Source organism: Micromonospora sp. CA-111912 (assembly GCF_050948415.1).
Taxonomy (GTDB): domain Bacteria; phylum Actinomycetota; class Actinomycetes; order Mycobacteriales; family Micromonosporaceae; genus Micromonospora.
Genome location: NZ_CP192007.1, coordinates 2680546 through 2737573 on the forward strand (window position 1 = coordinate 2680546; position 57028 = coordinate 2737573).

The window sequence follows — 57028 nt, forward strand, 5'->3', positions numbered from 1 at the left end:
GACCAAGGGCGAGAGCCTGAAGGACACCGCGCTCACCCTCCAGGCCATGGGGGCCGACGCGGTGGTCGTCCGGCACCCCGCCTCCGGCGCGCCGCACCGGCTGGCCAACTGGGTGGACGGGTCGGTGGTCAACGCCGGCGACGGCACCCACGAGCACCCCACCCAGGCGTTGCTCGACGCGTACACGATGCGTTCCCGGCTGGGCCGGCTCGCCGGCCTGCACGTCGCGGTGGTCGGGGACGTGCTGCACTCCCGGGTGGCCCGCTCCAACGTGCTGCTGCTGTCGACCCTCGGCGCGAAGGTCACCCTGGTCGGCCCGCCCACCCTCATCCCGGTGGACATCGCCGCCGCCCTCGCCCCCGGCACCGACGTCTCCTACGACCTCGACGTCGTTCTCCCCGACGTGGACGTGGTGATGATGCTGCGGGTGCAGCGGGAGCGGATGAACGACTCCTACTTCCCCTCCGCCCGCGAGTACGCCCGCCGCTACGGGCTCGACGGGCCGCGGATGCGTCGGCTGCCCGAGCACGCGATCGTCATGCACCCCGGGCCGATGAACCGGGGCATGGAGATCACGCCCGAGGTCGCCGACTCGCCCCGCTCCACCATCGTCGAACAGGTCGCCAACGGGGTCTCCGTGCGGATGGCCGTCCTCTATCTCCTGCTCGGGGGGAACAAGCTGTGACCGCGTACCTGATCACCAACGTGAGCGTCGTCGGCGCGGCGCCGACCGACCTGCTGATCCGCGACGGTGTCGTCGCCGCCACCGGGGCGGGGCTGCGCGCGCCGGACGCCGCCGTGGTCGACGGCACCGGGCTGGTCGCCCTGCCCGGCCTGGTCGACCTGCACACCCACCTGCGCGAGCCGGGCCGCGAGGACGCCGAGACCGTCGAGTCCGGCTCCCGGGCGGCGGCTCTGGGCGGGTACACGGCGGTCTGCGCGATGGCCAACACCTCCCCGGTCGCCGACACCGCCGGGGTGGTCGAGCAGGTCTGGCGGCTCGGCCGCGAGGCCGGCCTGGTCGACGTGCAGCCGATCGGCGCGGTCACCGTCGGCCTGGCCGGCGAGCGCCTGGCCGAGCTGGGCGCGATGGCCGACTCGGCGGCCCAGGTGCGGATCTTCTCCGACGACGGGCACTGCGTCGCCGACCCGATGCTGATGCGCCGGGCCCTGGAGTACGTCAAGGCGTTCGACGGGATCATCGCCCAGCACGCCGAGGAGCCCAGGCTCACCGAGGGCGCGCAGATGCACGAGGGCGAGGTCTCCACCCGGCTCGGGCTGACCGGCTGGCCGGCGGTCGCCGAGGAGGCGATCATCGCCCGGGACGTGCTGCTCGCCGAGCACGTCGGCAGCCGGCTGCACGTCTGCCACGTCTCCACGGCCGGCAGCGTCGAGGTGCTGCGCCAGGCCAAGGCCCGCGGCGTCCGGGTCACCGCCGAGGTCACCCCGCACCACCTGCTGCTGACGGACTCCAAGGCGGAGACGTACGACCCGGTGTACAAGGTCAACCCGCCGCTGCGTACCGCCACCGACATCGCCGCGCTGCGCGCCGCTCTCGCCGAGGGCGTGATCGACATCATCGCCACCGACCACGCCCCGCACGCCGTGGAGGACAAGGAGTGCGAGTGGGCGTACGCCCGGCCGGGCATGCTCGGGCTGGAGACGGCGCTGTCGATCGCCCTGGACGTGCTCGGCCCGCAGTGGGAGTTGATCGCCGAGCGGATGTCCCGCGCCCCGGCCCGGATCGCCGGGCTCGACTCCCACGGCCTCGACCCGGCCCCCGGCGTCCCGGCCAACCTCACCCTGGTCGACCCGGCCGCCCGGCGGGTCGTCGAGCCCGCCGAGCTGGCCAGCCGCAGTCGCAACACCCCGTACGCCCGCATGACGCTCCCGGGTCGCATCGTGGCGACCTTCCTGCGCGGCGAGCCGACGGTCCTGGACGGAAAGGCTGTTAAATGAGAAGGCGTCCCGCGATTCTCGTCCTTGAGGACGGGCGCACGTTCCACGGCGAGGCGTACGGCAGCGTCGGGGAGACCTTCGGCGAGGCGGTCTTCAACACCGGCATGACCGGCTACCAGGAGACCCTGACCGACCCGTCCTACCACCGGCAGGTCGTGGTGCAGACCGCGCCGCACATCGGCAACACCGGCGTCAACGGCGAGGACGACGAGTCCGGCCGGATCTGGGTCGCCGGGTACGTGGTCCGCGACCCGGCCCGGATCGGCTCGAACTGGCGGGCCACCGGCGGGCTGGAGGACCGGCTCGCCGCCGAGGGCGTGGTCGGCATCGGCGGGGTGGACACCCGGGCGCTGACCCGGCACCTGCGCGAGCGCGGCGCGATGCGGGTCGGCATCTCCAGCGTCGACGACGACCCGCGCGCCCTGCTGGCCCGGGTCCGCCAGGCGCCGCAGATGGTCGGCGCGGACCTGTCCGCCGAGGTGACCACGCCGCAGCCGTACGTGGTCGAGGCCGATGGCGCGCACCGGTTCACCGTGGCCGCCCTGGACCTCGGCATCAAGCGCAACGTGCCGCGCCGGCTCGCCGCGCGCGGGGTCACCACCCACGTGCTGCCCGCCTCGTCGAGCATCGACGACCTGCTCGCCACGGGCGCGGACGCGGTGTTCATCTCGCCCGGTCCGGGCGACCCGGCCACCGCAGACGGCCCCGTCGGGCTCGCCCGGGAGGTGCTGAGCCGGCGGATCCCGCTGTTCGGCATCTGCTTCGGCAGCCAGATCCTCGGCCGGGCGCTGGGCTTCGGCACGTACAAGCTCGGCTACGGCCACCGAGGCATCAACCAGCCGGTGCTCGACCGGGTCACCGGCAAGGTCGAGGTGACCAGCCACAACCACGGCTTCGCGGTCGCCTGGCCGGGCCGCGAACAGGAGCCCGGCGCCGTGCCGACGCCGGGTGCCGTCGTCCCCGACCAGGTGATCGAGACCGAGTTCGGCGGCGTCCAGGTGTCGCACGTCTGCCTCAATGACAACGTGGTCGAGGGGCTGCGGGCGAGGGACGTGCCCGCCTTCACCGTCCAGTACCACCCGGAGGCGGCGGCCGGCCCGCACGACGCGGACTACCTCTTCGACCGCTTCGCCGAGCTCATCGAGGGCCGGACCCACAGCGAGGGGCGCACGAATGCCTAAGCGGACCGATCTCAAACACATCCTGGTGATCGGCTCCGGGCCGATCGTCATCGGGCAGGCCTGCGAGTTCGACTACTCGGGCACCCAGGCGTGCCAGGTGCTGCGCAGCGAGGGGATCCGGGTCAGCCTGGTCAACTCCAACCCGGCGACCATCATGACCGACCCGGAGTTCGCCGACGCCACGTACGTCGAGCCGATCACCCCGGAGTTCGTCGAGCTGGTCATCGCCAAGGAACGCCCCGACGCCCTGCTGGCCACCCTCGGCGGGCAGACCGCGCTGAACACCGCGGTCGCCCTGCACTCCGCGGGCGTGCTGGAGAAGTACGGCGTGGAGCTGATCGGCGCGAACATCGACGCCATCAACCGGGGCGAGGACCGGCAGCTCTTCAAGGACGTCGTGGCGAAGGCCGGTGCCCGGATCGGCATCGCCGACCCGACCGGCCTGGTGCCGCGTTCCCGGGTCTGCCACTCCATGGCCGAGGTCGAGGCCACCGTCGCCGAGCTGGGCCTGCCGGTGGTGATCCGGCCGTCGTTCACCATGGGCGGCCTGGGCTCCGGCATGGCGCACACGGATGCCGACCTGGCACGGATCGCCGGGGCGGGGCTGACCGCCAGCCCGGTGCACGAGGTGCTCATCGAGGAGAGCGTGCTCGGCTGGAAGGAGTACGAGCTCGAACTCATGCGCGACCGCAACGACAACGTGGTGGTGGTCTGCTCGATCGAGAACATCGACCCGATGGGCGTGCACACCGGCGACAGCGTCACCGTGGCCCCGGCCATGACGCTGACCGACCGGGAGTACCAGCGCCTGCGTGACCTGGGCATCGCCGTGCTGCGCGAGGTCGGGGTGGACACCGGCGGCTGCAACATCCAGTTCGCGGTGAACCCGGCCGACGGCCGGATCGTCGTGATCGAGATGAACCCCCGGGTGTCCCGCTCCTCGGCGCTGGCGTCGAAGGCGACCGGCTTCCCGATCGCGAAGATCGCCGCGAAGCTGGCCATCGGCTACACCCTCGACGAGATCCCCAACGACATCACGCACAAGACCCCGGCGGCGTTCGAGCCGACCCTGGACTACGTGGTGGTGAAGATTCCCCGCTTCGCGTTCGAGAAGTTCCCCGGCGCGGACCCGGAGCTGACCACCACCATGAAGTCGGTGGGCGAGGCGATGAGCCTCGGGCGCAACTTCACCGAGGCGCTGAACAAGGCGATGCGCTCGATGGAGACCAAAGCAGGCGGGTTCTGGAGCGTGCCGGATCCGCAGGGGGCGACGAGGGAGGACACCCTCGCCGCGCTGCGCGTCCCGCACGACGGCCGGCTGTACACCGTCGAGCGGGCGCTGCGCCTCGGCGCGTCGATCGCCGAGGTCGCCGCCGCGTCCGGCGGGATTGACCCGTGGTTCCTGGATCAGATCGCGGCGCTGGTGGAGCTTCGGGCGGAGATCGTGGACGCCCCGGTGCTCGACGGCGACCTGCTGCGCCGGGCCAAGCGGGCCGGTCTGTCCGACCGGCAGCTCGCCGCGCTCCGTCCGGAGCTGGCCGCCGAGGACGGGGTACGCACGCTGCGCCATCGCCTCGACATCCGGCCCGTCTACAAGACGGTGGACACCTGCGCCGCCGAGTTCGAGGCGACCACCCCCTACCACTACTCGACCTACGACTCCGAGACCGAGGTCGCGCCGTCGGACCGGCCCAAGGTGCTCATCCTGGGCTCCGGGCCGAACCGGATCGGCCAGGGCATCGAGTTCGACTACTCGTGCGTGCACGCCGTGATGGCGCTCAGGGCGGTCGGCTACGAGACGGTGATGGTCAACTGCAATCCGGAGACCGTCTCCACCGACTACGACACCGCCGACCGGCTCTACTTCGAGCCGCTGACCTTCGAGGACGTCCTGGAGGTCTGGCACGCCGAGGACTCGTCCGGCCGGGCGGCCGGGGGACCGGGCGTGGTCGGGGTGATCGTGCAGCTCGGCGGGCAGACCCCGCTGGGCCTGGCGCAGCGGCTGAAGAACGCGGGCGTGCCGGTCGTGGGCACCTCGCCGGAGTCGATCCACCTGGCCGAGGAGCGCGGCGCGTTCGGGTCGGTGCTGGCCCGGGCCGGGCTGCGCGCCCCCGCGCACGGCATGGCCACCTCGTACGAGGAGGCGAAGGCGATCGCCGAGGAGATCGGCTACCCGGTGCTGGTCCGCCCGTCGTACGTGCTGGGCGGGCGGGGCATGGAGATCGTCTACGACGACCCGACGCTGCGCGACTACATCGGCCGGGCCACCGAGATCTCCCCGGACCGCCCGGTGCTGGTCGACCGGTTCCTCGACGACGCCATCGAGATCGACGTGGACGCGCTGTGCGACGCCGACGGCGAGGTGTACCTCGGCGGGGTGATGGAGCACATCGAGGAGGCCGGCATCCACTCCGGTGACTCGTCCTGCGCGCTGCCGCCGATCACCCTGGCCGGCTCGCACCTGACGGAGGTGCGCCGGTACACCGAGGCGATCGCCCGGGGCGTGGGGGTGCGCGGCCTGCTCAACGTCCAGTACGCGCTCAAGGACGACGTGCTGTACGTGTTGGAGGCGAACCCGCGGGCGTCCCGGACGGTCCCGTTCGTGTCCAAGGCCACGGCGGTGCCGCTGGCCAAGGCGGCGGCCCGGATCGCACTCGGCGCCACCATCGCCGAACTGCGCGCCGAGGGGCTGCTCCCGCCGACCGGCGACGGCGGGGCGATGCCGGCCGACGCGCCGATCGCGGTGAAGGAGGCGGTGCTGCCGTTCAAGCGGTTCCGCACCCCGTCGGGCAAGGGCATCGACTCGCTGCTCGGCCCCGAGATGAAGTCCACCGGCGAGGTGATGGGCATCGACACGAACTTCGGCCACGCCTTCGCCAAGAGCCAGGCCGCCGCGTACGGGTCGCTGCCGACCGCCGGGAGGATCTTCGTCTCGGTGGCCAACCGGGACAAGCGCGGCATGATCTTCCCGATCAAGCGCTTGGCCGACCTGGGCTTCGAGATCGTCGCCACCACCGGCACCGCCGAGGTGCTGCGCCGGCACGGCATCGCCTGCGAGCAGATCCGCAAGCACTACGAGTCCGGCGTGGGCGAGGACGCGGTCTCGATGATCCTCGGCGGCGACGTGGCGCTGGTGGTCAACACCCCGCAGGGCTCCGGGGCGAGCGCCCGCTCCGACGGCTACGAGATCCGCAGCGCCGCCGTGACGGCCGACATCCCCTGCATCACCACCGTCCCGGGCGCGGCGGCGGCGGTGATGGGCATCGAGGCCCACATCCGCGGCGACATGCAGGTCCGCCCCCTCCAGGACCTGCACGCCACCCTCCGAGCCACCCGATGAACCCACCCCGACCCACAACCCCAACCCCCCGCCCGGTCGGCGTTGATCAAGAGGTCCCGGTCGCCCCGGGGCCCGTTCCCGGACGCGAACTTCTTGATCGACGCGGCGGTGCGATCCGGGGGAGGGCGTGGTGATTTTCGAGAAGGTGGTGCGGCCCGGGTTGTTCCGGGTGGGCCGGGGGGATGCCGAGGCGGCGCACGAGTGGACGCTGCGGCGGCTCGCCGCCGTGTCGCGGTCACCCGTGGCGCTGGCCGGGCTGCGGGCCCGGTACGCCGTGCGGGCGCCCCGGACGGTGTTCGGGGTGGAGTTCCCGAACCCCGTGGGGCTGGCCGCCGGGATGGACAAGGACGGTGCGGCGCTGCCGGCGTGGCCGGCGCTGGGCTTCGGCTTCGTCGAGGTCGGCACGGTCACCGCGCACGCCCAGCCGGGCAACCCCCGGCCCCGGCTGTTCCGGCTGCGGGACAGCGAGGCCGTGGTGAACCGGATGGGCTTCAACAACGCCGGCGCGGTGGCGCTGGCGGCCCGGCTGGCCGCGCTGCCCCGCCCGATCGGGGTGCCGCTGGGGATCTCGCTGGGCAAGTCCAAGGTGACCCCGCTGGACGAGGCGGTGCAGGACTACCTCGCCTCCTACCGGGCGCTGCGGGGGCACGGCGACTACTTCGCGGTCAACGTCTCCTCGCCGAACACCCCGGGCCTGCGCGCGTTGCAGGACCGGTCGCACCTGGACGCGCTGCTGGCGGCCCTGGTGGGGGAGAAGCCGGTGCTGGTGAAGATCGCCCCGGACCTGACCGAACCGGCGATCGCCGACCTGCTGGAGGTCTGCCTGGCCCGGGGCGCGGCCGGGGTGATCGCCACCAACACCACCCTGGCCCGCGACGGGCTCGCCCCGGCCGACCGGGCGCGGGGCGCGGAGCAGGGTGGCCTGTCCGGCCGTCCGCTGGCCGCCCGCGCACGGGAGGTGGTCTCCTTCGTCCACCGGGAGACCGGCGGGCGGCTCCCGGTGGTCGGGGTGGGCGGCATCGTCGACCCCGACGACGCAGCCCGGATGTTCGACGCGGGCGCGTCCCTGGTCCAGCTCTACACCGGGTTCATCTATCGGGGCCCGGCCCTGGTCCGGTCGGTGGCCCGCACGGCCGGCAGGGTGACAACACCGGCCGACACCCGGTGAACGGGGACCCGGCGACATCGTCCCCCCGCCCCCTTTGCTCTGCTGCCGTGGGCGCAACGGCTGCCGTCCCGCGGCCGGGCAGCGAGTGTTGCCTCCGTGGCAGCAGCGCAAAGGGGGGCGTGGGGGGCGGGGCCGGTCCGCGCGACACGCCCGCGAGGACACGGAGGAGGGCCCTGTGACCCCCGAGGAGATCCTCGCCGCCGACCGGGAGCACGTGTGGCACCCGTACGCGTCGCTGCCGCCGGCCACGGCGCCGTATGTGGTGGAGAGCGCCCAGGGGGTGCGGCTGCGGCTGGCCGACGGCCGGGAGCTGGTGGACGGGATGTCGTCCTGGTGGGCGGCCATTCACGGCTACCGGCACCCGGTGCTGGACGCGGCCGTCACCGACCAGCTCGGCCGGATGAGCCACGTGATGTTCGGCGGGCTGACCCACGAGCCGGCGGTGCGGCTGGCCGGCACGCTGGTCGAGCTGGCCCCGGAGGGGCTGGAACAGGTTTTCCTGTGCGACTCCGGCTCGGTGAGCGTCGAGGTCGCGGTGAAGATGTGCCTGCAGTACCAGCGGGCCGTCGGGCGGCCGGAGCGGCGCCGGCTGGGCACCTGGCGGGGCGGGTACCACGGCGACACGTTCCACCCGATGAGCGTCTGCGACCCCGAGGGCGGCATGCACCACCTCTGGGGCGACGTGCTGCCCCGGCAGGTGTTCGCGCCCGTGCCGCCGGGCGGCTTCGACACCCCGCCCGACCCGGAGTACGTGGCGGCGCTGGTGGACGCCGTGCGGCGGCACGCCGACGAGCTGGCCGCCGTGATCGTCGAGCCGGTGGTGCAGGGCGCCGGTGGGATGCGCTTCCACCACCCGGAGTACCTGCGGGTGCTGCGCGAGGTGACCCGGGCCCATGGGGTGCTGCTGGTCTTCGACGAGATCGCCACCGGCTTCGGCCGCACCGGGACGATGTTCGCGGCCGAGCATGCCGGGGTGAGTCCCGACGTGCTCTGCGTCGGCAAGGCGCTCACCGGTGGGTACCTGACGCTGGCCGCCGCGCTGTGCACAGCGGAGGTGGCGTGGGGCATCTCCCGCGACGGGGTGCTGGCGCACGGGCCGACGTTCATGGGCAATCCGCTCGCCTGCGCGGTCGCCAACGCCTCCATCGGGCTGCTGCGGGCCGGAGACTGGGCCGCCGAGGTGTCGAGGGTGGGCGCGGGCCTGCGGGCCGGTCTGGAGCCGCTGCGGGGCGTACCGGGGGTGGCCGACGTGCGGGTGCTCGGCGCGATCGGCGTGGTCCAGCTCGACCACGAGGTGGACCTCGCGAAGGCCACCGCCGCCGCGGTGGGGCAGGGGGTCTGGCTGCGGCCGTTCCGCGACCTGGTCTACACCATGCCCCCGTACGTCACCGACGACGCCGACGTCGCCCGGATCGCGGCCGGGATCGCCGCCGCGGTGGCGGTCGGCTGACCCGCGTCGTTGGCCCACCGGTCCGGCTTGGCATGTCCCGGATCGGTCAGCCGCGCCGGTTGCGGCGCGCATCGGGGCGCGGCGGGTGCCGCGCACCGGGGAGAGATCGAGAGAGGGAGAGGTCGGATGGAGAGCTTCGGGGTCCGGTTGCACCGGGCGGTGGCGGAGCGTGGGCCGTTGTGTGTGGGCATCGACCCGCATCCGGGGCTGCTGGCCCGGTGGGGCCTGTCGGACGACGTCAACGGGTTGGAGCGCTTCAGCCGCACCGTGGTGGAGGCGCTCGGCGACCAGGTCGCGGTCGTCAAGCCACAGTCCGCGTTCTTTGAGCGCTTCGGCTCCCGCGGCGTGTCCGTACTGGAGTCAACTATCCGACAGTTGCGGGATTCCGGCTCGCTCGTTCTGCTTGACGTCAAGCGCGGGGACATCGGTTCGACCGTCGCTGCGTACGCCGCCGCGTACCTAGATCCATCCAGCCCGCTGTATGTCGACGCGCTCACGGCGAGCCCCTACCTGGGAGTAGGGTCGCTGGCGCCGATGTTCGAGCTCGCCGCCACGCACGGCGGCGGGGTCTTCGTCCTGGCGCTGACGTCCAACCCGGAGGGGGCCGCGGTGCAGCGCGCCCGCACCGCCGACGGGCGCACCGTCGCACAGACGGTGATCGACGAGATTACGCAGCTCAACCGGGGTGCCGAGCCGCTCGGCAGCTTCGGCTTGGTGGTCGGCGCGACCATCGGTGACACGGGCCACGACCTCTCCGCCGTGCACGGTCCGCTGCTCGCTCCGGGGCTCGGCGCGCAGGGCGCCACGGCGGCCGATCTGCGCACGGTCTTCGGTTCCAGCCTGCCGTCGGTGCTGCCGTCGTACTCCCGCGAGGTGCTGCACGCCGGGCCCGACGTGGCCGCGCTGCGAGCCGCCGCGGACCGGGTCCTGACCGAGTGCCGGGCCGCCCTCGGCGAGGCCTGACTGAGTGAAGGCTCGGTCACTTTGCCGTGGTCGCCGCGCGCCCACGTTGCCGAATGCGCCCGCGAACGCTAGTTTTCCCCGCGCTGGGAACCATGGACCCCTTTGGTTCCCGGCGACTTCACGTTTCACAGCTGCGGCGTGGCGTCCCGCCCGTCGCTATAGGGACCTGAGGAGAACTGGTGCCCCTCCCGTCACTGACCCCCGAGCAGCGCGCAGCCGCGCTCGAAAAGGCTGCGGAGATCCGCAAGGCCCGTGCTGAGCTGAAGGAGCAGCTCAAGCAGGGCAAGACCACCCTCGCCTCCGTCCTCGCGCGGGCCGAGGGCGACGACGTCGTCGGCAAGCTCAAGGTTTCGGCCGTTCTGCAGGCGATGCCGGGTATCGGCAAGATCCGGGCCACCCAGATCATGGAGAAGCTCAAGATCGCCGACAGCCGCCGGCTGCGGGGCCTGGGTGAGCAGCAGCGCAAGGCGCTGCTCGGCGAGTTCGCCGCCAACTGAGCACGACGGGTTCGCCGTCACCTGACCACGGCAGCGTGTAGAAACGAGCCGTGAGAACGGATGACGAGGCGCGCCCGGCGGCTCGGCTCACCGTCCTGGCCGGCCCCTCCGGGGCCGGCGTGGGCAGTGTCGTCGAGCTGTTCCGGGCGCGTTCTCCGTCGGTGTGGACGCCGGTGCCGGCCACCACCCGCCCTCGTCGGGCGGGTGAGCGGGACGGCGTCGACCGGCTGTTCCTCGACCCGGCGGAGTTCGACCGGCTGATCGCCGCCGGTCGGCTGCTGGAGTGGACCCGGGTCGGGCCGCACGCCCGCGGTACCCCGGCCGGGCCGGTCCTCGCGCGGCTCGCCGTCGGCCAGCCGGTGCTGCTCCCGCTCGACCTGCGCGGCGCGCTCGCCGTCCGGGCGGCGCGCCCGGACGCCCGACTGGTCCTGCTCGCCCCACCCGGCTGGCGGCCGGAGCCGGCCGTCGCGGCCGTGGCCGAGCACGTCGTGGCGCACGACCTGACCGGGCGGGCGGTCGACGGGCTGGTAGGCTTGCTCGGTTCTTCTTTCCCGGCTCCGGCTCAACCGCGTCTGCGTGGTTGAGCGACCCACCGCGTCCGCGCGGTAACAGAGACGCAGAGGTTATTTCGTGGGATCCATCGCCAACCCCGAAGGCATCACCAACCCGCCGATCGACGAGCTCCTTGAGAAGACGACGTCGAAGTACGCCCTGGTGATCTTCGCCGCCAAGCGGGCCCGCCAGGTCAACGCCTACTACAGCCAGCTCGGCGAGGGCCTGCTGGAGTACGTCGGCCCCCTGGTGGAGACCACCCCCCAGGAGAAGCCCCTCTCCATCGCGATGCGCGAGATCAACGGGGGCCTGCTGACCGCCGAGCCCACCGACCAGCCGTAGTCCCGCCGCGCGTCGATGTCCGCCGAGATCGTCCTGGGAGTCGGCGGCGGCGTCGCCGCCTACAAGGCGTGTGAGCTGCTGCGGTTGTTCACCGAGTCGGGGCACCGGGTCCGCGTCGTGCCGACCGCGTCGGCGCTCCGCTTCGTCGGGGCGCCGACCTGGGCCGCCCTGTCCGGCCAGCCGGTCGCCGACGACGTCTGGTCCGACGTGCACGAGGTGCCGCACGTCCGGCTCGGGCAACAGGCCGATCTGGTGGTGGTCGCCCCCACCACCGCCGACCTGCTCGCCCGCGCCGCCCATGGCCTCGCCGACGACCTGCTCACCAACACCCTGCTCACGGCCCGCTGCCCGGTGCTGCTCGCCCCGGCGATGCACACCGAGATGTGGGAGAACGCGGCCACCGTGGCCAACGTCGCCACGCTGCGCTCCCGGGGCGTCCGGGTGATCGAGCCCGCCGTCGGCCGGCTCACCGGTGCCGACAGCGGCAAGGGGCGGCTGCCGGACCCGGCCGAGATCTTCGCCGTCGCCCGGCGGGCGCTGGCCCGCGGCGTGGCCGCCCCGGCCGACCTGGCCGGCCGCCACGTGGTGGTGACCGCCGGCGGCACCCGGGAGCCGCTCGACCCGGTCCGGTTCCTGGGCAACCGCTCGTCCGGCAAACAGGGGTACGCCTTCGCCCGCGCTGCGGTCGCCCGCGGCGCCCGGGTCACCCTGGTCTCCGCCAACGTGACGCTCGCCGACCCGGCCGGCGTCGACCTGGTCCGGGTCGGCACCACCGAGGAGTTGCGCGAGGCCACCCTGAAGGCCGCCGCGGGGGCCGACGCGGTGGTGATGGCGGCGGCACCCGCCGACTTCCGGCCCGCCACCTACTCACCGGGCAAAATCAAGAAATCGGACGCCGGGCCACCTACGATCGAACTCGTCACGAACCCGGATATCGCCGCCGAGTTGGGTCGGCGTCGCCGACCGGAACAGGTGCTGGTGGTGTTCGCGGCCGAGACCGGCGACGTGGAGGCCAACGGCCGGGCCAAGCTCGCCCGCAAACGGGCGGACCTCGTCGTCATCAACGAGGTCGGCGCGGACAAGGTCTTCGACGCCGAGACCAACGCGGCGACCGTCATCGGTGCGGACGGCGCGGTGCACACCCTGCCCGAACAGTCCAAGGAGGACCTCGCCGACGGCGTCTGGGACCTCGTGGTGGCGCGGTTGGCCGGGGTGTCCGCATGGTGAGGGCGACCTGACCGATCGAGTGCTGTGCGAGTGTGGACGACTACACTCCACGGAACGACTTTTCACATACTCTAGGAGTGCCGTGACACGCCGCCTCTTCACGTCCGAATCGGTCACGGAAGGCCACCCGGACAAGATCGCCGACCAGATCAGCGACGGCATTCTCGACGCACTGCTCACCCAGGATGCGCACAGTCGGGTGGCCGTCGAGACCCTGATCACCACCGGCCAGGTGCACGTGGCCGGCGAGGTGACGACCAAGGCATACGCCGACATCCCCACGATCGTCCGGGAGACGATCCTCGAGATCGGCTACGACTCCTCGAAGAAGGGCTTCGACGGGGCCTCCTGCGGCGTCAGCGTGTCCATCGGGGCCCAGTCCCCGGACATCGCGCAGGGCGTGGACAACGCGATGGAGCTGCGCACCGGCTCGTCGGAGAGCGCGCTGGACGCCCAGGGCGCCGGCGACCAGGGCATGATGTTCGGCTTCGCCTGCTCGGAGACGCCCGAGCTGATGCCGCTGCCGATCGCCCTGGCGCACCGGCTGGCCCGCCGGCTGACCGCGGTGCGCAAGGACGGCACGATCCCGTACCTGCGGCCGGACGGCAAGACCCAGGTCACCATCGAGTACGAGGGGCTGCGCCCGGTCCGGCTCAACACGGTCGTCGTGTCCAGCCAGCACGCGGCCGACATCTCGCTGGACTCCCTGCTCACCCCGGACGTGCGCGACCACGTCATCGCCCCGGAGCTGGACAGCCTCGGCCTCGACACCGACGGCTACCGGCTGCTGGTCAACCCGACCGGGCGGTTCGAGATCGGCGGCCCGATGGGTGACGCCGGCCTGACCGGTCGGAAGATCATCGTCGACACGTACGGCGGGTACGCCCGGCACGGTGGCGGCGCGTTCTCCGGCAAGGACCCGTCCAAGGTGGACCGCTCGGCGGCGTACGCGATGCGCTGGGTGGCCAAGAACGTGGTGGCCGCCGGCCTCGCCGAGCGCTGTGAGGCGCAGGTCGCGTACGCGATCGGCAAGGCCCACCCGGTGAGCCTGTTCATCGAGACGTTCGGCACCGAGACGGTGGCGGTCGCCGCGATCGAGAAGGCCGTGTCCGAGGTCTTCGACCTGCGCCCGGCCGCCATCATCCGGGACCTGAACCTGCTCCGCCCGATCTACCGGCAGACCGCGGCGTACGGCCACTTCGGCCGGGAACTGCCCGACCTGACCTGGGAGAGCACCGACCGGGCCGCCGACCTCAAGTCGGCCGCGGGAGCCTGACCGGCACCAGGCGCAGCGACCGGCGACCCGCGGACGGGTCGCCGGTCGCTCGTGTCTGCGTGGACGTCCCGCTGGCCCACCTCGACCGCCCCTTCGACTACCTGGTTCCCGCCGAGCTGGACGAGGCCGCGGTTCCCGGGACGCGGGTGAAGGTGCGCTTCGCCGGCCAGCTCGTCGACGGCTGGCTGCTCGAGCGGGCCGACGACTCCGGGCACACCGGCAAGCTCGCGTACCTGGAGAAGGTCGTCTCGCCGGAGCCCGTGCTGGCCCCCGAGGTCGCCGGGTTGGCCCGGGCCGTGGCCGACCGGTACGCCGGCAGCCTCGCCGACGTGCTCCGGCTGGCCGTGCCGCCCCGGCACGCCCGGGTGGAGAAGGAGCCGCACACCCCGCCCGAGCCCCCGGCCCCGCTGGCCTTCCCCGAGGCGGACGGCTGGCGGGCGTACCCGGCCGGGCCGGCGTTCCTGCGCGCCCTGACCGAGGGCCGGCCCGTTCGCGCGGTCTGGTCCGCCCTGCCCGGGGAGGACTGGCCCGCCCGGTACGCCGAGGCGGTCGCCGCCACCGTGGCCGGCGGCCGGGGCGCCGTCGTCGTGGTTCCCGACGCCAGGGACCTCGACCGCCTCGACGCGGCGCTGACCGTCGCACTGGGTGACGGCCGGCACGTCACCCTGGCCGCCGCCGCGGGCCCGGCCCGGCGCTACCGCGCGTTCCTGGCGGCCCGGCGCGGGGACGTACCCGTCGTGATCGGCACCCGGGCGGCCATGTTCGCCCCGGTGGCCCGGCTCGGCCTGGTCGCCATCATCGACGACGGCGACGACCTGCACGCCGAGCCGCGCGCGCCCTACCCGCACGCCCGCGAGGTGCTGCTCACCCGCGCCCAGCTCGCCGACGCGGCGGCCCTGGTCGGCGGGTACGCGCGCAGCGCCGAGGCGCAACTGCTGGTGGAGACCAGCTGGGCCCGGGAGGTGGTCGCCGACCGGGCCACCGTGCGGGCGCGTATCCCCGCCGTCGCGCCGACCGGCGACGACCCGCAACTGGCCCGCGACCCCGGCGCGGCCACCGCCCGGCTGCCCAGCCTGGCCTGGACCGCCGCCCGCCACGCGGTCCGCGCCGACGCGCCGGTGCTGGTCCAGGTGCCCCGCCGCGGCTACCTGCCCTCGATCTCCTGCGCCGAGTGCCGGACCCCGGCCCGCTGCCCGCACTGCGCCGGGCCGCTCGCCCTGCCGTCGGCCGACGGCCCGCCCACCTGCCGCTGGTGCGGCCGGATCGCCGCCGCATATGCCTGCCCGGAGTGTGGGGGGCGGCGGCTGCGGGCCTCCGTCACCGGCGCCCGGCGCACCGCCGAGGAGCTGGGCCGGGCCTTCCCCGGCGTGCCGGTACGCACCTCCGGTCGGGAGGAGGTGCTCACCACCGTGCCCGGCGGAGCCGGCCTGGTGGTGGCCACCCCCGGTGCCGAGCCGGTCGCCGAGGGCGGCTACGGCGCGGTCCTGCTGCTCGACTCGTGGGCCCTGCTCACCCGGGCCGACCTGCGGGCCGGCGAGGAGGCGCTGCGCCGCTGGCTGGCCGCCGCCGCGCTGGCCCGCCCCGCCGGGGCCGGCGGCCGGGTGGTGGTGGTCGCCGACGGCGCCCTCGCCCCGGTGCAGGCGCTGCTGCGCTGGGACGCCGCCTGGTTCGCCGCCCGGGAACTGGCCGAGCGCCGCGAGCTGGGCTTCCCCCCGGCGGTGCGGATGGCCAGCGTCACCGGCTCGGCCGACGCGGTGGCCGACCTGCTGGCCGAGGCCCGGCTGCCCGAGGAGGCCGAGCTGCTCGGTCCGGTTCCCGCCGACGGCGACCGGGAGCGGATGCTGGTCCGGGTGCCCCGGGCCCGGGCGGCGGCCCTGGCCGGGGCGCTGCACTCGGCCGCCGGGGTCCGCGCCGCCCGCAAGGCGGCCGACCCGGTGCGTCTCCAGGTCGACCCGCTGACCATGTTCTGAGTGAGCGCGGCCGGCACGGCTCGCGCCCCGCCCACGGCCGACGGCCGGTTCCGAGCGCCGTCACGGTCCGTGCTGGTGCCTGCGTGATAGCATCGCCCGTCATGCCTGGGCGCACGGATCGCGCGACGATGGCGGAAGCGCGTCGGTAGGACGCCATGTCGATGATGTCAATCAGCCGGTGATCAGGGGTGGACCAGTCGTGACCGTTCGTCAATCGATCGTCTTCAACGGTGACCTCGGCAGCGGCAAGAGCACCGTCTCCGTCGAGATCGCCAAGCGGCTGGAGTTGCGCCGGGTGAGCGTCGGCGACCTCTACCGCCAGATGGCGCAGGAGCGGGACATGACCGCGCTCCAGCTCAACCTGCACGCCGAGCTGGACCAGGCCGTCGACGGCTACGTCGACCAGCTCCAGCAGGACATCGCCGCCTCCGGCGAGAGCCTGGTGATGGACTCCCGGCTGGCCTGGCACTTCTTCACCGACGCGCTCAAGGTGCACATGATCACCGAGCCGACCGAGGCCGCCCGTCGGGTGCTGGCCCGCCCCTCCGGCCCGGCCGAGAGCTACGCCTCCCTGGAGGAGGCGAAGGCCAAGCTGCGCGAGCGCAGCGAGAGCGAGCGGGGCCGGTTCGTCGTCCGCTACGGCGTCGACAAGGCCCGGCTGCGCAACTACGACCTGATCTGCGACTCCACCCGGGCCAACCCGGAGCAGGTGATCAACCACATCATCGACGTGTACGAGGGCCGGATCGGTGCCGACGTGCTCCGCGACGCCCCCCCGCTGCTGCTGCTCGACCCGGCCCGGGTCTACCCGACGGAGGACATCGGCACGCTGCGCGGGCTGTGGGACGCCGGGTTCGTCGGTGAGGTCGCCGACGGCGGCGACGAGGCGCTGGAGCCGCTGACCATCGGCTTCACCGGGGAGTACTTCTTCGTCGTCGACGGCCACCGCCGGCTCAGCGCCGCCCTGCAGAACGGGTTCCCGCTGGTCCCCGCGCGGCTGGTCGCCGAGGTGGAGGAGCCGGTGGTCGGCGGGATGAGCGCGGTGGACTACTTCACCGCCCAGGTCCGCCCCGGCATCGTGTACGACTGGGAGGCGGCCCACAAGATCCAGCTCCCGCTTCCGGAGCACTGCCTGCGCGCCGGGGAGACCGTGCTCGCGGGCGACCCGGCCCCGGGTGCCTGAGGGCCGGTCCCACGAGCCGGCTCCCGGGGCCGGCGCGGGCCGGCGTGCGAGCGCCGGGCCCGGCTGACCCCGCGCGGCTACGCAACCCCCCAGTCACCCTGCGCGACGAGTCCCTGGCCGCCGATCGCGGTACGCCGGCCGGCGTCACCGAGCGCACTCCGTAGACTGGTACGGCACGACCGTCGTCCGACCGAAGGAGCACCCCCGAGTGACCGTCCAGCCCATCCGTCTGTTCGGGGACCCGGTGCTGCGCACACCGGCCGATCCGGTGGTCGACTTCGACGCCGAGCTGCGCAAGCTCGTCGCCGACCTGACCGACACGATGCGTGAGCAGAACGGCGCCGGCCTGGCCGCGCCGCAGCTCGGCGTGGGCCTGCGGGTGTTCGCCTTCGACGTCGACGACGTGCTCGGCCACCTGGTCAACCCGGTGCTGGAGTTTCCCGACGCCGAGGAGCAGGACGGGCCGGAGGGCTGCCTGTCCATCCCCGGGCTCTACTTCGACACCAAGCGCCGGCAGAACGTGATCGCCAAGGGCTTCAACGGCTACGGCGACCCGGTGCAGTTCGTCGGCACCGGCCTGATGGCCCGCTGCGTCCAGCACGAGACCGACCACCTCGACGGCGTGCTCTTCGTCGACCGGCTGGACCCGGACGGCCGCAAGGAGGCGATGAAGGCGATCCGCCAGGCGGACTGGTACGACGCGACCACCCCGCCGACGGTCAAGCTCAACCCGCACGCCGTCGGCAGCCCCTTCGGTCTGGGCCGGTGACGCCGGTGCGCCTCGTCTTCGCCGGCACCCCGGCCGTCGCCGTCCCCGCCCTGGCCGCCGTCGCGGCCTCCGACCACGAGCTGGTCGCCGTCGTCACCCGTCCCGACGCCCCCGCAGGTCGGGGCCGGGGTCTGGTCCGCTCGCCCGTCGGCACGTGGGCCGACGAGCACGGCGTCGAGGTGCTCACCCCGGCCCGCCCGCGCGAGCCGGAGTTCCTCGATCGGCTGCGCGAGCTGGCCCCCGACTGCGTCCCGGTGGTCGCTTACGGCGCGCTGGTGCCCCCGGCCGCGTTGGAGATCCCCCGGCACGGCTGGGTCAACCTGCACTTCTCGCTGCTGCCCGCGTGGCGCGGCGCGGCTCCGGTCCAGCACGCCGTGCTGCACGGCGACGAGCTGACCGGCGCGAGCGTCTTCGAGCTGGAGGAAGGGCTGGACACCGGCCCGGTCTACGGCACCCTCACCGACGAGATCCGCCCCACCGACACCTCCGGTGACCTGCTGGAGCGGCTCGCCCACTCCGGCGCCGGCCTGCTGGTGGCCGTCCTCGACGCGATCGCGGCCGGTACCGGCCGGGCCGAGCCGCAGCCGGCCGACGGGGTGTCGCTCGCGCCGAAGCTGACCGTCGAGGACGCCCGGGTGCGCTGGGGCGACCCCGCGTTCGCGGTGGACCGGCGGGTTCGCGCATGCACCCCGGCTCCCGGCCCGTGGACCACGTTCCGGGGCGAGCGGGTCAAGCTCGGCCCGGTCGTCCCGGTGCCGGACGGCCCCGAGCTGAAGCCGGGCGAGTTGTTGGTGGAGAAGTCCCGGGTGCTGGCCGGCACGGGCACCGTCCCGGTGGCCCTCGGTGAGGTACGGGCGGCGGGCAAGAAGGCCATGCCGGCGGGCGACTGGGCGCGCGGCGCCCGGGTCGCCGCAGGGGAGGAGCTCGCATGACCGGACCGACGGAACGGCCCACGCGCCGGTACGACGAGCAGCGCGACCCGCGCCCCGACCGGCGTCCCGAGCGGTCGTCGGGCGGCCCGCGGGGCGACCGGCCAGGCTACGGCGATCGGCCCGGCTACGGCGACCGGTCGGCCCGGGGCGGTCGGGGCGGCGAGGACCGGCAGGGCGGCCGGCGGCCGGTGCGGCCCGCCGTGGACCTGCCCCGGCACGTCGCGTACCAGGCCGTCGCGGCGGTGCACCGGGACGACGCGTACGCCAACCTGGTGCTGCCGGCGATGCTGCGCGAGGAGGGGCTGACCGGCCGGGACGCCGCCTTCGCCACCGAGCTGACCTACGGCTCGCTGCGGCACACCGGCACCCTCGACGCGATCCTCACCGACGCCGCCGGCCGGGACGTGTCCCGGATCGACCCGCCGGTGCGCGACGCGTTGCGGCTGGGCGCGTACCAGCTCCTGCACACCCGGGTACCGGCGCACGCGGCTGTCTCCTCGACGGTCGACCTGGTCCGCACGGTCGGCATCAGCGCCACCGGCTTCGCCAACGCGGTGCTGCGCGAGGTGTCCAGCCGGGACGCCGACGCCTGGGTGGCGAAGCTCGCCCCGGCGTTCGAGACCGACCCGATCGGGCACCTGGCCCTGGCCTACAGCCACCCGCAGTGGATCGTGCGGGCGTTCTCCGAGGCGCTCGGCGGCGACCTGGGCGAGACCACCCGCCTGCTGATCGAGAACAACGAGCGCCCGCCGGTGCACCTGTGCGCCCGGCCGGGCCGGGCCGATCCGGTCGAGCTGGCCGACGCCGCCGGGGGCGCCCCCGGGGCGTTCTCCCCGTACGCGGTGTACCTCGGCGGGGGTGCCCCCGGCGACCTGCCGGCGCTGGTCGAGGGCCGGGCACACGTCCAGGACGAGGGCTCCCAACTGGTTGCCACCGCCCTGGCGGTCGCCCCGCTGGACGGCTCGGACAGCCACTGGCTGGACCTGTGCGCCGGGCCCGGCGGGAAGTCCGCGCTGCTCGGGGCGCTCGCCGCCCAGCGCGGTGCCCGGCTGACCGCCGTCGAGGTCACCGAGCACCGGGCCCGGCTGGTCACCCAGGCCACCCGAGGGCTGCCGGTCGACGTGCTGCACACCGACGGGCGCACCGTCGGCGCCGACCCGGAGCTGCCGGAGGGACACTTCGACCGGGTGCTGGTCGACGCACCGTGCACCGGGCTGGGCGCGTTGCGCCGCCGGCCGGAGGCCCGCTGGCGCAAGCAGCCGTCGGACCTGCCACCGCTGACCCGGTTGCAGCGGGAGCTGTTGGTGGCGGCGCTGCGGGCGGTCCGCCCGGGCGGCCTGGTGGCCTACGTGACCTGCTCCCCGCACACGGTGGAGACGCACGTGACGGTGACCGAGGCGGCCCGGCGGGCGGGGGTGCCGGCGGACTTCGTCGACGCCCGACCGCTGCTGCCGGCCGGGATGCCGGGGTTGGGCGACGGGCCGTCGGTGCAGTTGTGGCCGCACCGGCACGGCACCGACGCCATGTTCCTCGCCGTGCTGCGCCGGGGCTGAGCGACACGTAGAAGGAGGGGGCGGCCGGACCGGCCGCCCCCTCCTTCTACGTCAGCTTCCCGCCGCCCCGGCGGTTCGGGTCACCGGACCGGCAGGACCTTGGCCCCGGCGCCCTTCGCCGAGCGGGTGAGGTTGCGGTCGACCCAGAGGAAGCACTGCACCCCCCGGTTGCCGTCCTTCCACTCTTCCTCGCTGGGGTGGTAGAAGATCGTCCCCGCCCGGTACTGCAGGTCGCTGTTGTCGGGGACCTTGGCGTACGAGGCGAGCAGGGACCGGCACCCCCGGTGGATGCGCAGCCGATTCTTGTCGAGCTGGTTGTAGGCGATGTCCGGTGCCCGGTAGACCCCGACGAACTCGACCCGGTGCTTGCTGGTGCACGGGGTGGGGGCCATCGACTTGACGTCGTTCTTGACGATCTTCGGGTTGAAACAGCCGTGGACCAGGGTGGAGCTCCCGGTCAGCGCGCCCTTGAGGCTGCCGCTGCGGGACACGGCGCTGGAGTCGTCGACGCTCTCCACCTCGTTGAGGTCGCAGCGGAACCACCGCGCCCCGCCCGCCCACGCCTGCCGGGACGGGAAGACCGTGGACAGGAACAGCCGGCCCGCGCGCCAGTCGGCGCCGACGGCCTTGTTGACCTCCCGGTCGCACTCGGCGCGGATGGCCTTCATTCCGGTCGACCCGGCGGTCGGGGGAGTGCTCAGCTCGGCGACCGGGCCGGTCAGCGTGCCGACGTGGAAGGTCTCCACCCGGTGGGTCGTGCCGCAGTCCACCGGGTTGTAGCCGCTGAGGTAGCCGACGTCGGAGAACGTGGTGTGGCAGGTCCCGGCGGCCGGTACGAACTGCGTCGGCGCGGCCATCGCCCGCCAGTCGTCGGCGAGGTCACCGTCCACCCCGGCCGGTGTGCCGCAGCCGGCCAACGCCACCGCCGCGCCCGCTCCCACGGCGACCGCCGTCCACCATCGCCGCATCCGCCCGACCTCCCCGTCGCCGGTGGTCGCGGATCACCGGCCTCCGTCGCCGATCGCGCCACGGTGCGGGAGCATACGGCACCGGCGCTCGTCCCGTGTGGACTCTCGCGGCGTTCCGGTCGATCGGTCGGCGGGGCTGCCTGGCCGTCCGGGATCTTCCGCCCGGTCCGGGCGAATACGCACCAGCCGTCACGACCGGGTCGCAGAGTGTCCCGCAGGGTGCCGCGCTGCGGGCGACGGACGACCGCATTCGTACACTGGCCCGGTGACCGTACCGCCGCTGATTGTCGCGCCCAGCATCCTCGCCGCCGATTTCGCCCGTCTGGCCGAGGAGGTCCGCGCCGTCGAGGGTGCCGCGGACTGGCTGCACGTCGATGTCATGGACAACCACTTCGTGCCGAACCTGACCATCGGGCTGCCCGTGGTGCAGAGCCTGCGGGCGGCGACCGAGCTGCCGTTCGACGTACACCTGATGATCACCGACCCGCACCGCTGGGCTCCCGGGTACGCCGACGCGGGGGCGTACAACGTCACGTTCCACGCCGAGGCGTGCGACAACCCGGTGGCGCTGGCGAAGGACCTGCGGGCCGCCGGGGCAAAGGCAGGGCTGGCCATCGACCGGGACACCCCGATCGAGCCGTACCTGGAGCTGCTGCCCAGCTTCGACACGCTGCTGATCATGACGATCAAGGCCGGCTTCGGCGGGCAGCGGTTCGTCCCGGAGCTGCTGGACAAGGTGCGGGCCGCCCGGCGGCACGTCGACGCGGGCCACCTGGAGCTGCGCATCGAGGTCGACGGCGGGATCGCCGCGGACACCATCGAACAGGCCGCCGCCGCCGGGGCGGACGCCTTCGTCGCCGGCACCGCGGTCTACGGCGCCGACGACCCCGCCGAGGCGGTCCGCCGCCTGCGGGGCCTGGCGGAGCGCGCGGTCACCGGGGTCTGAAGTGGAGCCGGCCGAGGAACGACCCGACGTCATCCTCGTCGTCGACGACGACGCCGACATCGCCCGGTTCGTCGAGTTCAACCTACGGCTGCACGGCTTCGAGGTGATCCACGCCGGCGACGGCCAGGAGGCGCTCGAGGTGATCGAGCGGCAGCGGCCGGACCTGGCGGTGGTCGACCTGATGATGCCGCGCATCGACGGGCTGGAGCTGACCCGGCGGCTGCGCGCCGACCCGATGACCTCCGCCCTTCCGGTGATCATGCTGACCGCCAAGGGGATGACCGTGGACAAGGTCCACGGGCTCAGTGCCGGCGCGGACGACTACCTGGTCAAGCCCTTCGACACCGCCGAACTGGTGGCCCGGGTCAGCTCCACCCTGCGGCGCAACAAGGAGTTCCGCGAGGTCTCCCCGCTGACCGGCCTGCCCGGCAACTCCCGGATCCGCCGGGAGATCACCGACCGGGTGCGCAGCGGCGTCGACTACGCGGTCGGCTACGTCGACATCGACCGGTTCAAGAGCGTCAACGACCGGTACGGCTTCGTCCGGGGCGACGAGTTCATCTCCGCGTTGGCCCGCAGCCTGCACCGGGCGGTCGTCGCGATCGGGCTGCCACCGGCCTTCCTCGGTCACGTCGGCGGCGACGACTTCGTCATCGTCTGCGCCCCCGAGCAGGTCCGGCCGCTGACCTCCCGGGCGGTCGTGGATTTCGAGACCGCCGCCGACCGGCTCTACGACCCGTCCGACGCCGAGCGCGGCTACGTCGAGCTGAAGGACCGCCGGGGCAACATCCGGCGCGCGGCGCTGGTCACCCTGTCGATCGGGGTGTCCGTGTCCGACGGCGGCAAGCGGCTCATCAATCCGTTGGAGGCGATCGCGGCCGCCTCCGAGATGAAGTCCGTGGCCAAGAGCCAGCCGGGTTCGTACGTGGCGGTCGACCGGCGACGCAGTCTTTCTTGAATATTGCCTACCTGTGTGAGGTAGCTCCCCGAGGGCAGACGCGTGGCGCGTGTCGTGCCACACTTCTGAGGTACCCACCACGCGCTGGCGGGACTCGGTGTAATTCCGAACCGGCGGTGATCCACGGTGCGACCGTGGTAAGCCCGCGACCCGGACGGCGACTGCCGCCCGGTGGACCTGGTGAGATTCCGGGGCCGACGGTTGGGGGCGGGCAAGCCCACCCCCAGAAAGTCCGGATGGGAGACAGCGCGCGGGACGGGGCGGGCCCTGCCGGCCGCTGACCTCAGCGCTGTCCGGGCTTCCCCGGGGTCGGCTTCGCCGTCCCCGGAATCCGCCGCCGCCTGCCCGTGCCCTCCCGACCCGCCCGCGCGCGGACCGGCGAGCGAGAGGGCAGGGGCGATGGACAGCGGCTCCGTGGACGAGGCGATGCGTCGGGCGATCGCGCTCGCGGCCCGTGGGCTCGGCACCGCCAGCCCCAACCCCGTGGTCGGCTGCGTGCTGCTCGATCCGGACGGCGAGGTCGTCGGGGAGGGATTCCACGCGTACGCGGGCGGACCGCACGCCGAGATCGTCGCGCTCGCCCAGGCCGGCCGGCGGGCCCGGGGCGGTACCGCCGTGGTCACCCTGGAGCCCTGCGACCACACCGGCCGCACCGGCCCGTGCAGCCGCGCCCTGATCGTCGCAGGCGTCGCCCGGGTGGTCGTCGCCGTGCCCGACCCCGACCCGGTGGCGGCCGGCGGCGCCGCCACCCTGCGCGCCGCCGGCGTACGGGTCGAGTTCGGGGTGCGCGTCGCCGAGGCCGAGGCCGGGAACGTCGCCTGGCTCACCTCCGTGCGCCGGAGCTGGCCGTACGTGGTGTGGAAGTTCGCCGCCACCCTCGACGGGCGCTCCGCCGCCGTCGACGGCACCAGCATGTGGATCACCTCGGAGGAGGCCCGAGCCGACGTGCACGCGCTGCGCGGCACGGTCGACGCGGTGATCGCCGGGGTGGGCACCGTCCTGGCCGACGACCCCCGGCTCACCGTGCGCAACCTGCGCGACGGCACCCTGGCCATCCGGCAGCCGCTGCGGGTGGTGGTGGACAGCCTCGGGCGTACCCCCGCCGGGGCCCGGGTCCGCGACGGCGCCGCCGAGACGTGGATCGCCACCGCCGGGCAGGTCGGCGCCGGCCCGGACGGCCGGGTCGACCTGCCGGCGCTGCTGGCGGAGCTGCACCGCCGAGGGGTGCGGGCCGCGCTGTTGGAGGGCGGCCCCAGCCTGGCCGGCGCGTTCCTCTCCGCCGGCCTGGTCGACCGGGTCGTCGGGTACGTCGCGCCGAGGCTGCTCGGCGCCGGGCCGCCCGCGCTGGCCGACGCCGGGGTGACGACCATCGCCGACGCCATCGACCTGGAGATCACCGACGTTACGCAGATCGGTCCCGACCTGCGGATCACCGCGCTGCCCCGGAAGAGGGAGGGCTGACATGTTCACCGGCATCGTCGAGGAGCTGGGCGAGGTCGTCGCAGTGACCGAGACCGGGGGTGACTCGGCGCTGGTCGCCGTTCGCGGCCCGCTGGTCACCGCCGACGCGAGGCACGGCGACTCCATCGCGGTCAACGGAGTCTGTCTCACCGTGGTCGACGTCGGCGCCGGCGCCTTCACCGCCGACGTGATGGGGGAGACGCTGCGCCGCTCCGCCCTCGGTGGGCTGGGGCCCGGCGCGCCGGTCAACCTGGAACGCGCCGCCGCGCTGAACAGCCGGCTCGGCGGGCACATCGTGCAGGGCCACGTCGACGGGGTAGGCGAGGTCTTGTCCCGGGAGCCGGCAGAACAGTGGGAGACGGTCCGCTTCCGACTCCCCGCCGCCCTCGCCCGGTACGTGGTCGAGAAGGGCTCGATCACCGTCGACGGGGTGTCGCTGACGGTGGCCGACGTCGGGCCGGACTGGTTCGCCGTAGGGCTGATCCCCACCACCCTCAAGCTGACCACCCTCGGCGCCCGCGCCGTCGGCGACCCGGTCAACCTGGAGGTGGACGTGCTGGCCAAGTACGTCGAGCGGCTGCTCGGCGACCGGGCCGCCGGCGGGGGCCAGCGGTGACGGAGCCGCTCGGCTGGCTGCTCGACGCCCAGCTGCACGTCGCCGGCTCGCCGGTGCTGGTGCGGGAGATCGTCGGCAACGTCTTCGGCCTGGCCTCGGCGCTGCTCGGCCTGCGCCGCGTGGTCTGGGCCTGGCCGGTCGGAATGGTCGGCAACGCGCTGCTGCTGACCGTGTTCCTCGGTGGGGTGTTCGTCACCCCGCAGGCGCACGACCTCTACGGCCAGGCCGGCCGGCAGGTGTTCTTCTTCGCCGTCAGCCTCTACGGCTGGTGGCGCTGGTCGCGCAACCGCCGCCTCGGGGCCGACGGCGACCACGCCGCGGTCGTGCCGCGTTGGGCCACCGGCCGGGAGCGGCTCGGTCTGCTGGTGGCCGCCGCCGTAGGCACCGCCGTCGCGTACCCGGTGCTGGCCGCGCTCGGCTCCTGGGGGCCGCTGCCCGACGCCTGGATCCTCACCGGCAGCCTGCTGGCCACCTACGGCATGGCCCGTGGCTGGGTGGAGTTCTGGCTGATCTGGATCGTGGTGGACGCCGTCGGCGTGCCGCTGCTGCTGCGCGGCGGGTTCTACCCGTCCGCCGTCATGTACCTCGTCTACGGCGCCTTCTGCGCCTGGGGCTTCGCCGCCTGGTGGCGTGCCTCACGCGCCGTCCGCCCGACCCGCGTCCCGCTCCCGTCCAGCTACTCGGAGGCCGTCGCATGAGCACTTTCGCCAGCATCGAGCAGGCGGTGGCGGACATCGCCGCCGGCCGGCCCGTCGTCGTGGTCGACGACGCGGACCGGGAGAACGAGGGCGACCTGATCTTCGCGGCCGAGCTGGCCACCCCGGAACTGGTCGCGTTCATGGTCCGCTACACCTCGGGCTACATCTGCGTGCCGCTGACCGAGGGCGAGTGCGACCGGCTGGACCTGCCACCGATGCACCACACCAACCAGGACCGGCGGGGCACCGCGTACACCGTGACCGTGGACGCCCGGGAGGGGGTCAGCACGGGCATCTCGGCGGCCGACCGGGCGCACACCATCCGGCTGCTCGCCGCCGCGTCCACCGACCCGACCGACCTGGCCCGGCCCGGGCACGTGGTGCCGCTGCGGGCCCGCGAGGGCGGGGTGCTGCGCCGGGCCGGGCACACCGAGGCGGCGATCGACCTGACCCGGCTGGCCGGGCTGCGTCCCGCCGGCGTGCTCTGCGAGCTGGTCAACGACGACGGCACCATGATGCGGTTGCCCAACCTGGAGAAGTTCTGCGCCGAGCACGGCCTGACCCTGGTGACCATCGCCGACCTGGTGGCCCACCGGCGGCACACCGAGAAGCAGGTGGAGCAGGTGGCGGTGGCCCGGATGCCCACCCCGTACGGGGTGTTCCGGGCGCTGGGTTACCGCGCCGAGCACGACCCGGCCGAGCACGTCGCCCTCGTCTTCGGTGAGCTCGGCGACGGGGAGGACGTGCTGGTCCGGGTGCACTCGGAGTGCCTCACCGGCGACGTGTTCGGCTCGCTGCGCTGCGACTGCGGCCCGCAGTTGCAGGCCGCGCTGGCCCGGGTCGCCCGGGAGGGCCGCGGGGTGGTGCTCTACGTGCGCGGGCACGAGGGGCGGGGGATCGGGCTGCTGCACAAGCTCCAGGCGTACCAGTTGCAGGACCTGGGCCGGGACACCGTGGACGCGAACCTCGACCTGGGGCTGCCGGCGGACGCCCGGGACTACGGCACGGGCGCGCAGATCCTCTACGACCTGGGCGTGCGCTCGATGCGGCTGCTGACCAACAACCCGGCCAAGCGGGCCGGGCTGGAGGGGTACGGCCTGACCGTCACCGGCCGGGAGGGAATGCCGGTGCAGCCGCAACCGGAGAACGTCCGCTACCTGCGCACGAAGCGCGACCGGATGGGCCACCTGTTGGACGAGTTGGACGAGGTGACCGAGGCCCCGATGGGCCGCCCGGTCACCGACGACGAGATCGGAGCGTAGCGATGGCGGGATTCGGTGAGCCCGGGGTGACGGCGGTGGACGCCGCCGGGATGACGGTCGGGATCGTCGCCGCGCGCTGGCACGGTGAGCTGACCGACCACATGGCCGACCGGGCGGTGGCCGCCGCCGAGGCGTGCGGCGCGCGCGCCGTGGTGGCCCGGGTCGCCGGCTCGGTGGAGCTGCCGGTGGTCGCCCAGGCGATGGCCCGCCGCTTCGACGTGGTGGTCGCCCTCGGCGTGGTGGTGCGCGGCGCCACCGCCCACTTCGACTATGTCTGCCGCTCGGTCACCGACGGGCTGACCCGGGTCGCCCTCGACGAGGGCAAGCCGGTCGCGCACGGGGTTCTCACGGTGGACAGCCTCGAGCAGGCCCGGGACCGGGCCGGGCTGCCCGGCTCGGCGGAGGACAAGGGCTGGTCGGCAACGGTGGCGGCGCTGGACGCGGCGCTGGCCGTGCGCGGGCTGGACGCCGCCGCCGGGCACCGGGTCGGCTTCGGCCGCTGACGCCCGTCCGTCAGAGCCTGCCGGCCTCGATGATCCGGCGCAGGAACTGCCGGGTCCGGGGCTCGGTCGGCTCGCCGAGCACCCGCTCCGGCGGCCCGGACTCGACGACGCGACCGCCGTCGAGGAAGCAGACCTGGTCGGCGACCTCCCGGGCGAAGCCCATCTCGTGGGTGGCCAGCACCATCGTCATCCCGTCGGCCTTCAGCTCGCGGATCAGGGCCAGCACCTCGCCGACCAGCTCCGGGTCCAGCGCCGAGGTGACCTCGTCGAGCAGCATCAGCCGGGGCGAGTTGGCCAGCGCCCGGACGATCGCCACCCGCTGCTGCTGCCCGCCGGAGAGCCGGTCGGGGTAGGCGTCCGCCTTCGCCCCCAACCCGACCCGGTCGAGCAGCTCCCGGGCCTGGGCCTCGGCCTCGGCGCGGGCCCGCCGGTGCACCCGGACCGGGGCGAGGGTGATGTTGTCCAGCACGCTCAGGTGCGGGAACAGGTTGTACGACTGGAAGACCATCCCGATCCGCCGGCGCACCCGGTCGGGGTCGGCGCGGGGGTCGGAGATGTCCTCCCCGTCCAGCTCGATGGTGCCGTCGTCCAGCTCCTCCAGCAGGTTGACGCAGCGCAGCAGGGTCGACTTGCCCGACCCCGACGCCCCGATCAGCGCCACCACCCGGTGTTCGTCGACGGTCAGGTCGAGCCCGTCGAGCACGACGTGCCCGCCGAAGGACTTGCGCAGGCCCCGACAGGTCAGCACGGGCATGTCAGCCTCCCGCCTGGCGTCGGGCCGCGCGCAGCGTCACCCAGTCGGTGACGGCGATCAGCGGGATCGCCAGCAGCACGAACAGCGCCCCGGCCACGATGTAGGGGGTGTAGTTGAACGTCTCGGCGGTGGCGATCTGCGCGGCGCGGACCGCGTCGATCGGGCCGGCGAGGGAGACCAGCCCGACGTCCTTCTGCATCGCCACCACGTCGTTGAGCAGCGGCGGGGCCACCCGCCGGACGGCCTGCGGCAGAACCACGTGTCGCATGGTCTGCCGGTAGGTCAGCCCGAGCGAGCGGGCCGCGGCGAGCTGGCTGGGATGGACCGACTCGATGCCGGCCCGGAACACCTCGGCCAGGTACCCGCCGTAGGTGAGCACCAGCGCCAGCCCGCCGAGCACCAGCACCGGCGGCATCCCCCGCAGCCGCAGGCCGGGCATGCCGAGGGTGAGCACGTACAGCACGATGATCAGCGGCAGGCCCCGGAAGGTGTACGTGTACCCGGCCGCGAGCGCCCGGACCGGGAAGAAGACCGGGCCGCGCAGCGTGCGCAGGAGCGCGACCAGCAGCCCGAGCAGCAGCGCGCCGGCCGCGCAGCAGACCAGCAGCCGGATGTTGAGCCACAGGCCGGTGAGCACCGCCGGCAGCGCGTCCCGGGCGATCGTCGGGTCCGCGAAGGACTCCCGGACCCGGTCCCAGCCGGGCGCGCCGGTCACGGCGACGACCAGCAGCGTGCCGAGCGCCGCCGTGGACGCGGCGGCGACCAGCACGCTGGTGACGGTCTGCCGGCGGCGGTACGCGGCCCGCCGCCGCTGCGCCTGCGAGGGGAGGTGGGGTGCCAGGGTCACGTGAGCTCTGCCGCCCCCGCCGCCTGGGCCAGCCACTTCTGCTCCAACCGCCTGAGCGTGCCGTCGGCGGTGAGCTGGCCGACCGCCCCGCTGACGCAGGGGGTGAGGGGGGAGTTGCGGTCCAGCAGCAGCCCGAACGCCTCGGGGGTGCCGACCTGGGGAAGCTGCCCGACGATCTTCGTGTCGGTGAGTTCCGCTCCGGTGATGTAGAAGGCTGTCGGCAGGTCCACCACGAGGCCGTCGATCTGCCCGTTCTGCAGTGCCTTCTTGGCGTCGTCGTTGCTGTTGTAGACCTGCGGCTCGACCGTCGGCCTGATGACCTGGGTGATCGCCTGGTAGCTGGTGGTGCCGACCTGGGCGCCGAGCTTCGCGCCGCGCAGGTCGGCCAGCGTCTTCGTCCCGGCGATCTTCGCGGACTTCCGGCCGATCACGGCCTGCCGGACCAGGTGGTACGGGCCGGAGAAGTCGACCGCCTTCTTGCGCTCCTCGGTGATGGAGAACTGATTGATGTCGAAGTCGAACTCCTTCGGGCCGGGGGCGATGGCGGTGTCGAACTTCACCCGGGTCCAGGTGACGTCGGCCTTGGCGTACCCGAGCTTCTCCGCCACGGCGTACGCCACGGCGGCCTCGAAGCCCTCGCCGTTGTCCGGCTTGTTGCCGGTGAACCAGGGCTCGTACGCCGGCTCGTCGGTGGCCACGGTGAGCTTGCCCGGCGTACGGGTCGGCAGGTTGTCCCTGGTGCAGGCCGGTCCCGCGGTGGCGGCGGGGGTGGCGGTGGCGGTGGGGGCGTCGTCCTGGGGCGCGCAGGCGGCGACCGCGACGAGGACGGTGCCGGCGGCGGTGAGCGCGAGGGCGCGGGGGCTGCTGGGCATGGCGGACAGCGTAGAGCCATAGACGGGCGTCGTGCAGGGTTGTCCCACCGTTCCGGTAGGGAATTTCGGCCGGTCGGTCCGCTTCCGCCGTGCCGCCGCAGCACCGGCGGGGACCCGCTGCGCGCCCCGGCGTGCCGGTGCTGGAAGAATCGCACCCCGTGAAGACGTTCGAGGAGTTGTTCGCCGAGCTGCAGGCCAAGGCCGCCGCCGGCACCCCCGGCTCGGGCACGGTGGCCGCGCTGGAGAAGGGGGTGCACTTCATCGGCAAGAAGGTCGTCGAGGAGGCGGCCGAGTCGTGGATGGCCGCCGAGCACGAGGGCCCGGAGCGGGCGGCCGAGGAGATCTCCCAGCTGCTCTACCAGGCGCAGGTGCTGATGCTCGCCACCGGTCTCGAACTCAAGGACGTCTACCGACATCTGTGAGTGCCCCGTCCGCTGATCTTCTCCACCGATCGAGGGAGCACTCCGCCATGCTGCGTGTCGCCATTCCGAACAAGGGCACCCTGGCCGAGCCGGCCTCGGGGATGCTGCGCGAGGCCGGTTACCGGCAGCGCCGCGACCCCAAGGACCTGGTCTGCCGGGACGAGGCCAACGACGTCGAGTTCTTCTACCTGCGTCCCCGCGACATCGCCACCTACGTCGGCTCCGGCGACCTGGACCTCGGCATCACCGGCCGGGACCTGCTGGTCGACTCCGGCGCCCCGGCCGAGGAGGTGGTGGACCTCGCCTTCGGCGGGGCCACCTTCCGGTTCGCCGCCCGCCCCGACACCATCGCCTCGCCGAAGGAGCTGGGCGGGCACCGGATCGCCACCGCGTACCCGGGAGTGGTTCGCCGCTACCTCGACGACCACGGGCTGACCGCCGACGTGATCCGGCTCGACGGCGCGGTGGAGAACGCCGTCCGCCTCGGCGTGGCCGACGTGGTGGCCGACGTGGTCTCCACCGGGGCGACCCTGCGTCAGGCCGGCCTGGCGATCGTCGGCGACCCGCTGCTGGTCTCCTCGGCGGTGCTGGTCCGCCGCGCCGAGGCCCCCGAGCACGCCCAGGAGGCACAACTCCTGCGCCGGCTGCACGGGGTGCTGGTGGCCCGCCGCTACGTGATGCTCGCGTACGACGTGCCGGCCGGGCTGCTCGAGCGGGCCAGCTCGCTCACCCCCGGCATCGAGTCGCCCACCGTCTCGCCGCTGCACCGCGAGGGCTGGGTCGCGGTGCAGGCGATGGTGCGGAGCGATGACGTGCACCGGATCATGGACGAGCTGTACGAGCTGGGTGCCCGCGCCATCCTGGTCACCAACATTCACGCCTGCCGGCTGTGAGGCCGCTGCCCCCGGCGGTCGCCCTCGCCCTGGTGGTGCTCGGCGGGGCGGCCTCCGCGGCGCAGGGGGCGGGCAACGCCACGCTGGGGGCGCGGGCCGGCGATCCGGTGCTCGGCGCGCTGGTCAACAACCTCGGCGGGGGCCTGGTGGTCCTCGTGGGCCTGCTCGGCCTGCGGTCCACCCGGGCCGGGCTCGACGCGCTGCGGCGGGCCCGGCTGCCGTGGTGGACGTACCTCGGCGGGGTGGGCGGGGCGGTGATCGTGATGGTCGCCACGTATGTCGTCCCGGTGCTCGGGATCGCGGTCTTCACCATCGCCCAGGTGGCCGGGGGCAGCCTCGGCGGGCTCGCGGCGGACCGGGCCGGGCTGGCCCCGCTCGGGCGGCTGCGGCTGACCGGCCCCCGGGTCGCCGGGGCGCTGCTCGGCGTCCTCGCCGTCGCCCTGGCCCAGCTCGGCCGGCCGGTCGGCGGCGTCGCCGTCGGCGGGGTCCTGCTCGCCGTCGTGGGCGGGGCGGCCGTCGCCCTCCAGGCCGCGCTCAACGGCCGGGTCGCCGCCGCCGGCACCACCACGGCCGGCATCTCGATCAACTTCGCCGTGGGCACCGCGGTCATCGTGGTGGTGGCCGCGCTCGCCGGGGTCTTCACCGGCCCCGAGCCGACCTGGCCGGGCGACTGGTACCTGTATCTCGGCGGCCTGCTCGGCATCGGCATCGTGCTTGTCCTGATGATCGGGGTCCGGGCGGTCGGGGTGCTGCGCACCGGGCTGGCCCTGGTCGCCGGCCAGCTCGGCGGCGCACTGCTGCTGGACGTCGCGCTGCCCGGCGGGGCGGGACTCCGGTGGCCGGTGCTGGTCGGTGCACTGCTCACCCTGCTGGCGGTGGTGGTCGCCGGCCGTGGCACCCGCCCACCGACTCCGGCCGGTCCGGTTGTCCCCCAGGTCCGGGCAGGTGGTCGCGTGTGGCGGTGGGTGGGCCGGCGGGCCGGATGGCAGACTGGTGGGGTGAGCGATACCGAACCGGTTACCCTGCGGCCCCGCCGGATCCGGCTGGTGTGCTGGGTGTCGGCCGCCGTCCTGCTGGTGGTGTTCAGTCTGGTGGCCACCTCGCTGACCGGCGCGACCGGCAATGGCTACGGCAGCTTCCAGCGGGGGGACCAGCTCGCCATGATCGGCCTGGGCGTCTTCGCCGCGCTCGGCATTCTGCTGTTCACCCGCCCCCGGGTGGAGGCGGACGCGCGCGGCGTGCGGGTGCGCAACGTCATCGGCTCGTACGAGCTGCCCTGGGAGGTCGTCCGGGGGGTGCGCTTCGACCGTGGCGCGCCGTGGGCGAGCCTGGAGCTGCACGACGACGACCTGCTGCCCATGGTGGCCCTCCAGGCAGCCGACAAGGAGCTGGCGGTCGAGGGGGTCCGCGCCCTGCGCCGGTTGCACCAGGCCCACCTCGCGGCCCTCGCCGCCCGCTGAGCCGTCCAGGTCAGGCCCCGGGCCGCGGGGACGACCGACCCGAGGGCTGAGCTGCGCGCCCGGTTTGGGATCGGATCGGGTGGGGGTGTAGTCTTGCTGAGTCGACCAGACTGCCCCCGTGTCCCACGTGCGGGTGGTCTTGAAGCGGAGCGCCTGCTCCCACCCGAGTCACCCCAGTCGGTGGCCGGGTCCGGTCACCGGTTCCGGGCACACCCCGGGCCCGGATGCGCGATCATGTGATCGTGCCGACCGGTCGAGCGGGCCCTGGCATACGCCGGGGCCTTCTGCTTTCCGGATCGGCCTCCACCACGGGGGCCGCGGAGTCGGCCACGCAGGAGACTCGACTCGAGGAGGCCCCATCAGCGTCGAACCACGCGTGAACGAGCAGATCCGGGCACGTGAGGTCCGCCTGGTCGGCCCCGAGGGTGAGCAGGTGGGCATCGTCCCGCTGGAGCGCGCCCTTCAGCTGGCCGCGGACGTCGATCTGGACCTGGTCGAGGTTGCGCCGATGGCGCGCCCGCCGGTGTGCAAGCTCATGGACTTCGGCAAGTTCAAGTACGAGAGCGCACTCAAGGCGCGCGAAGCGCGGCGTAACCAGCAGCAGACCGTCATCAAGGAGATGAAGCTCCGGCCGAAGATCGACCCGCACGACTACGAGACCAAGAAGGGTCACGTGGTGCGGTTCCTCAAGGCCGGCGACAAGGTCAAGGTGACGATCATGTTCCGCGGTCGCGAGCAGAGCCGCCCGGAGTTGGGCTACCGGCTCCTGCGCCGGCTCGAGTCCGAGATCACGGAGCTGGGATACGTCGAGGCCGCTCCGAAGCAGGACGGTCGAAACATGATCATGGTTCTCGCTCCGCACCGGGCCGTCAAGGCCTCCGCGGTCGCCGCGACGGCGTCCCGCGGTGCACCCCGGGACCGGGCCGCGGACGAGTCCGCCGCTATGGCGACCGGTGAGACCGTGGCAGTCGGCGAGACCGCACCAGCCGGTGAGACCGGCGCAGTCGCCGACAACAGCGGCGAGTAACAGGGGAGAAGACGTTTCAATGCCGAAGATGAAGAGCCACACGGGCATGGGCAAGCGGGTCAAGGTGACCGGCAGGGGCAAGCTCGTCACCGAGCAGGCCGGCAAGCGCCACCTCCTGGAGAAGAAGTCCTCCACCCGCACCCGCCGGCTGACCGGCACCGTCGAGGTGGCCAAGGCCGACGTCAAGCGCATCAAGAAGCTGCTCGGCCGCTGACGCGCGCCACCTGAACACGAATAAGGAGTTGAGATGGCACGCGTCAAGCGGGCTGTGAATGCCCAGAAGAAGCGTCGTACCCTGCTGGAGTCCGCGAGTGGCTACCGCGGTCAGCGCTCCCGGCTGTACCGCAAGGCCAAGGAGCAGGTGCTGCACTCGATGCAGTACGCCTACCGGGACCGTCGCGACCGCAAGGGCGACTTCCGGCAGCTGTGGATCACCCGGATCAACGCGGGTGCCCGCGCCAACGGGATGACCTACAACCGGCTGATCCAGGGCCTGCGCCTGGCCGGCGTCGAGGTCGACCGGAAGATCCTGGCCGACATGGCCGTCAACGACGCCACCGCGTTCGCGGCGATCGTCGAGATCGCCCGCGTCGCCGTGGCGGCCGAGGGCACCGGTGGCGCGGCGGCCCAGGCCGCCTGATCCGCCAGCACCCGGCCGAGGCGCCCCCCGTGTCGTCCACGACGCACGGCGGGCGCCTCGGCCGCGCTCCGGAGCCGGACACCATGCCCTTCACCCCACGTACCCCCAGGGTCGTCGCCGCCCGCCGGCTGCATCGGCGCCGCGACCGCGAAGCCGCCGGCCGGTTCCTCGCCGAGGGGCCGCAGGCCGTCCGGGAGGCCCTCGCCCGCCCCGGCACCGTCGTCGAACTGTTCGGCACCCCGGGAGCCCTCGACCGGTACGCCGACCTGGCCGCCCACGCCGACGTGCCGGTCTCCGAGCTCACCGACGACGCCCTCGCCGCGCTCGCCGAGACCGTCGCCCCGCAGGGCCTCGTCGCCGTCTGCCGGCACCTGGACGTGCCGCTGGACGACGCGCTCGCCGCCGGCCCCCGCCTCGTCGCGGTGCTCGCCGAGATCCGCGACCCGGGCAACGCCGGTACGGTGCTGCGCACCGCCGACGCCGCCGGGGCCGGTGCCGTGGTCTTCGCCGGCGACGCGGTCGACCCGTACAACGGCAAGTGCGTGCGGGCCTCGGCCGGCAGCCTCTTCCACGTCGACGTGGTCCGCGCGCCCGACCCCCTCGCCGTGGTCGCCGCGCTGCGCGCCGCCGGGCTCTCGATTCTCGCCACCACCGGGTACGGCGACAGCGACCTCGACGACCTCGCCGACGCCGGCCGGCTGGCCGCCCCGACCGCCTGGCTGTTCGGCTCGGAGGCGCACGGGCTGCCCGAGGAGTTGGCCGCCGCCGCCGACGCCCGGGTGCGGGTGCCGCTGCACGGGCGCGCCGAGAGCCTGAACCTGGCTGCGGCTGCCGCCGTGTGCCTGTACGCTTCAGCGAGAGCACTGCGCTGACGCCCGAGCGTGTCCGCATCCGATGTCGGGTGCCCGGCCGGCGGCGCGGTTCCAGCACAGGGGAGTCGTCCACATGATGAACGCGCCACGGCGTTCGTTTAGCCAGCCCGCCGGTGTCGGCGGGCGGCGGGCCTGACCCTTCCCCCTGCGCGACCTCCCACCGGCGGGCTGCGGCACAGCCGCGCGTCCGTAGACTCGCTTCGCCGCCCGTGCAGGGCCGGTGCCGCCGTGAGGGAGTGCCCGTAAGCCATGACCTATCGCAACGATCCGTACGACCCGAAGCAGGTCGCCCTGCTCGCCCCGGACGCCCTGGCCGGGGCCGTGGCCGACGCCGAGCAGGCGCTCGCCGCCGCCGCCGACCCGGACGCGCTGACCGCGCTGCGTCCCGCGCACCTCGGTGACCGGTCCCCGATCTCGCTGGCCCGCCGGGAGATCGGCGCGCTGCCGCCGGCCGCGAAGTCCGACGCCGGCAAGCGGGTCAACGAGGCCCGCCGGGCGATCGAGGCCGCCTACGCCGCCCGCGCCGAGGTCCTCGAACGCGAGCAGGCCGAGCGGGTGCTGGTCACCGAGCGGGTCGACGTCACGCTGCCCTACGACCGCCGGCCGCGCGGCGCCCGGCACCCGCTGAGCACGCTGATGGAGCAGATCAGCGACCTGTTCGTCGGGATGGGCTACGAGGTGGCCGAGGGGCCCGAGGTCGAGCTGGAGTGGACCAACTTCGACGCCCTCAACATCCCCGCCGACCACCCGGCGCGCGGTCTGATGGACACCTTCCACATCGCACCGCCGCCGGGCGCGGAGAGCTCCGGGCTGGTGCTGCGCACCCACACCTCACCGGTGCAGGCGCGCACCATGCTGACCCGTAAGCCGCCGATCTACGTGGTGGTGCCCGGCCGGGTGTACCGCACCGACGAGCTGGACGCCACCCACGCACCCGTGTTCCACCAGGTCGAGGGCCTGGTGGTGGACAAGGGAATCACCATGGCGCACCTGCGCGGCACCCTCGACCACTTCGCCCGGGCCATGTTCGGCGAGGGCGCGAAGACCCGTTGGCGGCCGCACTACTTCCCGTTCACCGAACCGTCCGCCGAGTTCGACGTGTGGTTCCCGGAGCACCGCGACGGGCCGCGCTGGGTCGAGTGGGGCGGCTGCGGCATGGTCAACCCCCGGGTGCTGCGCGCCTGCGGGATCGACCCGGAGGCCTACTCCGGATTCGCCTTCGGCATGGGCATCGACCGGACCGTGATGTTCCGCCACGGGGTCAGCGACATGCGGGACATGGCCGAGGGCGACGTGCGGTTCACCCGCGCGTTCGGGGCCGGGGCGTAGACGGTGCGGGCACGAGTAACGGAAACGGTGATCTGAGTCATGCGAGTCTCTGTCAGCTGGCTGCGGGAGTGCGTCGACCTCCCGACCGACCTACCCACCGAGGACCTGGAACAGGCGCTGGTCGACCTCGGCATCGAGGTCGAGTCGATCGTGGACCTGCGGGCCACGGTCACCGGCGCCCTGGTCGTCGGCGAGGTCCTGGAGATCGAGGAGCTCACCGGCTTCAAGAAGCCGATCCGGTTCTGCCGGGTCGACGTCGGCGCGGCCAACGGCACCGGTGAGCCGCAGGAGATCGTGTGCGGGGCGCGTAACTTCGCCCCCGGCGACCGGGTGGTGGTGATCCTCCCCGGCGGCGTGCTGCCCGGCGGGTTCGCCATCGGCGCGCGCAAGACGTACGGGCGCAACTCCCACGGCATGATCTGCTCCGCCAAGGAGCTGGGCCTGGGCGACGACCACTCGGGCATCATCGTGCTGCCCGAGGACGTCAAGGCGCTGCCCGGCGACGACGCCCGCCCGGTGGTCGGGCTCGACGACGTGGTCGTCGAGGTGGAGATCACCCCGGACCGGGGGTACGCCCTGAGCGTCCGCGGCATCGCCCGGGAGTTGGCGCACGCCCTCGGTGTGCCGTTCCGCGACCCGGGACTGGCGCCCGCCCCGGCCGGGACGGTCGATCCGGCGTACCCGGTCGAGGTGCGCGACACCGTCGGCTGCGACCGGTTCACCGCCCGGATGGTGCGCGGGATCGACCCGACCGCGTCGACCCCGGGCTGGATGCAACAGCGGCTCACCGTGGCCGGCGTGCGCAGCATCTCGCTGCCGGTCGACGTCACCAACTACGTGATGCTCGAACTGGGCCAGCCGATGCACGCCTTCGACGCCGACCGGATCTCCGGGCCGCTGGTGGTGCGCCGGGCCGGGGCGGGGGAGAAGCTGACCACCCTGGACGGGGTGGCCCGCACTCTGACCGCCGAGGACATGGTGATCTGCGACGACAGCGGGCCCATCTCGCTCGCCGCGGTGATGGGCGGCGAGACCAGCGAGGTCCTCGCCTCCACCACCGACGTGCTGTTCGAGGCCGCGCACTGGGACCCGGTGATGGTCGGGCGCACCGCCCGCCGGCACAAGCTGTTCAGCGAGGCGGCGAAGCGCTGGGAGCGGGGCGTCGACCCGGCCCTGGCGCTGGTCGCCGTCGAGCGGGCGGTACGGCTGCTCACCGAGCACGCCGGCGGCACCCCCGGGGCGGAGATTCTCGACCTGGACCACGTCCGGCCGCGTACCCCGGTGACCCTGCCGGCGGACCTGCCGAGCCGGCGGGTCGGGGTCGCCTACTCCCCGGAGCGGGTGGTGTCCCTGCTGGAGCAGGTCGGCTGCCGCGTCACCCGGGGCGTCGACCGGCTGGGCGAGGACCCGGGCGCCGCCGGGGTCCCGGCCGCCGGGGGCGCCGACGTGCTCACCGTCGTCCCGCCGACCTGGCGTCCGGACCTCACCGACCCCGCCGACCTGGTCGAGGAGGTGGTCCGCCTCGACGGGTACGACCGGGTGCCGTCGGTGCTGCCCACCGCGCCGCCCGGCCGGGGACTGACCTGGCAGCAGCGCCGCCGCCGGGCCGTGGCCCGCTCGCTCGCCGAGCGCGGGTACGTCGAGGTGCTCGCCCACCCGTTCGTCGCCGGTGAGCTGGCCGACCTGCTCGGACTGCCCGCCGACGACCCGCGCCGCCCGGCGGTGCGGGTGGCCAACCCGCTGTCGGAGGAGGAGCCGCTGCTGCGCACCATGCTGCTCGGCCCGCTGCTCGGCATCCTCAAGCGCAACCTCGGCCGGGGCCACCGCGACGTCGCCGTCTACGAGATCGGGGCGGTCTTCCACCCGCGCCCCGGCGTCGGCGCCCCGCCCGCGATGGGCGTGGACCGGCGGCCCACCGCCGCCGAGTTCGCCTCCGCCGACGCGGTCGTGCCCGACCAGCCCCGGCACGTCGCCGTGGCGCTGGCCGGTGACTTCGAGCCGGCCGGCTGGTGGGGCGCCGGTCGGCCGGCCGGCTGGGCGGACGCGGTCGAGGCCGCCCGGGCGGTGCTCGCCGCCGCCGACATCCCCGCCGACCGGGTGCAGGTGCGGGCCGCCGGGCACGCGCCCTGGCACCCGGGCCGCTGCGCCGAGTTGCTGGTCGACGGGACCGTCGTCGGCCACGCCGGTGAGCTGCACCCGGCCGTGGTGGCCGGGCTGGAGCTGCCCCGGCGTACCAGCGCCATGGAGCTGGACCTGGACGCGCTGCCGCCCGCCCCGGTCGCTCCGGCTCCGACGATCTCCGGCTTCCCGCCGGCGCTGATCGACGTGGCGCTGGTGGTGGACGAGCGGGTGCCCGCCGCCGAGGTGCAGCGGGCCCTCGTCGAGGGCGCCGGCGAGCTGCTGGAGGGCGTCCGGCTGTTCGACGTGTATGCCTCCGAGCAGCTCGGCGCGGGGCGCCGGTCGCTGGCGTACAAGCTGACCTTCCGCGCCCCCGACCGGACGCTGACGGTCGAGGAGGCGGTGGCGGCCCGCGACGCGGCCGTCGCCCGCGCGGCGGAGCGCTTCGGGGCCACCCTCCGGGGCGCCTGACCGGTCGGAGGACGGCCCCGTACCCGTGTGGTGCGGGGCCGTCGTCGTCCGGTCCGGTTCCGGATCGGATCCCGGTCACCGGCGGGCAGAGCACCGCGACGGAACACCCTGGTGAGTGCCCTGTCGCGCATCCGACAGGGGCCGGACAGCCGCCACGTCGGTAACCTGACCTTGCGGGGACGGCCGCAGCTGCCGGCAGGCGCCTTCGCGCCCTGGTGGCGCTCCCGTCGCCCGGGGGGCGGGCCGGCAGCCGCCTCGGGAACCCCGCGCCGCCGCGCACGCGTCCAGCCTGCGGATCGGGCATCCCGCCGGAGCAACGGTTGCCGTCCCTCAACGTCGTAGGAGTAGCGCAATGATCGAGGTCATCGTTTCCGCAGCACTCGTCAAGCTCGCCGAGGGATCCGGGTCGGCACTCGTCGACGCGATCCGCAAGCGACTCGTCAGGCAGCGCGAACCGGAGGAGACGATGGCGTCGCTGGACCGGGCCGCGCAGGGTGCGCCGTCCGCGGAGGACATCGCGAGACTGCGGGAGCTCCTCGTCAGGTGCGCCGCCGAGGATCCGGACTTCCTGCGGGAGCTCGCGCAGGACGGCACGCCGGCCGGCGCCACGAACGTGGTGGCTTCCAGCAACGTCGGCAAGCTGATCCAGGCTCAGCGCGTCGGGGACGTCACGATGTAGCCGAACCGTTCGTCTCCTGGTTGCCGCGCCGGGCGACGCCTGCGACGTCCGGCCATGGTAGAGCCGAAAGGTGACCGACATGGGTCCCGCACCCGAGAACACCTCGCACAACATCGCCGAGGGTCTTTCGGCGAACCAGATCCTCCAGGTTGGCTCGTCCGGTGCCATCTACGTTCAGCAGCCGCGTGCCGCGCGGTGGTCCCCCGAACCACCGCACATGCTTCCGGGCGGGATCGGGAGAATCGTCGGCCGGCACCACCTGTTGCAGGAGATGGACGAGGCGATGAACGCGCCCGGGTCGCGCTGCTGCATGCTGTGGGGCCTGGCCGGCTCGGGGAAGACGACCCTCGCCCTCGCCTGGGCCAGTTCGCGTATCGCCAACTACCCCGACGGGCAGTTCTTTGTCGACATGTGCGCGTACTCGGGCACGCCGCGGGTCGAACCGCGGGACGCCCTGCGCACCTTCCTGGCCACGCTCGGGATCAACCGCGCCGACCTGCCCGACAACGAGGCGGAATGGGGCAGCATCTTCCGTGCCGTCACCGCCGGGAAGCGCTGCCTGGTCATCATCGACAACGTGGGCTCCTACGACCAGGTTCGGGAACTCATACCGGGCTTCGGTTCGGTCCTGGTGGTCACCAGCCGCCGTGCCATTCCCGAGATGATCGTCCGGCACGAGGCCAGAGTTCTCAAACTTCCCCTGCTGACCATCGAAGAGGGAGTCGAACTGCTCGCCGAGCGGGTCGGGTTCATCCGGGTGGAGCGCGAGGACCACAGCGCACGACGCATCGTCCACCTCCTGGAGGGGCACCCGCTGGCGCTGGCCATCGTCTCGGCGAAGCTAGCCATCCACCCCAGTTGGACGATCCGGGACGCGGCGCGGGGGATCGAGGCGGAGCGGACCCCGCTCCGTTTCCTCGACGACGCCGGGCTGGGCATCGAAGTCGGACGGGTCATCTCCTGGTCGCTGGACGACCTGGACGCGCAGACCAAGCGGATCCTCTACGTCGCCTCCATGCTGCCGAGCACCGAGTGGTCCGTCTCGGTGCTCGGCCTGGTCGTCGACGAGCCCGTGCGTGACTGCGACCGGAGCCTGCAGATTCTGTGCCTGTCCTCGCTCATCGACGAGATCGGCCCCGGCCGCTACCGCTTCCACGACATCATGAAGGCCTATCTGTCGGAGACGCTCTCGCAGGTGCTGGACAGCTCCGAGCAGGAGGAACTCGGGCGGCGGGTCCGGACGGTGTACCTGGCGCTCAGCTACGCCGCGGACCGGGCCATCGATCCGAACCGCAACCCCCTGCCGTTGGACGGCGAGCTGGCGGCCCTCACCGGAGCCACCGGGTTCAGCATCGCCGAAGCCCTCGCCTGGTTCGAGTCGATCACCCCGTCCATGACCTATCTCATCGATGCTGCCCGGACCGGTCGGGACTTCACATTCATCACCCGGTTCGCCTGGTCCGTGAACACGTTCCTCTACTGGCGGCAGGACGTCACGAGGACGTTGACCATCCAGCAGGAGGCCGTCGATGCCGCGGTCGCCGGCGACCGGCCGATGGAGGCGCTGTCCCGGCGAGGACTGGGACGGGCCTACGCGGACACCGGGCAGCTCGAGTCCGCGAAGCAGGCACTCCGTGCCTCGATGGAGCTGGACGCGGCGCAGGGCGACGACACCGGGCTGGCGTCCGCCCAGCACGCCATGGCGGAGCTCGCCCTGCGATCGGGTGACCACCGGGAGGCGCTGCGGTGGGGCCTGCGGGCGGCACGGGAGTCCCGACGGAGCAACAATTCGGTGCGTGAGGCGCGCGGGCTCTACGACGCCGCCCGAGCCCTCACCGAACTGGACCACCATTCGTGGGCGCAAGCGCTCGGGCTCCGCAGCCTGGCCATGTGTGAAGATCAGGGAAACGCCTATGGCCGAGCCCTGGCGCTCCGGCTGCTCGGCGGCGTCGGCCTCAGGTCCGGCGATCTCGAGGAGGCCTGCACCTGGCTGGAGCGCGCCTGGCGGGTCGAGGAGTCCCTCGGCAACGTCCGTTCGGTGCGGACGATGCTGCGCCAGCTCGAGGACGCCTACGGCCGGCTGGGCAACGCGAGCGCCGTGGCGGAGGTTCAACGTGCCCTGGCCCGCCTCGAGCACTACCCCGATCCCACCCGCTCCACCCTGGTGATCGGGACGCCGGCCCCATGACCGCGCGGTATGCCCCGCTCGTCCCGTCCGACGAGGTGGCCAGCCCTCGGTCGTACCGACCGCTGCGCCGGCAACGGGAAGACGACAGCTTCCGTTGTGACGTCGAGGCGGTCATCCGTCATGCCTGTCGGGACGAGCAGGACGGTCCGGTTCTCCTCGCCACGTTCTTCGCCCTGACCCGGGAGCTGGCGGCCGAAGGAGCGCTGAGCTTCACCGGGCTGGTCCCGCCCGCGCGTTTCGACGGCGCGCGGCGGGCGTACGACTCGGCGGTCAGCGCCAAGGGCAGCAGGGGTTCGCTGCACAACTATCTGAACGTCGCGGACTGCGATTTCCTGCTCGATGATCCCCACTTCCGGGAAGCGTTCACGCACCCACTCCTGGTGGCGCTCGTCGCGCATGCTCTCGGCGCGCCCATGAAGATCATCGACCTGCGGGCGAAGGACACCCACCCGGTCGACGTCGTGGCGCGGGACAACACGTTGCACGTCGACAACAGCCCGTTCATGGACGAGTTCAAGGTGATCGTCGCGTGGACCCTGGGCACGGGTCGGGGGCCTTCTGGGCAGGGACTCACCTACCTGCCCCGGACGAACCGGCTGCTCAGGCAGTGCTACCTGGCACCCGACGGCGAGGCGTGGAGCGACGAGGACAGCTGCATCTTTCCTTCCGGGGCCCGGGTGGACGAGGCACTCGCCGCCCAGGCGCGCCTCTTCGACGACCGCCTTCCTCGCGTCGTCCACCTGAAGGACATGGCGGCGCCCTGCCACACGATCTTCGCCGCGAGCCGGCTGGTCCACCATCGGTACCGGACCTCCGCGGGCGGGGCGCGCAGTGCGATCATGGCGTCCTTCCACCGGATCGACGACGGCACCGGCTTCCTCGGCGTCGGCGACGTCGCGGGCGGGGACCTCGACCGGTTCCTGCTGACGGGGGGAGGGGACCGCTCCTTCCTGGGCCTCCTGACGGACCAGGCGGCGACGATCGTCGCGGCACTGAGGGCGGCGGCGACCTGGCCGGGCCTCGTCGTCGATCCGGACCGCCACCTCCTTCGCGGCACGGCACTGCGAGCCTGGTACGCGCGGCAGAGCGGGGGCGTCTCCCTCAACCAGCTCCGCTCGGCCACGCTGGCCGGATCCGCCGGCCAGGGATCGTCCGCCGCGGAACGACTCGTCCTGCGCATGCAGTACGACCTGCAGGGTGCCCTCAACATGCCGCTCTACGTCGACCTCAGGGAGGAGACCCGCAAGCGCGCGCGGATCGTGGTTCGGGAGATGAGGCCGGAGCACATCCTCGGCATCGTTGCGCAGCAGGACCCGGATCCGATCCTCCGGGACGCGGCCGCAGGGTCGCAGCGGGGGCTCGGCGAACTCACCGACCAGCTCTGCTCCGGTCTGCTGGCCCTGGAGCGGCTCATGTCGACCGCTCGGGTGTCCGGCTCGGCCGGCCCCGCCTGGGGATCGACCGACGGGCCGGCTGCGGCTGTCTCCCTGCACCGCTTCGTTGTCGACCTCGGCGTGGCGGCGAGGCGCGTGGCGGACAGCGACTCCCTCGTCACCGCCGCCGTCTTCGGTGCCCTCGCGGCGGCGCTGGCTGGCGACCTCTTCGACCTGGGCGATCGGGGCCGCGCCCTCACGGCCGAACTGTTCCGGATGTACGTGGATCTGGTGGCCCCCTCGCTCCGGGACCGGGAACCCGGTGCACCCTGACCGGGAGAAGCTCGACACGTATCTCCAGTTCGTCAACGAGGAGATGCAGACGGCCAAGCTGGCGTCCGAGATGTGGTTCCGCAGCGCGCCCGGCGCGGTGGTGGCCGAGAACGACCACTTCGTGCGGTCGGTGTTACGGCGGGGCCTGTCGCACGCAGAGCCACCGTCGGAGTCGGGGGACGTCGAGCCGCTGCCGACCGGTCCCGCCGCGCTCAGGGCGCGCTACTGGCAGCGCGTGGTGGACGCGAAACCCGTGGCGGTGCACTTCGGTGCGGCCGACCTCGACGGTCTGGACGACTACTTCGACGTGGCGACGGACCGGAGCAGCCAGGCTGCGGTCGCCCGCCTCCGGGCGGAGACGACCCCCCGCTCGCCGGCGGACCATCTCCTGCGCAGCGTCGAGCAGGTGGCGGCCGTGCTCGGGACGTCGCATTCCGAGTCGTGCCGACAGACCATGAACCTGTTGTCGACGGACTGGTGCGATCTCGTCCGGCGCTGCCGGAACGGACCGGAGCCCGCACTGCCGACCGCGGACCGGGTCCTCTCCGCGTTCTACGCCTCGATCTCTCCGGAGCTCGTGCGGCAGCGTCTCCTGACGCCCCCGTCGCGCTCCCGACACCGGCACAGGGGGGCGGCCGAGGCGTCGCTGACCAGCAGCCAGGCGCGGGAGATGGCTCGCTCGTACATGCTCGCCCGCCTGTGCTTCAGTGCCGAGGAGGTCCGAGTCGCCCGGCGGCTGGCCAGCCACCCGCGCCTCCAGTACGCCCTGCTGGCGACCCAGCTGCAGCTGGTTGCCGCGTCGTCGCATCGGGCCCGGCAACTGACCCGCGACTGGGGAACGGCCAGGGTCCTCCTGCCCTTCACGGAGGCGTTCGTCAGTAGCAATGGCTACCGGTCGTCGGTCACCGACCTCGCGCCGAACCCGAAGCTGATCACCGTGCTCTGCAACAACCTGCTGCCGGCGGTCGCCGGTGAGCTGCTCATCAGAGACGCCGGTCCGGACGACCTGGACGCGGGGACCCTGGCCGCCGGTGTCCAGGCCGCCTACCAGCGCGGCGTCTTCGCCGTCACGATCGGTCTCTTCCACGGGACCGCCGAGCCGGGCGTCGTGTCGCTGTCCGGCTTCAGTAGGCGGGTCTGCCCAGCGGCGCGGCCGTTCGCCGCGTTCTGCCGACGATGGCTCCCGTACTTCTTCGAGCGCTACCCGGGACCTGGGCGGCCTAGCCGCTGGTCGGGAGCGCCGCCCGCGCGGACGGCGAAGGCCGGTCCGTAGCGGAATCGGGGTCTTGAGAGGACGAAACGGGCCGTATCGGCCCTCCGCTGTCTGCGGATTCATGCGCTCGACCGTATGGAGTTGCAGTGCGTCATCCGGACGGGGTAGTCTCCGCTGCATAATCATGCGGAGGTGAGAATGGGTATCCGAGTTGCGGTAGCGGGGGCGAGCGGCTACGCAGGGGGCGAGCTGCTGCGCCTGGTCGCCGGCCACCCCGAGCTCGACCTGGTCGCCGCCACCGCGCACCGCCAGGCAGGCGCACCGGTCACCGCCGTACACCCGCAGCTCGTCGGGCTGGACCTGGTGTTCGCGGCGACCGACCCGGCGACCCTGGCCGACGCGGACCTGGTCTTCCTGGCCCTGCCGCACGGCGAGTCGGCGGCCCTGGCCGCCGCCCTGCCGGAGACGGTGCGGGTGGTCGACCTGGGCGCGGACCACCGGCTGCGCGACGCCGCCGCCTGGACGCGGTACTACGGTGGTGAGCACGCCGGGACCTGGACCTACGGCCTGCCCGAGCTGCCCGGCCAGCGCGCCGCGATCGCCGCCGCGACCCGGGTCGCCAACACCGGCTGCTACGCGGTGGCCACCACGCTCGCGCTCGCCCCGCTCGTCGCGGCCGGCGCGGTCGACCCCGCCGACGTGGTGGTGGTCGCCGCCTCCGGCACCTCCGGCGCGGGCCGGGCCGCCAAGACCAACCTGCTCGGCAGCGAGGTGATGGGCGACCTGTCGCCGTACAAGGTGGGGGCCCACCAGCACGTGCCGGAGATCAAGCAGGCCACCGGCGCGACCAGCCTCTCCCTCACCCCGCTCCTCGCGCCGATGCCGCGCGGCATCCTCGCCACGGTCACCGCCGTGCCGACCGGCTCCGGCATCGACCCTCGCGCGGTCCTGGCGGAGGCGTACGCGGACGCGCCGTTCGTGCACGTGCTGCCCGAGGGGGCCTGGCCGCACACCGCCGCCACCCTCGGCTCGAACTCCTGCCACCTCCAGGCGGGTGTCGACGTCGACTCCGGCCGGGTGATCGTGGTCAGCGCGATCGACAACCTCGGCAAGGGCGCTGCCGGCCAGGCCGTGCAGTGCGCCAACCTGATGCTCGGCCTGCCGGAGACCACGGGCCTGTCCGTCTGGGGGATCGCACCATGACCGTCACCACACCGAAGGGATTCCGGGCCGCCGGGGTTGCCGCCGGGCTCAAGGGCAGCGGCGCCAGCGACATCGCCCTGGTCGTCAACGACGGCCCGGACGCCGGGATCGCCGGCGTCTTCACCGCCAACCGGGTCAAGGCCGCGCCGGTGCTGTGGACCCAGCAGGTGGTCCGCGGCGGCGTGGCCCGCGCCGTGGTGCTGAACTCCGGTGGCGCGAACGCCTGCACCGGCCCGGCCGGCTTCCAGGACACCCACGCCACCGCCGAGCACACCGCCGCCGCGTTGACCTCGGCCAGCCCCCGGCTGCGGCTCGGCGCCGTCGACGTCGCGGTCTGCTCCACCGGCCTGATCGGCGAGCGGTTGCCGATGCCGAAGCTGCTGCCCGGCGTGCGGGCGGCGATCCGGGGCCTGTCCCGCGACGGCGGCACCGCCGCGGCCGAGGCGATCATGACCACCGACACCCGGCCGAAGACCACCGTGGCCGTCGGCAGCGGCTGGACCGTCGGTGGCATGGCCAAGGGCGCCGGCATGCTCGCCCCGGCCATGGCGACGATGCTCTGCGTGCTGACCACCGACGCGGTGGCCGGGCCGGCGGCGCTCGACGCCGCGCTGCGCGCCGCCTGCCGGGTCACCTTCGACCGGATCGACTCCGACGGCTGCATGTCCACCAACGACACCGTGCTGCTGCTGTCCAGCGGCTCGTCCGGCATCGAGCCGACGCCGGCGGAGCTGACCGCCGCCGTCACCGCCGCCTGTCACGACCTGGCCCAGCAGCTCATCGCCGACGCCGAGGGCGCCACCAAGCAGATCGCCATCGACGTGGTCGGCGCCGCGAGCGAGGACGACGCGGTCGAGGTGGGCCGGTCGGTGGCCCGCAACAACCTGGTCAAGACGGCGTTGTTCGGCAACGACCCGAACTGGGGCCGGATCCTCGCCGCCGTCGGCACCACCGCCGCCGCGTTCGAGCCGGACGCCGTCGACGTCGCCGTGAACGGGATCTGGGTGTGCCGCTCCGGCGCCGCCGCCGAGGACCGCTCCAAGGTGGACCTTACCGGGCGGGACGTGACGATCCGGATCGACCTGCACGCCGGCGACGCGGAGGCCACCGTGTGGACCAACGACCTGTCGCACGCGTACGTGCACGAGAACTCGGCGTACTCATCGTGAGCGCGAGGAATGCAGCGCAGCGGAGTCCCGCAGTCGCGATCGGAAGGTGGGCGCGGGCGAGCGCGAGGAATGCAGCGCAGCGGAGTCCCGCAGTCGCGATCGGAAGGTCGGCGCAGTGACTCTCACCGCGGATCTCACCCGGGCCCAGGCGAAGGCCGAGACCCTGATCGAGGCGCTGCCCTGGCTGGCCCGCCTCGCCGGCGCCACCGTCGTGGTCAAGTACGGCGGCAACGCGATGGTCGACCCCGACCTCCAGCGGGCCTTCGCCGCCGACATGGTGTTCCTGCGCTACGCCGGCCTCAAGCCGGTCGTCGTGCACGGCGGCGGGCCGCAGATCTCCGCCATGCTCGGCCGGCTCGGCATCGACAGCGAGTTCAGGGGCGGCCTGCGGGTCACCACCCCCGAGGCGATGGACGTCGTGCGGATGGTGCTGGTCGGCCAGGTCGGCCGGGAGCTGGTCGGGCTGATCAACGCGCACGGCCCGTACGCCGTCGGGCTCTCCGGCGAGGACGCCGGCCTGTTCACCGCCGTGCGCCGCCCGGCGTACGTCGACGGGGAGCCGGTGGACGTCGGCCAGGTCGGCGACGTCGAGTCGGTCGACCCGTCGGCGGTGACCGACCTGATCGCGGCCGGCCGCATCCCGGTGATCTCCACCGTCGCGCCGGACGTCGACGGGGTGCTGCACAACCTCAACGCCGACACCGCCGCTGCGGCGCTCGCGATCGCGCTCCAGGCCCGCAAGCTGGTCTTCCTCACCGACGTCCCCGGCCTCTACGCGAACTGGCCCGACACCGACAGCCTGGTCAGCGAGATCACCACGGACGACCTGGCGGAGCTGCTGCCGTCCCTGGAATCGGGGATGGTCCCGAAGATGGAGGCCTGCCTGCGGGCGGTGCGCCACGGCGTGCCCGCAGCACACGTCGTCGATGGCCGGGTCGCCCACTCCACGCTGCTTGAGGTCTTCACCTCGGAAGGGTTCGGAACGATGGTCGTGAGCGCGAGGAGTGAGCCTGCGAGCCCCGCAGTCGCGAACAGGAAAGGCTCGGTTGCGTCATGAGCACGCTGGTGGATCGCTGGCGGCAGTCGTTGATGGACAACTACGGCACCCCGCCGCTCGCGCTGGTGTCCGGCTCCGGCGCGGTCGTGGTCGACGACGCCGGCCGGGAGTACGTCGACCTGCTCGGCGGCATCGCGGTCAACGCGCTCGGCCACGCCCACCCGGCCGTGGTGGCCGCCGTGTCCCGGCAGGTCGCCACCCTCGGGCACGTGTCGAACCTGTTCGTCGCCGAGCCGCCGGTGGCTCTGGCCGAGTTGCTGCTGGCCCTCGCGGGCCGGCGCGGCCGGGTCTTCTTCGCCAACTCCGGCGCCGAGGCCAACGAGGCCGCGTTCAAGCTGTCCCGGCTCACCGGGCGGACCCACGTCGTGGCGACCGTCGGTGGCTTCCACGGCCGGACCATGGGCGCGCTCGCGCTCACCGGCCAGCCCGCCAAGGCCGACCCGTTCCGCCCGCTGCCCGGCGACGTCACCCACGTCCCGTACGGCGACGCGGCGGCCCTCGCCAAGGCGGTGACCGACGCGACCGCCATGGTCATCCTGGAGCCGATCCAGGGCGAGAACGGTGTCGTCGTCCCGCCCCCCGGCTACCTCACCGAGGCCCGGCGGATCACCGCCCGGCATGGCGCGCTGCTGGTGCTCGACGAGGTGCAGACCGGTGTCGGCCGCACCGGGCACTGGTTCGCCCACCAGGCCGAGGGCGTCGAACCCGACATCGTCACCCTCGCCAAGGGCCTCGGCGGCGGCCTGCCCATCGGTGCCTGCCTGGCCTTCGGCCCGGCCGCCGAACTGCTCAGGGCCGGCTCCCACGGCACCACCTTCGGCGGCAACCCGGTGAGCTGCGCCGCCGCCCTCGCGGTGGTGTCGACCATCGCCAGCGAGGGGCTGCTGGATCACGTCAAGCGGGTCGGCGAGCGGCTGCGCCGGGGCGTCGAGGCGCTCGGCCATCCCCTCGTGACCGAGGTGCGCGGCGCGGGCCTGCTGCTCGGGATCGTGCTCACCGCCGACGTGTCCGGCCCGCTGGCGATCGCCCTGCGGGAGGCCGGGTTCCTGGTCAACCCGGTGCAGCCCGGCGTGGTCCGGCTCGCCCCGCCGCTGGTCCTCACCACCGACCAGGTCGACGCCTTCCTGGCCGCCCTGCCCGCCGCCCTCGACGCCGCCACCACCCCGGAGGCCACCGCATGACCCGCCACCTGCTGCGCGACGACGACCTCTCGCCGGCCGAGCAGTCGGCCGTGCTGGACCTGGCCGTCCGGATGAAGGCCGAACGCTACACCCACAAGCCGCTGGCCGGCCCGCGGTCGGTGGCGGTGCTCTTCGACAAGCAGAGCCTGCGCACCCGGATCTCGTTCGACGCCGGCATCGCCGAGCTGGGCGGCCACCCGCTCGTGGTGGACACCCAGGTCACCCACTTCGGCCGGGGCGAGGCCCTCGCCGACGCCGGCCGGGTGCTGTCCCGGTACGTGGCCGCGATCGTGCTGCGCACCCACGGTGACGACCGGATCGCCGAGGTCGCCGCCGGGGCGAGCGTGCCGGTGATCAACGCCCTCACCGACGGCTTCCACCCCTGCCAGCTCCTGGCCGACCTGCTCACCGTCCGCGAGCGGTTCGGCGACACCCGGGGCCGCACCCTGGCGTACGTCGGGGACGCGGCGAACAACATGGCGCACTCGTACCTGCTGGCCGGGGCGACCGCCGGGATGCACGTGCGGGTCGCCGGGCCGGACGGGTTCGACCCCGACCCCGAGGTGGTCACCCGGGCGGCGGAGATCGCCGCTGGCACCGGCGGGTCGGTGCGGGTGCTGCGCGACCCGGTGGAGGCGGTCCGGGACGCCGATGTGCTGGCCACCGACACCTGGACCTCGATGGGGCAGGAGTCCGACGGGCTGGACCGGACCACCCCGTTCCTGCCGTACCAGCTCAACAAGGAGCTGCTCGGGCACGCCGCGCCGGGCGCGATCGTGCTGCACTGCCTGCCCGCGCACCGGGGTGAGGAAATCACCGACGAGGTGCTCGACGGCCCGCAGAGCGCGGTGTTCGACCAGGCGGAGAACCGGCTGCACGCGCAGAAGGCGCTGCTGGCGTACCTGCTGGAGAGCCCGGAATGACCGCCCCGCTGACCCGCGCCGCCCGGCACGCCCGCATCGTCGAGCTGATCCGCGACAAGGCGGTCCGCTCGCAGACGGAGCTGGCCGACCTGCTCGCCGGTGACGGCGTGGGAGTCACCCAGGCCACCCTGTCGCGGGACCTCAAGGAACTGGGCGCGGTCACCGCCCGGGGCGGCGACGGGCGTCCCGTGTACGTCATCCCCGAGGACGGCCACCGGCCGCTGCGCGACGCCGAGGCCGCCCCGGCCCGGCTGATCCGGCTGCTGCGGGAGCTGCTCAACGAGGTCGACTCCAGCGGCAACATCGCCGTGCTGCGCACCCCGCCGGGCGCCGCCCAATACCTGGCCAGCGCCTTGGACCGAGCGGGCCTGCCCGAGGTCGTCGGCACCATCGCCGGCGACGACACCATCCTCGTCGTGGCCCGCGAGGCCGTCGGCGGTGCCGCGTTGGGCGAGAAGCTCGCCGCGTGGTCCCGCCGGGAAGAGAACGTTGAAGGGAGTAACACACCATGACCGAGCGGGTCGTCCTTGCGTACTCCGGCGGGTTGGACACCTCCGTCGCGATTCCGTACCTGGCCGAGCAGACCGGCGCCGAGATCATCGCGGTGGCGGTGGACGTCGGGCAGGGCGGCGAGGACCTCGACGCCATCCGGAAGCGCGCCCTGGACTGCGGGGCCGTCGAGTCCGAGGTCGTGGATGCGCGCGACGAGTTCGCCGCCGAGTACTGCCTGCCGGCGATGCGGGCCAACGCCCTCTACATGGACCGGTATCCGCTGGTCTCCGCGCTGTCCCGGCCGCTGATCGTCAAGCACCTGGTGGCCGCGGCTCGCAGGCACGGCGGCACCATCGTGTCGCACGGCTGCACCGGCAAGGGCAACGACCAGGTCCGCTTCGAGGTCGGCCTGGCCGCGCTCGCCCCCGACCTGAAGATCATCGCCCCGGCCCGGGACTTCGCCTGGACCCGGGACAAGGCGATCGCCTTCGCCGAGGAGAAGGGGCTGCCGATCGACGTGTCGGCCAAGTCGCCGTACTCGATCGACCAGAACCTGTGGGGCCGGGCCGTGGAGACCGGGTTCCTGGAGGACATCTGGAACGCCCCCATCGAGGACCTGTACTCGTACACGTCCGACCCGGCGCAGGAGCGCGACGCCGACGAGGTGGTCATCACCTTCGACGCCGGCGTGCCGGTCGCGATCGACGGCGAGACCGTCACTCCGTACCAGGCGATCCTGGAGCTGAACCGGCGCGCGGGCGCGCAGGGCGTCGGCCGGCTCGACATGGTCGAGGACCGCCTGGTCGGCATCAAGAGCCGCGAGGTGTACGAGGCCCCCGGCGCGATCGCGCTGATCGCCGCCCACCAGGAGCTGGAGGCGGTCACCGTCGAGCGGGACCTGGCCCGGTTCAAGAAGGGCGTCGACCAACGTTGGGGCGAGCTCGTCTACGACGGCCTCTGGTTCTCGCCGCTGAAGAAGGCCCTGGACGCCTTCATCGACGACGCCCAGCAGCAGGTCTACGGCGAGGTGCGGCTCACCCTGCACGGCGGCCGGGCCACCGTCACCGGCCGGCGCTCCGAGGCCAGCCTGTACGACTTCGGCATGGCCACCTACGACACCGGCGACACGTTCGACCAGTCCCTGGCCAAGGGCTTCGTGCAGTTGTGGGGCCTGCCCAGCAAGATGGCCGCCGCGCGGGACGCCCGGTTGGGCGGCTCCTGACCGTGGGAACCACAATGGGTGGCGTGGACGACAAGAGCCTCACCGAGAACAGCGCCGCGACCAACCGTACGAGCCTGTGGGGCGGCCGGTTCGCCGGCGGCCCCTCCGAAGCCCTGGCCCGGCTGTCGGTCAGCGTGCAGTTCGACTGGCGCCTCGCCCCGTATGACATCGCCGGGTCCCGGGCGCACGCCCGGGTCCTGGCCGGCGCGGGCCTGCTCGACCCGGAGGAGCTGGGCCGCATTCTCGCCGCCCTGGACGACCTGGAGGCCGCCTGCGCCTCCGGGTCCTTCCGCCCCACCGTGGACGACGAGGACGTGCACACCGCCCTGGAACGCGGGCTGCTGGAGCGCCTCGGCAGCCTCGGCGGCAAGCTGCGCGCCGGCCGGTCCCGCAACGACCAGGTCGCCACCGACCTGCGGCTCTACCTGCGCGACCACGCCCGGGGCGTGGCCGCCCGGCTGGTCGAGCTGGCCGAGGCCCTCACCGAGCAGGCCGAGCGCCACGTCGACACGGCCGCACCGGGGATGACCCACCTGCAGCACGCCCAGCCGGTCACCTTCGGCCACTGGCTGCTGGCCCACGTGCAGCCGCTGCTGCGCGACCTGGACCGGATGCGGGACTGGGACCACCGGGCCGCGGTCAGCCCGCTCGGGGCGGGCGCGCTCGCCGGCTCCGGCCTGCCGCTGGACCCGGTGGCCGTCTCGAAGGAACTGGGCTTCCGCACGTCCTTCGCCAACTCGATGGACGCCGTGGCCGACCGGGACTTCGTCGCCGAGTTCCTCTTCATCACCGCGATGATCGGGGTGCACCTGTCCCGCCTCGGCGAGGAGGTGGTGCTGTGGACGTCGCACGAGTTCGGCTGGGTCGAGCTGGACGACGCCTTCGCCACCGGTTCGTCGATCATGCCGCAGAAGAAGAACGCGGACATCGCCGAGCTGGCCCGGGGCAAGTCCGGCCGGCTCGTCGGCGGCCTGGTGAGCGTGCTGACCATGCTCAAGGGCCTGCCGATGGCGTACGACCGGGACATGCAGGAGGACAAGGAGCCGGCCTTCGACGCGGTCGACACCCTGGAGCTGCTGCTGCCGGCCCTCGCCGGGATGATCTCCACGATGACCGTCCGCGTCGACCGCCTGGTGGCCGCCGCCCCCGTCGGGTTCTCCCTGGCCACCGAGGTCGCCGACTGGTTGGTCCGCCGCAACGTGCCGTTCCGGGACGCGCACGAGATCACCGGCAGGCTGGTCGCGCTCTGCGCGGTCCGCGAATGCGCCCTCGACGAGGTCTCCGACGCCGACCTGGCGACGGTCAGCGAGCACCTCGACCCGTCGGTGCGCGACGTGCTCTCGGTCTCCTCGGCGCTGGCCGCGCGGATCACCCCCGGCTCCACCGGCCCCGGCCCGGTCGCCGACCAGCTCGCGGCCGCCGCCGATCAGCTCGCCGGCTGGCGGGAGTGGGCCGCCGAGCAGGTCGTGCCCCGCTGACGACGCCGTCCTGACGCGGCGCGCGGGAGCCTCCCGCGCGCCGCGTCGGCCGTCGCGCCGCGCTCAGCCGCCGCCGGGCGGTCCCAGCTCAGCCGGCCGCCGGGCGGTCCCGCTTCGGCAGCTTCGCCACCACCGCCTCGTACGAGGCGTCCACCGCCTCGCGCAGCTCGTCGCCGTCGATCGCGCCGGTCAGCCGTAGGCTGTTCCACCCCGACCGGCCGAGGTAGGGGGAGGGGACCGCGTCGTCGGGGAACCGGTGCAGCCACTCGTCGGCGACGTCCCGGGTCGGGCCGCACTTGACGCCCACCCGCTCGCCCGCCTCCGGGCCGAGGAAGGCGAAGATCCGGCCGCCCACCTTCACGACCTCGTCGTTGTCCCACGGCCGGTCAAGCCACGCCCCCGGCTTCGCCAGGCAGTACGCCAGCAGCTCCGCTCGCTCCATCACCTTCCCCGCCCCGCGCCGTCGCTTCCGCCGCCCGGTCTGTCTCCCTCGCCGCGCCCTGCGCCCTCGTCGTCCCGCCGGGTGCCGTCGTTCCGGGCGTCGCCTTCGGCCACGACGTCGACCCGGCCGGTGAGCCGCTCGAAGCGCTGCCGGGCGGCCTGCGCCGAGCCGAGCCCGAGGCCGTGGGCGATGGCCTGCCAGGTCAGCCCCCGATCCCGGGCGAGCTGGAGCAGCCCGGCCTCCAGCGCGTCCAGTTCCGCCCGCACGTGCGGGACGAGGGTGAGCGCGGCCACCAGGTCGGCGGAGTCGACCGGCTCCTCGTCGGCGGCTAGCTCGGCCCCGCCAGCGGCCAGCGCGGTCACCAGGGCCACCGCCTCGTACGGGTCCGGCACGTACGGGTTGGTGTGACGTCGGCGACGCGCGTCGTCGGGCGCGTGCCGCTCGGCGATCCGGGTCAACGCGGCATAGGTGCGGTGCGCCCGGGCGCGGCCGGGGTCGGGGGCGGTGAACGGATCCTGCTGCGTCGCGGTCATGCCACCGAGTCCAGCAAACAAACAAGCAGTTGTCAACGAAGTGTTCAAAAATCTAATTGTTGATCAATGTTGCTGGGCGGGTCGTAGGCTCGCGGGATGGCATTGCAGACCACGGTGACCGATAGTCCGGAGCGCGTGGACGCTGTTGCGCAGATCTGGGCCGAGGCCACGGCGGCGCGGGACGGTGCTGAGGACGTCGCGCCGCTTGAGTTGGCTCGTCCGCTGATCCGGACTGTGCTGGACAGTTCACCGCGGTCGGTGCTGCTCGTGGCTGACGACGGTGGGCGGACAACCGGATTTGCGGCGATGGAGCCGTGGGGGCGGGCCCGCGAGGATCAAGCGATAGCGGAGGTCCGCTATGTCGGGGTCAGCCCGGGCGCCTGGGGTGAAGGCGTCGGACGACGGCTGATGGCGGCGGTCCCGGACGCGCTGGCGCAGGCAGGGTACGAGCAGGCGCTGCTGATGGTGTACACCGACAACACCCGGGCCGTGCGGCTGTACGAAGGCCTCGGCTGGCGTGTCCAGGGGACGCCGGTACCGCATCCGCGCAGCGGCAGGCTTGAGCAGTTGTACGTCCTCGACGTATCCGGTGGTGACGCGCGATGAGCGTCGGAGTGGGTTGAGGCGGGCCTTGAGCAGGCAGAGCTCATTGCCTTCGGAGTCGACCAGGACATGGCTGCTGGGTCTTGAGTCGGCAGCGAGCCGAATACGAAACTACGAGCACGCGCTTGTGCCGGGGCTGCTGCAAACCGAGGATTACACCGCGCAGGTTGTCCGGACGCGCCCGAACGTTTCCGACGACGAGGCGGCCAAGCTTGTCGAGCTGCGAGCGGAGCGGCAACGACTGCTGACCCGGAAGCGGCCGGTGGCTCCCGTGCTGGACGTGATCATCGAGGAAGCCCTGCTGCACAAGAGCGTGCCCGGTATGCCGGGGCAGATCGACAAGCTGGTGAAGGCCGGCGATGCGCCCAACGTGTCCGTCAGGGTGCTGCCGCTCAACGGCGCGATCACTCAGGTGGTGGTGTCCGGCGGCTTCGTCATCCTCGACTTCCCCACGCAGGGCGCCAGGTCCGCAGAGCCCACCACGGTTTACAACGAAGGCATTTCGGGTGCGCTCTACCTCGATCGGCTTGATGAAGTCAGGACGTACGCGGAAGTGTGGAACGCCCTCACCGCCCAGGCGTTGAGCGTTGAGGAATCCCGGAAGCTGATGCAGGAGATCAAGGAGAGGCACCATGACTGATCTGACCGGCGCGGCCTGGCGCAAGAGCACGAGGAGCAGTGCGCAGGGCAACTGTGTGGAGGTGGCCGACAACCTGACCGGGGTGGTCGGCGTGCGGGACAGCAAGGACGTCGAGGGGCCCGCTCTCGTCTTCTCTCCCGGGTCCTGGTCGGCCTTCGTGGAAGGCGTGCGGGCAGCGTCCTGAGCTGACCCTCCGGAGGAGGACACCAAGGGTGTTTCCGCACCCGAACTCGGAAAAGAAAAGGGCACCCATCCGTTTGCGGAGGGTGCCCTTTTCTGCGCGGACTCAATCCCGGTCCGCTTGCCGCGACAGCGCCGATGGTGGTTGTGCATGGACATCAGGCGTGGAATCCTCGGTGCCGAGAAAAGGGGATATCTATGATCAAAGTTGCCGTGACCAGTGTCTTCGTCGACGACCAGGAGAAGGCGCTGCGCTTCTACACGGACGTGCTGGGCTTCGCGGTGGGGCACGACGTCCCGCTCGGCGGTGGTGCCCGGTGGCTCACCGTCATCTCGCCGGCCGACCCCGACGGCGTTCACCTGCTGCTGGAGCCGAACGGCTCGCCGGTGGCGCAGGCGTACCAGCAGGGACTGCGCGCGGCGGGGCTTCCGGTGATGATTTTTGCCGTGGACGACCTGGCGAAGGAGCACGAGCGGCTCACCGGCCTCGGCGTCACGTTCACCGCCCCGCCGGCCCCGACCGGGCCGGTCCTCTCGGCGGTCCTCGACGACACCTGCGGCAACCTGGTCATGCTTCAGCAGCCGCTCGGCTGAACAGCCGGGCGCGAAGGTGAGACAGCGCCGAAAAGCCTGTTCCAGC

The 57028-nt window shown here is 73.3% G+C and carries 54 protein-coding genes, 2 pseudogenes and 1 riboswitch (1 of these 57 cut by a window edge); of the genes and pseudogenes, 50 read left to right on the top strand and 6 right to left on the bottom strand.

Features of this window, described 5'->3' with window-relative positions:
* The 17 genes from ACQPZO_RS11255 to ACQPZO_RS11335 all read left to right on the top strand — a co-directional run.
* Positions 1–685, top strand: partial view of an aspartate carbamoyltransferase catalytic subunit gene (locus ACQPZO_RS11255; RefSeq protein ID WP_433349489.1) — the 3' portion only. 242 nt of this gene lie to the left of the window's left edge; the window shows 685 of its 927 coding nt (coding positions 243–927); its start codon lies off the left edge, out of view; its stop codon occupies positions 683–685.
* Entirely contained in the window at positions 682–1959 is a 1278-nt protein-coding gene (locus tag ACQPZO_RS11260; protein ID WP_433349491.1) for a dihydroorotase, read from the top strand. The genes ACQPZO_RS11255 and ACQPZO_RS11260 overlap by 4 nt, the downstream gene beginning before the upstream one ends.
* Positions 1956–3140, top strand: a complete 1185-nt coding sequence (gene carA, locus ACQPZO_RS11265; RefSeq protein WP_405110874.1) for a glutamine-hydrolyzing carbamoyl-phosphate synthase small subunit — start codon at positions 1956–1958, stop codon at positions 3138–3140. The genes ACQPZO_RS11260 and carA overlap by 4 nt, the downstream gene beginning before the upstream one ends.
* Entirely contained in the window at positions 3133–6480 is a 3348-nt protein-coding gene (gene carB, locus ACQPZO_RS11270) for a carbamoyl-phosphate synthase large subunit (protein ID WP_433349493.1), read from the top strand. Before carA ends, carB begins: the two co-directional genes overlap by 8 nt.
* A gap of 130 nt (positions 6481–6610) precedes the next feature.
* The gene (locus tag ACQPZO_RS11275) at positions 6611–7648 is read left to right on the top strand and encodes a quinone-dependent dihydroorotate dehydrogenase (protein WP_433349495.1); all 1038 of its coding nucleotides are present in this window, start codon (positions 6611–6613) and stop codon (positions 7646–7648) included.
* A gap of 175 nt (positions 7649–7823) precedes the next feature.
* Positions 7824–9098, top strand: a complete 1275-nt coding sequence (locus tag ACQPZO_RS11280) for an adenosylmethionine--8-amino-7-oxononanoate transaminase (protein ID WP_433349497.1) — start codon at positions 7824–7826, stop codon at positions 9096–9098.
* Between the two features lie 126 nt (positions 9099–9224).
* Positions 9225–10061: an orotidine-5'-phosphate decarboxylase gene (gene pyrF / locus ACQPZO_RS11285; RefSeq protein WP_433349498.1), complete on the top strand. Its 837-nt coding sequence runs from the start codon at positions 9225–9227 to the stop codon at positions 10059–10061.
* A 179-nt stretch (positions 10062–10240) separates the two neighbouring features.
* Positions 10241–10558, top strand: coding sequence for an integration host factor, actinobacterial type (gene mihF / locus ACQPZO_RS11290; protein ID WP_161691465.1), 318 nt, complete (start codon positions 10241–10243; stop codon positions 10556–10558).
* Between the two features lie 50 nt (positions 10559–10608).
* Positions 10609–11142: a guanylate kinase gene (locus ACQPZO_RS11295; protein WP_433349500.1), complete on the top strand. Its 534-nt coding sequence runs from the start codon at positions 10609–10611 to the stop codon at positions 11140–11142.
* 46 nt (positions 11143–11188) lie between these two features.
* On the top strand, positions 11189–11452 hold the full coding sequence (gene rpoZ / locus ACQPZO_RS11300; RefSeq protein WP_074318577.1) for a DNA-directed RNA polymerase subunit omega: 264 nt from the start codon (positions 11189–11191) through the stop codon (positions 11450–11452).
* Between the two features lie 15 nt (positions 11453–11467).
* Entirely contained in the window at positions 11468–12679 is a 1212-nt protein-coding gene (gene coaBC, locus ACQPZO_RS11305; RefSeq protein WP_433349502.1) for a bifunctional phosphopantothenoylcysteine decarboxylase/phosphopantothenate--cysteine ligase CoaBC, read from the top strand.
* An 82-nt stretch (positions 12680–12761) separates the two neighbouring features.
* Positions 12762–13955, top strand: a complete 1194-nt coding sequence (gene metK, locus ACQPZO_RS11310; RefSeq protein WP_433349504.1) for a methionine adenosyltransferase — start codon at positions 12762–12764, stop codon at positions 13953–13955.
* Between the two features lie 59 nt (positions 13956–14014).
* Entirely contained in the window at positions 14015–15925 is a 1911-nt protein-coding gene (locus tag ACQPZO_RS11315; RefSeq protein WP_433349506.1) for a primosomal protein N', read from the top strand.
* Positions 15926–16124: 199 nt separating this feature from the next.
* Positions 16125–17108, top strand: coding sequence for an AAA family ATPase (locus tag ACQPZO_RS11320; RefSeq protein WP_433349508.1), 984 nt, complete (start codon positions 16125–16127; stop codon positions 17106–17108).
* Positions 17109–17316: 208 nt separating this feature from the next.
* Positions 17317–17877 (top strand): peptide deformylase, encoded by a 561-nt coding sequence (def, locus tag ACQPZO_RS11325; protein WP_433349510.1) that lies wholly within the window; start codon positions 17317–17319, stop codon positions 17875–17877.
* A 5-nt stretch (positions 17878–17882) separates the two neighbouring features.
* Positions 17883–18809: a methionyl-tRNA formyltransferase gene (gene fmt / locus ACQPZO_RS11330; protein ID WP_433350937.1), complete on the top strand. Its 927-nt coding sequence runs from the start codon at positions 17883–17885 to the stop codon at positions 18807–18809.
* On the top strand, positions 18806–20362 hold the full coding sequence (locus tag ACQPZO_RS11335) for an RsmB/NOP family class I SAM-dependent RNA methyltransferase (protein WP_433349512.1): 1557 nt from the start codon (positions 18806–18808) through the stop codon (positions 20360–20362). Before fmt ends, ACQPZO_RS11335 begins: the two co-directional genes overlap by 4 nt.
* Before the next feature lie 80 nt (positions 20363–20442).
* Here ACQPZO_RS11335 and ACQPZO_RS11340 read toward each other — a convergent pair whose 3' ends face one another.
* Positions 20443–21330 (bottom strand): septum formation family protein, encoded by an 888-nt coding sequence (locus ACQPZO_RS11340; protein WP_433349514.1) that lies wholly within the window; start codon positions 21328–21330, stop codon positions 20443–20445.
* Between the two features lie 265 nt (positions 21331–21595).
* Between ACQPZO_RS11340 and rpe the strand changes: the two genes are divergently transcribed.
* From rpe to ribH, 7 genes are all read left to right on the top strand, one after another.
* Entirely contained in the window at positions 21596–22276 is a 681-nt protein-coding gene (rpe, locus tag ACQPZO_RS11345; RefSeq protein WP_396673838.1) for a ribulose-phosphate 3-epimerase, read from the top strand.
* Position 22277: 1 nt separating this feature from the next.
* Positions 22278–23234 carry a response regulator gene (locus ACQPZO_RS11350; protein WP_387019190.1) on the top strand — a complete coding sequence of 319 codons (957 nt, stop codon included), beginning with the start codon at positions 22278–22280 and terminating at the stop codon, positions 23232–23234.
* Between the two features lie 79 nt (positions 23235–23313).
* Positions 23314–23486: riboswitch (FMN riboswitch) on the top strand.
* Between the two features lie 147 nt (positions 23487–23633).
* Positions 23634–24695, top strand: a complete 1062-nt coding sequence (gene ribD / locus ACQPZO_RS11355) for a bifunctional diaminohydroxyphosphoribosylaminopyrimidine deaminase/5-amino-6-(5-phosphoribosylamino)uracil reductase RibD (protein WP_433349516.1) — start codon at positions 23634–23636, stop codon at positions 24693–24695.
* Position 24696: 1 nt separating this feature from the next.
* A complete protein-coding gene (locus tag ACQPZO_RS11360; protein ID WP_433349518.1) occupies positions 24697–25311 on the top strand; it encodes a riboflavin synthase in 615 nt (204 codons plus the stop codon).
* Positions 25308–26009 carry a nicotinamide riboside transporter PnuC gene (gene pnuC / locus ACQPZO_RS11365; RefSeq protein WP_433349520.1) on the top strand — a complete coding sequence of 234 codons (702 nt, stop codon included), beginning with the start codon at positions 25308–25310 and terminating at the stop codon, positions 26007–26009. The genes ACQPZO_RS11360 and pnuC overlap by 4 nt, the downstream gene beginning before the upstream one ends.
* A complete protein-coding gene (locus ACQPZO_RS11370; RefSeq protein ID WP_433349522.1) occupies positions 26006–27271 on the top strand; it encodes a bifunctional 3,4-dihydroxy-2-butanone-4-phosphate synthase/GTP cyclohydrolase II in 1266 nt (421 codons plus the stop codon). The genes pnuC and ACQPZO_RS11370 overlap by 4 nt, the downstream gene beginning before the upstream one ends.
* A 2-nt stretch (positions 27272–27273) precedes the next feature.
* A complete protein-coding gene (gene ribH / locus ACQPZO_RS11375) occupies positions 27274–27774 on the top strand; it encodes a 6,7-dimethyl-8-ribityllumazine synthase (RefSeq protein ID WP_396673833.1) in 501 nt (166 codons plus the stop codon).
* 10 nt (positions 27775–27784) lie between these two features.
* On the opposite strand, the gene ACQPZO_RS11380 is transcribed toward ribH, so the two are convergent.
* From ACQPZO_RS11380 to ACQPZO_RS11390, 3 genes are read right to left on the bottom strand one after another with little or no spacing between them, the layout of a single operon-like run.
* The gene (locus ACQPZO_RS11380; RefSeq protein ID WP_433349524.1) at positions 27785–28528 is read right to left on the bottom strand and encodes an amino acid ABC transporter ATP-binding protein; all 744 of its coding nucleotides are present in this window, start codon (positions 28526–28528) and stop codon (positions 27785–27787) included.
* Position 28529: 1 nt separating this feature from the next.
* Entirely contained in the window at positions 28530–29375 is an 846-nt protein-coding gene (locus ACQPZO_RS11385; protein ID WP_433349526.1) for an amino acid ABC transporter permease, read from the bottom strand.
* Positions 29372–30247 carry an ABC transporter substrate-binding protein gene (locus ACQPZO_RS11390; protein ID WP_433349528.1) on the bottom strand — a complete coding sequence of 292 codons (876 nt, stop codon included), beginning with the start codon at positions 30245–30247 and terminating at the stop codon, positions 29372–29374. Before ACQPZO_RS11390 ends, ACQPZO_RS11385 begins: the two co-directional genes overlap by 4 nt.
* 158 nt (positions 30248–30405) lie before the next feature.
* On the opposite strand from ACQPZO_RS11390, the gene ACQPZO_RS11395 reads away from it, so the two are divergent.
* The 22 genes and pseudogenes from ACQPZO_RS11395 (at position 30406) to argH (ending at position 53990) form a co-directional block, all read left to right on the top strand.
* On the top strand, positions 30406–30669 hold the full coding sequence (locus tag ACQPZO_RS11395; protein ID WP_036375234.1) for a phosphoribosyl-ATP diphosphatase: 264 nt from the start codon (positions 30406–30408) through the stop codon (positions 30667–30669).
* A 47-nt stretch (positions 30670–30716) separates the two neighbouring features.
* The gene (hisG, locus tag ACQPZO_RS11400; protein ID WP_433349530.1) at positions 30717–31562 is read left to right on the top strand and encodes an ATP phosphoribosyltransferase; all 846 of its coding nucleotides are present in this window, start codon (positions 30717–30719) and stop codon (positions 31560–31562) included.
* A 35-nt stretch (positions 31563–31597) separates the two neighbouring features.
* A pseudogene (locus ACQPZO_RS11405) lies at positions 31598–32383 on the top strand (DMT family transporter); the annotation flags it as partial.
* A gap of 177 nt (positions 32384–32560) precedes the next feature.
* Positions 32561–33022: a PH domain-containing protein gene (locus tag ACQPZO_RS11410; protein ID WP_433350939.1), complete on the top strand. Its 462-nt coding sequence runs from the start codon at positions 32561–32563 to the stop codon at positions 33020–33022.
* Between the two features lie 376 nt (positions 33023–33398).
* Positions 33399–34049, top strand: a complete 651-nt coding sequence (gene infC / locus ACQPZO_RS11415) for a translation initiation factor IF-3 (protein WP_433349532.1) — start codon at positions 33399–33401, stop codon at positions 34047–34049.
* Positions 34050–34068: 19 nt separating this feature from the next.
* Complete coding sequence (gene rpmI / locus ACQPZO_RS11420) at positions 34069–34263, top strand: 50S ribosomal protein L35 (RefSeq protein WP_433349534.1); 195 nt, start codon at positions 34069–34071, stop codon at positions 34261–34263.
* A gap of 33 nt (positions 34264–34296) precedes the next feature.
* The gene (rplT, locus tag ACQPZO_RS11425; RefSeq protein ID WP_350882525.1) at positions 34297–34689 is read left to right on the top strand and encodes a 50S ribosomal protein L20; all 393 of its coding nucleotides are present in this window, start codon (positions 34297–34299) and stop codon (positions 34687–34689) included.
* Between the two features lie 29 nt (positions 34690–34718).
* Positions 34719–35561 carry a TrmH family RNA methyltransferase gene (locus ACQPZO_RS11430; RefSeq protein ID WP_433349536.1) on the top strand — a complete coding sequence of 281 codons (843 nt, stop codon included), beginning with the start codon at positions 34719–34721 and terminating at the stop codon, positions 35559–35561.
* Between the two features lie 249 nt (positions 35562–35810).
* Positions 35811–36890, top strand: coding sequence for a phenylalanine--tRNA ligase subunit alpha (pheS, locus tag ACQPZO_RS11435; RefSeq protein WP_433349538.1), 1080 nt, complete (start codon positions 35811–35813; stop codon positions 36888–36890).
* A gap of 39 nt (positions 36891–36929) precedes the next feature.
* Positions 36930–39479: a phenylalanine--tRNA ligase subunit beta gene (pheT, locus tag ACQPZO_RS11440; RefSeq protein WP_433349540.1), complete on the top strand. Its 2550-nt coding sequence runs from the start codon at positions 36930–36932 to the stop codon at positions 39477–39479.
* Between the two features lie 352 nt (positions 39480–39831).
* On the top strand, positions 39832–40158 hold the full coding sequence (locus tag ACQPZO_RS11445) for a hypothetical protein (RefSeq protein ID WP_433349542.1): 327 nt from the start codon (positions 39832–39834) through the stop codon (positions 40156–40158).
* Between the two features lie 79 nt (positions 40159–40237).
* Positions 40238–42346 carry an NB-ARC domain-containing protein gene (locus ACQPZO_RS11450; RefSeq protein ID WP_433349544.1) on the top strand — a complete coding sequence of 703 codons (2109 nt, stop codon included), beginning with the start codon at positions 40238–40240 and terminating at the stop codon, positions 42344–42346.
* On the top strand, positions 42343–44052 hold the full coding sequence (locus ACQPZO_RS11455) for a hypothetical protein (protein WP_433349546.1): 1710 nt from the start codon (positions 42343–42345) through the stop codon (positions 44050–44052). Before ACQPZO_RS11450 ends, ACQPZO_RS11455 begins: the two co-directional genes overlap by 4 nt.
* The gene (locus ACQPZO_RS11460) at positions 44042–45325 is read left to right on the top strand and encodes a hypothetical protein (RefSeq protein ID WP_433349548.1); all 1284 of its coding nucleotides are present in this window, start codon (positions 44042–44044) and stop codon (positions 45323–45325) included. The genes ACQPZO_RS11455 and ACQPZO_RS11460 overlap by 11 nt, the downstream gene beginning before the upstream one ends.
* A gap of 138 nt (positions 45326–45463) precedes the next feature.
* On the top strand, positions 45464–46468 hold the full coding sequence (gene argC, locus ACQPZO_RS11465; RefSeq protein WP_433349550.1) for an N-acetyl-gamma-glutamyl-phosphate reductase: 1005 nt from the start codon (positions 45464–45466) through the stop codon (positions 46466–46468).
* Positions 46465–47637 (top strand): bifunctional glutamate N-acetyltransferase/amino-acid acetyltransferase ArgJ, encoded by a 1173-nt coding sequence (gene argJ, locus ACQPZO_RS11470; protein ID WP_433349551.1) that lies wholly within the window; start codon positions 46465–46467, stop codon positions 47635–47637. Before argC ends, argJ begins: the two co-directional genes overlap by 4 nt.
* A gap of 115 nt (positions 47638–47752) precedes the next feature.
* Positions 47753–48694 (top strand): acetylglutamate kinase, encoded by a 942-nt coding sequence (gene argB / locus ACQPZO_RS11475; RefSeq protein ID WP_433349553.1) that lies wholly within the window; start codon positions 47753–47755, stop codon positions 48692–48694.
* Positions 48691–49875, top strand: a complete 1185-nt coding sequence (locus tag ACQPZO_RS11480) for an acetylornithine transaminase (protein ID WP_433349555.1) — start codon at positions 48691–48693, stop codon at positions 49873–49875. The genes argB and ACQPZO_RS11480 overlap by 4 nt, the downstream gene beginning before the upstream one ends.
* Positions 49872–50798, top strand: coding sequence for an ornithine carbamoyltransferase (argF, locus tag ACQPZO_RS11485; RefSeq protein ID WP_433349556.1), 927 nt, complete (start codon positions 49872–49874; stop codon positions 50796–50798). Before ACQPZO_RS11480 ends, argF begins: the two co-directional genes overlap by 4 nt.
* On the top strand, positions 50795–51310 hold the full coding sequence (locus ACQPZO_RS11490; RefSeq protein ID WP_161691541.1) for an arginine repressor: 516 nt from the start codon (positions 50795–50797) through the stop codon (positions 51308–51310). Before argF ends, ACQPZO_RS11490 begins: the two co-directional genes overlap by 4 nt.
* Positions 51307–52512 (top strand): argininosuccinate synthase, encoded by a 1206-nt coding sequence (locus ACQPZO_RS11495; protein WP_433349558.1) that lies wholly within the window; start codon positions 51307–51309, stop codon positions 52510–52512. Before ACQPZO_RS11490 ends, ACQPZO_RS11495 begins: the two co-directional genes overlap by 4 nt.
* A 14-nt stretch (positions 52513–52526) precedes the next feature.
* On the top strand, positions 52527–53990 hold the full coding sequence (gene argH, locus ACQPZO_RS11500) for an argininosuccinate lyase (RefSeq protein WP_387019336.1): 1464 nt from the start codon (positions 52527–52529) through the stop codon (positions 53988–53990).
* Between the two features lie 88 nt (positions 53991–54078).
* On the opposite strand, the gene ACQPZO_RS11505 is transcribed toward argH, so the two are convergent.
* Together ACQPZO_RS11505 and ACQPZO_RS11510 are read right to left on the bottom strand one after the other, a co-directional pair.
* Positions 54079–54432 carry an MmcQ/YjbR family DNA-binding protein gene (locus ACQPZO_RS11505; protein ID WP_433349560.1) on the bottom strand — a complete coding sequence of 118 codons (354 nt, stop codon included), beginning with the start codon at positions 54430–54432 and terminating at the stop codon, positions 54079–54081.
* Positions 54432–54965, bottom strand: a complete 534-nt coding sequence (locus tag ACQPZO_RS11510) for a DNA-binding protein (protein WP_433349561.1) — start codon at positions 54963–54965, stop codon at positions 54432–54434. Before ACQPZO_RS11510 ends, ACQPZO_RS11505 begins: the two co-directional genes overlap by 1 nt.
* Before the next feature lie 96 nt (positions 54966–55061).
* Between ACQPZO_RS11510 and ACQPZO_RS11515 the strand changes: the two genes are divergently transcribed.
* The 4 genes and pseudogenes from ACQPZO_RS11515 to ACQPZO_RS11530 all read left to right on the top strand — a co-directional run bounded on the left by ACQPZO_RS11515 (position 55062) and on the right by ACQPZO_RS11530 (position 56982).
* The gene (locus tag ACQPZO_RS11515) at positions 55062–55571 is read left to right on the top strand and encodes an N-acetyltransferase family protein (protein ID WP_433349563.1); all 510 of its coding nucleotides are present in this window, start codon (positions 55062–55064) and stop codon (positions 55569–55571) included.
* 73 nt (positions 55572–55644) lie between these two features.
* Positions 55645–56208: pseudogene (locus tag ACQPZO_RS11520) on the top strand (DUF5753 domain-containing protein); the annotation flags it as partial.
* Positions 56201–56392, top strand: coding sequence for a DUF397 domain-containing protein (locus ACQPZO_RS11525; protein WP_433349565.1), 192 nt, complete (start codon positions 56201–56203; stop codon positions 56390–56392). The pseudogene ACQPZO_RS11520 and the gene ACQPZO_RS11525, both read left to right, overlap by 8 nt.
* Before the next feature lie 197 nt (positions 56393–56589).
* Positions 56590–56982 carry a VOC family protein gene (locus tag ACQPZO_RS11530; RefSeq protein WP_433350941.1) on the top strand — a complete coding sequence of 131 codons (393 nt, stop codon included), beginning with the start codon at positions 56590–56592 and terminating at the stop codon, positions 56980–56982.
* The last annotated feature ends 46 nt before the right edge of the window (positions 56983–57028 follow it).

Excerpts from the sequence above, each read along its gene's own strand:
- carA (WP_405110874.1), top strand. The coding sequence starts at position 1,956 with ATGAGAAGGCGTCCCGCGATTCTCGTCCTTGAGGACGGGCGCACGTTC.
- carB (WP_433349493.1), top strand. The coding sequence starts at position 3,133 with ATGCCTAAGCGGACCGATCTCAAACACATCCTGGTGATCGGCTCCGGG.
- pyrF (WP_433349498.1), top strand. The coding sequence starts at position 9,225 with ATGGAGAGCTTCGGGGTCCGGTTGCACCGGGCGGTGGCGGAGCGTGGG.
- coaBC (WP_433349502.1), top strand. The coding sequence starts at position 11,468 with ATGTCCGCCGAGATCGTCCTGGGAGTCGGCGGCGGCGTCGCCGCCTAC.
- ACQPZO_RS11335 (WP_433349512.1), top strand. The coding sequence starts at position 18,806 with ATGACCGGACCGACGGAACGGCCCACGCGCCGGTACGACGAGCAGCGC.
- ACQPZO_RS11340 (WP_433349514.1), bottom strand. The coding sequence starts at position 21,330 with ATGCGGCGATGGTGGACGGCGGTCGCCGTGGGAGCGGGCGCGGCGGTG.
- ribD (WP_433349516.1), top strand. The coding sequence starts at position 23,634 with ATGGACAGCGGCTCCGTGGACGAGGCGATGCGTCGGGCGATCGCGCTC.
- ACQPZO_RS11360 (WP_433349518.1), top strand. The coding sequence starts at position 24,697 with ATGTTCACCGGCATCGTCGAGGAGCTGGGCGAGGTCGTCGCAGTGACC.
- ACQPZO_RS11370 (WP_433349522.1), top strand. The coding sequence starts at position 26,006 with ATGAGCACTTTCGCCAGCATCGAGCAGGCGGTGGCGGACATCGCCGCC.
- ribH (WP_396673833.1), top strand. The coding sequence starts at position 27,274 with ATGGCGGGATTCGGTGAGCCCGGGGTGACGGCGGTGGACGCCGCCGGG.
- ACQPZO_RS11380 (WP_433349524.1), bottom strand. The coding sequence starts at position 28,528 with ATGCCCGTGCTGACCTGTCGGGGCCTGCGCAAGTCCTTCGGCGGGCAC.
- ACQPZO_RS11390 (WP_433349528.1), bottom strand. The coding sequence starts at position 30,247 with ATGCCCAGCAGCCCCCGCGCCCTCGCGCTCACCGCCGCCGGCACCGTC.
- hisG (WP_433349530.1), top strand. The coding sequence starts at position 30,717 with ATGCTGCGTGTCGCCATTCCGAACAAGGGCACCCTGGCCGAGCCGGCC.
- rpmI (WP_433349534.1), top strand. The coding sequence starts at position 34,069 with ATGCCGAAGATGAAGAGCCACACGGGCATGGGCAAGCGGGTCAAGGTG.
- rplT (WP_350882525.1), top strand. The coding sequence starts at position 34,297 with ATGGCACGCGTCAAGCGGGCTGTGAATGCCCAGAAGAAGCGTCGTACC.
- pheS (WP_433349538.1), top strand. The coding sequence starts at position 35,811 with ATGACCTATCGCAACGATCCGTACGACCCGAAGCAGGTCGCCCTGCTC.
- pheT (WP_433349540.1), top strand. The coding sequence starts at position 36,930 with ATGCGAGTCTCTGTCAGCTGGCTGCGGGAGTGCGTCGACCTCCCGACC.
- ACQPZO_RS11445 (WP_433349542.1), top strand. The coding sequence starts at position 39,832 with ATGATCGAGGTCATCGTTTCCGCAGCACTCGTCAAGCTCGCCGAGGGA.
- ACQPZO_RS11450 (WP_433349544.1), top strand. The coding sequence starts at position 40,238 with ATGGGTCCCGCACCCGAGAACACCTCGCACAACATCGCCGAGGGTCTT.
- ACQPZO_RS11455 (WP_433349546.1), top strand. The coding sequence starts at position 42,343 with ATGACCGCGCGGTATGCCCCGCTCGTCCCGTCCGACGAGGTGGCCAGC.
- argC (WP_433349550.1), top strand. The coding sequence starts at position 45,464 with ATGGGTATCCGAGTTGCGGTAGCGGGGGCGAGCGGCTACGCAGGGGGC.
- argJ (WP_433349551.1), top strand. The coding sequence starts at position 46,465 with ATGACCGTCACCACACCGAAGGGATTCCGGGCCGCCGGGGTTGCCGCC.
- ACQPZO_RS11480 (WP_433349555.1), top strand. The coding sequence starts at position 48,691 with ATGAGCACGCTGGTGGATCGCTGGCGGCAGTCGTTGATGGACAACTAC.
- argF (WP_433349556.1), top strand. The coding sequence starts at position 49,872 with ATGACCCGCCACCTGCTGCGCGACGACGACCTCTCGCCGGCCGAGCAG.
- ACQPZO_RS11490 (WP_161691541.1), top strand. The coding sequence starts at position 50,795 with ATGACCGCCCCGCTGACCCGCGCCGCCCGGCACGCCCGCATCGTCGAG.
- ACQPZO_RS11495 (WP_433349558.1), top strand. The coding sequence starts at position 51,307 with ATGACCGAGCGGGTCGTCCTTGCGTACTCCGGCGGGTTGGACACCTCC.
- argH (WP_387019336.1), top strand. The coding sequence starts at position 52,527 with ATGGGTGGCGTGGACGACAAGAGCCTCACCGAGAACAGCGCCGCGACC.
- ACQPZO_RS11505 (WP_433349560.1), bottom strand. The coding sequence starts at position 54,432 with ATGGAGCGAGCGGAGCTGCTGGCGTACTGCCTGGCGAAGCCGGGGGCG.
- ACQPZO_RS11510 (WP_433349561.1), bottom strand. The coding sequence starts at position 54,965 with ATGACCGCGACGCAGCAGGATCCGTTCACCGCCCCCGACCCCGGCCGC.
- ACQPZO_RS11515 (WP_433349563.1), top strand. The coding sequence starts at position 55,062 with ATGGCATTGCAGACCACGGTGACCGATAGTCCGGAGCGCGTGGACGCT.
- ACQPZO_RS11525 (WP_433349565.1), top strand. The coding sequence starts at position 56,201 with ATGACTGATCTGACCGGCGCGGCCTGGCGCAAGAGCACGAGGAGCAGT.